The 57,252-nt window shown below is 66.5% G+C and carries 50 protein-coding genes, 2 tRNA genes and 1 other RNA gene; 31 read left to right on the top strand and 22 right to left on the bottom strand.

Translation table 11 applies throughout. The features are described from left to right. Positions 1-94: 94 nt before the first annotated feature. The 6 genes from ABZS43_RS31355 to ABZS43_RS31330 all read right to left on the bottom strand — a co-directional run bounded on the left by ABZS43_RS31355 (position 95) and on the right by ABZS43_RS31330 (position 8,114). Positions 95-1,588 carry a cutinase family protein gene (locus ABZS43_RS31355; protein ID WP_355039599.1) on the bottom strand — a complete coding sequence of 498 codons (1,494 nt, stop codon included), beginning with the start codon at positions 1,586-1,588 and terminating at the stop codon, positions 95-97. Positions 1,589-1,702: 114 nt separating this feature from the next. Then, positions 1,703-2,719, bottom strand: coding sequence for an NlpC/P60 family protein (locus tag ABZS43_RS31350; protein WP_355039598.1), 1,017 nt, complete (start codon positions 2,717-2,719; stop codon positions 1,703-1,705). An 8-nt stretch (positions 2,720-2,727) separates the two neighbouring features. After that, a complete protein-coding gene (locus tag ABZS43_RS31345; protein ID WP_355039597.1) occupies positions 2,728-3,723 on the bottom strand; it encodes a replication-relaxation family protein in 996 nt (331 codons plus the stop codon). Positions 3,724-3,800: 77 nt separating this feature from the next. After that, entirely contained in the window at positions 3,801-6,341 is a 2,541-nt protein-coding gene (locus tag ABZS43_RS31340) for a DUF87 domain-containing protein (protein WP_355039596.1), read from the bottom strand. Continuing rightward, positions 6,338-7,357, bottom strand: coding sequence for a DNA methyltransferase (locus ABZS43_RS31335; RefSeq protein WP_355039595.1), 1,020 nt, complete (start codon positions 7,355-7,357; stop codon positions 6,338-6,340). Before ABZS43_RS31335 ends, ABZS43_RS31340 begins: the two co-directional genes overlap by 4 nt. A gap of 52 nt (positions 7,358-7,409) precedes the next feature. Beyond that, positions 7,410-8,114: a hypothetical protein gene (locus tag ABZS43_RS31330; RefSeq protein WP_355039594.1), complete on the bottom strand. Its 705-nt coding sequence runs from the start codon at positions 8,112-8,114 to the stop codon at positions 7,410-7,412. Between the two features lie 477 nt (positions 8,115-8,591). Between ABZS43_RS31330 and ABZS43_RS31325 the strand changes: the two genes are divergently transcribed. The 6 genes from ABZS43_RS31325 (at position 8,592) to ABZS43_RS31300 (ending at position 16,843) form a co-directional block, all read left to right on the top strand. Further along, entirely contained in the window at positions 8,592-9,581 is a 990-nt protein-coding gene (locus ABZS43_RS31325) for a hypothetical protein (RefSeq protein ID WP_355039593.1), read from the top strand. Beyond that, entirely contained in the window at positions 9,572-9,991 is a 420-nt protein-coding gene (locus ABZS43_RS31320; protein WP_355039592.1) for a pilin, read from the top strand. Before ABZS43_RS31325 ends, ABZS43_RS31320 begins: the two co-directional genes overlap by 10 nt. Next, entirely contained in the window at positions 9,988-11,877 is a 1,890-nt protein-coding gene (locus tag ABZS43_RS31315; protein WP_355039591.1) for a conjugal transfer protein TrbL family protein, read from the top strand. Before ABZS43_RS31320 ends, ABZS43_RS31315 begins: the two co-directional genes overlap by 4 nt. Then, positions 11,874-14,858, top strand: coding sequence for a PrgI family mobile element protein (locus tag ABZS43_RS31310; RefSeq protein ID WP_355039590.1), 2,985 nt, complete (start codon positions 11,874-11,876; stop codon positions 14,856-14,858). The genes ABZS43_RS31315 and ABZS43_RS31310 overlap by 4 nt, the downstream gene beginning before the upstream one ends. A 322-nt stretch (positions 14,859-15,180) precedes the next feature. Further along, positions 15,181-15,507: a helix-turn-helix domain-containing protein gene (locus ABZS43_RS31305; protein ID WP_355039589.1), complete on the top strand. Its 327-nt coding sequence runs from the start codon at positions 15,181-15,183 to the stop codon at positions 15,505-15,507. Positions 15,508-15,535: 28 nt separating this feature from the next. Next, entirely contained in the window at positions 15,536-16,843 is a 1,308-nt protein-coding gene (locus tag ABZS43_RS31300; RefSeq protein ID WP_355039588.1) for a tyrosine-type recombinase/integrase, read from the top strand. Between the two features lie 415 nt (positions 16,844-17,258). Here the strand turns inward: ABZS43_RS31300 and ABZS43_RS31295 are convergent, their stop codons facing one another. From ABZS43_RS31295 to ABZS43_RS31285, 3 genes are all read right to left on the bottom strand, one after another. After that, the gene (locus ABZS43_RS31295; protein ID WP_355039587.1) at positions 17,259-17,609 is read right to left on the bottom strand and encodes a hypothetical protein; all 351 of its coding nucleotides are present in this window, start codon (positions 17,607-17,609) and stop codon (positions 17,259-17,261) included. A gap of 270 nt (positions 17,610-17,879) precedes the next feature. Beyond that, entirely contained in the window at positions 17,880-18,623 is a 744-nt protein-coding gene (locus ABZS43_RS31290; RefSeq protein ID WP_355039586.1) for a maleylpyruvate isomerase family mycothiol-dependent enzyme, read from the bottom strand. A gap of 39 nt (positions 18,624-18,662) precedes the next feature. Next, the gene (locus ABZS43_RS31285; protein WP_355039585.1) at positions 18,663-19,058 is read right to left on the bottom strand and encodes a Rid family hydrolase; all 396 of its coding nucleotides are present in this window, start codon (positions 19,056-19,058) and stop codon (positions 18,663-18,665) included. 80 nt (positions 19,059-19,138) lie between these two features. On the opposite strand from ABZS43_RS31285, the gene ABZS43_RS31280 reads away from it, so the two are divergent. Then, positions 19,139-20,722 (top strand): esterase-like activity of phytase family protein, encoded by a 1,584-nt coding sequence (locus ABZS43_RS31280; protein ID WP_355039584.1) that lies wholly within the window; start codon positions 19,139-19,141, stop codon positions 20,720-20,722. On the opposite strand, the gene ABZS43_RS31275 is transcribed toward ABZS43_RS31280, so the two are convergent. The 3 genes from ABZS43_RS31275 to dcm form a co-directional block, all read right to left on the bottom strand. Beyond that, the gene (locus ABZS43_RS31275) at positions 20,709-21,416 is read right to left on the bottom strand and encodes a DUF998 domain-containing protein (protein WP_355039583.1); all 708 of its coding nucleotides are present in this window, start codon (positions 21,414-21,416) and stop codon (positions 20,709-20,711) included. The two genes, ABZS43_RS31280 and ABZS43_RS31275, sit on opposite strands and share 14 nt — an antisense overlap. A gap of 265 nt (positions 21,417-21,681) precedes the next feature. After that, on the bottom strand, positions 21,682-22,092 hold the full coding sequence (locus ABZS43_RS31270) for a very short patch repair endonuclease (protein ID WP_355039582.1): 411 nt from the start codon (positions 22,090-22,092) through the stop codon (positions 21,682-21,684). Next, on the bottom strand, positions 22,089-23,222 hold the full coding sequence (gene dcm / locus ABZS43_RS31265) for a DNA (cytosine-5-)-methyltransferase (protein ID WP_355039603.1): 1,134 nt from the start codon (positions 23,220-23,222) through the stop codon (positions 22,089-22,091). The genes ABZS43_RS31270 and dcm overlap by 4 nt, the downstream gene beginning before the upstream one ends. A 291-nt stretch (positions 23,223-23,513) precedes the next feature. On the opposite strand from dcm, the gene ABZS43_RS31260 reads away from it, so the two are divergent. From ABZS43_RS31260 to ABZS43_RS31240, 5 genes are all read left to right on the top strand, one after another. After that, positions 23,514-24,764 (top strand): KasA/KasB family beta-ketoacyl-ACP synthase, encoded by a 1,251-nt coding sequence (locus ABZS43_RS31260; protein WP_355039602.1) that lies wholly within the window; start codon positions 23,514-23,516, stop codon positions 24,762-24,764. Positions 24,765-24,889: 125 nt separating this feature from the next. Further along, positions 24,890-26,815: a long-chain-fatty-acid--AMP ligase FadD32 gene (gene fadD32 / locus ABZS43_RS31255; RefSeq protein ID WP_355039601.1), complete on the top strand. Its 1,926-nt coding sequence runs from the start codon at positions 24,890-24,892 to the stop codon at positions 26,813-26,815. Between the two features lie 352 nt (positions 26,816-27,167). Continuing rightward, positions 27,168-29,054, top strand: coding sequence for an ABC transporter ATP-binding protein (locus tag ABZS43_RS31250; RefSeq protein WP_355039581.1), 1,887 nt, complete (start codon positions 27,168-27,170; stop codon positions 29,052-29,054). Beyond that, positions 29,051-30,961, top strand: coding sequence for an ABC transporter ATP-binding protein (locus tag ABZS43_RS31245; protein WP_355039580.1), 1,911 nt, complete (start codon positions 29,051-29,053; stop codon positions 30,959-30,961). The genes ABZS43_RS31250 and ABZS43_RS31245 overlap by 4 nt, the downstream gene beginning before the upstream one ends. A 119-nt stretch (positions 30,962-31,080) precedes the next feature. Then, positions 31,081-31,677, top strand: coding sequence for a putative glycolipid-binding domain-containing protein (locus tag ABZS43_RS31240; protein ID WP_355039579.1), 597 nt, complete (start codon positions 31,081-31,083; stop codon positions 31,675-31,677). 7 nt (positions 31,678-31,684) lie between these two features. On the opposite strand, the gene ABZS43_RS31235 is transcribed toward ABZS43_RS31240, so the two are convergent. Next, positions 31,685-32,635, bottom strand: a complete 951-nt coding sequence (locus ABZS43_RS31235; protein WP_355039578.1) for a prephenate dehydrogenase — start codon at positions 32,633-32,635, stop codon at positions 31,685-31,687. A gap of 58 nt (positions 32,636-32,693) precedes the next feature. On the opposite strand from ABZS43_RS31235, the gene ABZS43_RS31230 reads away from it, so the two are divergent. The 4 genes from ABZS43_RS31230 (at position 32,694) to ABZS43_RS31215 (ending at position 34,131) form a co-directional block, all read left to right on the top strand. After that, entirely contained in the window at positions 32,694-33,233 is a 540-nt protein-coding gene (locus tag ABZS43_RS31230) for a tRNA adenosine deaminase-associated protein (protein WP_355039577.1), read from the top strand. A gap of 40 nt (positions 33,234-33,273) precedes the next feature. Beyond that, on the top strand, positions 33,274-33,708 hold the full coding sequence (locus ABZS43_RS31225) for a nucleoside deaminase (protein WP_355039600.1): 435 nt from the start codon (positions 33,274-33,276) through the stop codon (positions 33,706-33,708). A gap of 55 nt (positions 33,709-33,763) precedes the next feature. After that, a tRNA-Ser gene (locus tag ABZS43_RS31220) sits at positions 33,764-33,854 on the top strand. A 67-nt stretch (positions 33,855-33,921) separates the two neighbouring features. Further along, positions 33,922-34,131 (top strand): hypothetical protein, encoded by a 210-nt coding sequence (locus tag ABZS43_RS31215; RefSeq protein WP_355039576.1) that lies wholly within the window; start codon positions 33,922-33,924, stop codon positions 34,129-34,131. Positions 34,132-34,218: 87 nt separating this feature from the next. Here ABZS43_RS31215 and ABZS43_RS31210 read toward each other — a convergent pair whose 3' ends face one another. Then, on the bottom strand, positions 34,219-34,581 hold the full coding sequence (locus ABZS43_RS31210) for a DUF6191 domain-containing protein (protein WP_355039575.1): 363 nt from the start codon (positions 34,579-34,581) through the stop codon (positions 34,219-34,221). A gap of 128 nt (positions 34,582-34,709) precedes the next feature. Between ABZS43_RS31210 and ABZS43_RS31205 the strand changes: the two genes are divergently transcribed. Together ABZS43_RS31205 and ABZS43_RS31200 are read left to right on the top strand one after the other, a co-directional pair. Beyond that, entirely contained in the window at positions 34,710-34,925 is a 216-nt protein-coding gene (locus tag ABZS43_RS31205) for a hypothetical protein (protein ID WP_355039574.1), read from the top strand. 440 nt (positions 34,926-35,365) lie between these two features. Beyond that, positions 35,366-35,614 (top strand): hypothetical protein, encoded by a 249-nt coding sequence (locus ABZS43_RS31200; RefSeq protein ID WP_355039573.1) that lies wholly within the window; start codon positions 35,366-35,368, stop codon positions 35,612-35,614. 209 nt (positions 35,615-35,823) lie between these two features. On the opposite strand, the gene ABZS43_RS31195 is transcribed toward ABZS43_RS31200, so the two are convergent. Beyond that, complete coding sequence (locus tag ABZS43_RS31195; RefSeq protein WP_355039572.1) at positions 35,824-38,118, bottom strand: MMPL family transporter; 2,295 nt, start codon at positions 38,116-38,118, stop codon at positions 35,824-35,826. Positions 38,119-38,320: 202 nt separating this feature from the next. Between ABZS43_RS31195 and ABZS43_RS31190 the strand changes: the two genes are divergently transcribed. From ABZS43_RS31190 to tgt, 5 genes are all read left to right on the top strand, one after another. Then, positions 38,321-38,950, top strand: a complete 630-nt coding sequence (locus ABZS43_RS31190) for a TetR/AcrR family transcriptional regulator (RefSeq protein WP_355039571.1) — start codon at positions 38,321-38,323, stop codon at positions 38,948-38,950. Positions 38,951-39,013: 63 nt separating this feature from the next. Continuing rightward, complete coding sequence (locus tag ABZS43_RS31185) at positions 39,014-39,481, top strand: Rrf2 family transcriptional regulator (protein ID WP_355039570.1); 468 nt, start codon at positions 39,014-39,016, stop codon at positions 39,479-39,481. A 69-nt stretch (positions 39,482-39,550) separates the two neighbouring features. Then, the gene (locus ABZS43_RS31180; RefSeq protein ID WP_355039569.1) at positions 39,551-41,284 is read left to right on the top strand and encodes an ABC transporter ATP-binding protein; all 1,734 of its coding nucleotides are present in this window, start codon (positions 39,551-39,553) and stop codon (positions 41,282-41,284) included. After that, a complete protein-coding gene (locus tag ABZS43_RS31175) occupies positions 41,281-43,200 on the top strand; it encodes an ABC transporter ATP-binding protein (RefSeq protein WP_355039568.1) in 1,920 nt (639 codons plus the stop codon). Before ABZS43_RS31180 ends, ABZS43_RS31175 begins: the two co-directional genes overlap by 4 nt. Positions 43,201-43,273: 73 nt before the next feature. Continuing rightward, a complete protein-coding gene (tgt, locus tag ABZS43_RS31170) occupies positions 43,274-44,521 on the top strand; it encodes a tRNA guanosine(34) transglycosylase Tgt (protein ID WP_355039567.1) in 1,248 nt (415 codons plus the stop codon). A gap of 28 nt (positions 44,522-44,549) precedes the next feature. Here tgt and ABZS43_RS31165 read toward each other — a convergent pair whose 3' ends face one another. Then, positions 44,550-45,329 carry a queuosine precursor transporter gene (locus ABZS43_RS31165; RefSeq protein ID WP_355039566.1) on the bottom strand — a complete coding sequence of 260 codons (780 nt, stop codon included), beginning with the start codon at positions 45,327-45,329 and terminating at the stop codon, positions 44,550-44,552. 86 nt (positions 45,330-45,415) lie between these two features. On the opposite strand from ABZS43_RS31165, the gene ABZS43_RS31160 reads away from it, so the two are divergent. Continuing rightward, a complete protein-coding gene (locus tag ABZS43_RS31160; RefSeq protein WP_355039565.1) occupies positions 45,416-45,958 on the top strand; it encodes a DUF4190 domain-containing protein in 543 nt (180 codons plus the stop codon). Between the two features lie 71 nt (positions 45,959-46,029). Here ABZS43_RS31160 and ABZS43_RS31155 read toward each other — a convergent pair whose 3' ends face one another. The 3 genes from ABZS43_RS31155 to ABZS43_RS31145 are packed head-to-tail and all read right to left on the bottom strand — an operon-like array spanning position 46,030 to position 48,327. Next, positions 46,030-46,776, bottom strand: a complete 747-nt coding sequence (locus ABZS43_RS31155; protein WP_355039564.1) for an RDD family protein — start codon at positions 46,774-46,776, stop codon at positions 46,030-46,032. A 54-nt stretch (positions 46,777-46,830) separates the two neighbouring features. After that, entirely contained in the window at positions 46,831-47,772 is a 942-nt protein-coding gene (gene gluQRS / locus ABZS43_RS31150; protein WP_355039563.1) for a tRNA glutamyl-Q(34) synthetase GluQRS, read from the bottom strand. Between the two features lie 54 nt (positions 47,773-47,826). Beyond that, positions 47,827-48,327 carry a DUF309 domain-containing protein gene (locus ABZS43_RS31145; RefSeq protein WP_355039562.1) on the bottom strand — a complete coding sequence of 167 codons (501 nt, stop codon included), beginning with the start codon at positions 48,325-48,327 and terminating at the stop codon, positions 47,827-47,829. Between the two features lie 417 nt (positions 48,328-48,744). On the opposite strand from ABZS43_RS31145, the gene ABZS43_RS31140 reads away from it, so the two are divergent. Both ABZS43_RS31140 and ABZS43_RS31135 read left to right on the top strand, forming a co-directional pair. Continuing rightward, entirely contained in the window at positions 48,745-48,954 is a 210-nt protein-coding gene (locus tag ABZS43_RS31140) for a DUF397 domain-containing protein (protein WP_355039561.1), read from the top strand. Between the two features lie 419 nt (positions 48,955-49,373). Next, positions 49,374-50,804: a wax ester/triacylglycerol synthase domain-containing protein gene (locus tag ABZS43_RS31135; RefSeq protein WP_355039560.1), complete on the top strand. Its 1,431-nt coding sequence runs from the start codon at positions 49,374-49,376 to the stop codon at positions 50,802-50,804. Positions 50,805-50,825: 21 nt separating this feature from the next. On the opposite strand, the gene ABZS43_RS31130 is transcribed toward ABZS43_RS31135, so the two are convergent. Next, positions 50,826-51,668: an ADP-ribosylglycohydrolase family protein gene (locus tag ABZS43_RS31130; protein ID WP_355039559.1), complete on the bottom strand. Its 843-nt coding sequence runs from the start codon at positions 51,666-51,668 to the stop codon at positions 50,826-50,828. Positions 51,669-51,920: 252 nt separating this feature from the next. Here ABZS43_RS31130 and ABZS43_RS31125 point away from each other — a divergent pair, with 252 nt between their 5' ends. Further along, positions 51,921-52,247, top strand: coding sequence for a hypothetical protein (locus ABZS43_RS31125; protein ID WP_355039558.1), 327 nt, complete (start codon positions 51,921-51,923; stop codon positions 52,245-52,247). Positions 52,248-52,416: 169 nt separating this feature from the next. After that, on the top strand, positions 52,417-53,199 hold the full coding sequence (locus ABZS43_RS31120) for a metalloregulator ArsR/SmtB family transcription factor (RefSeq protein WP_355039557.1): 783 nt from the start codon (positions 52,417-52,419) through the stop codon (positions 53,197-53,199). 557 nt (positions 53,200-53,756) lie between these two features. Here the strand turns inward: ABZS43_RS31120 and ABZS43_RS31115 are convergent. Together ABZS43_RS31115 and ABZS43_RS31110 are read right to left on the bottom strand one after the other, a co-directional pair. After that, a tRNA-Ser gene (locus ABZS43_RS31115) sits at positions 53,757-53,844 on the bottom strand. 82 nt (positions 53,845-53,926) lie between these two features. Beyond that, positions 53,927-54,886 (bottom strand): hypothetical protein, encoded by a 960-nt coding sequence (locus ABZS43_RS31110; RefSeq protein ID WP_355039556.1) that lies wholly within the window; start codon positions 54,884-54,886, stop codon positions 53,927-53,929. A gap of 179 nt (positions 54,887-55,065) precedes the next feature. Here ABZS43_RS31110 and ABZS43_RS31105 point away from each other — a divergent pair, with 179 nt between their 5' ends. From ABZS43_RS31105 to ABZS43_RS31095, 3 genes are all read left to right on the top strand, one after another. Next, on the top strand, positions 55,066-55,461 hold the full coding sequence (locus ABZS43_RS31105) for a hypothetical protein (protein ID WP_355039555.1): 396 nt from the start codon (positions 55,066-55,068) through the stop codon (positions 55,459-55,461). A gap of 162 nt (positions 55,462-55,623) precedes the next feature. Continuing rightward, positions 55,624-55,718, top strand: an RNA gene (ffs, locus tag ABZS43_RS31100) — signal recognition particle sRNA small type. A gap of 188 nt (positions 55,719-55,906) precedes the next feature. Beyond that, positions 55,907-57,196, top strand: coding sequence for an aminotransferase class I/II-fold pyridoxal phosphate-dependent enzyme (locus tag ABZS43_RS31095; protein WP_355039554.1), 1,290 nt, complete (start codon positions 55,907-55,909; stop codon positions 57,194-57,196). The last annotated feature ends 56 nt before the right edge of the window (positions 57,197-57,252 follow it).

The following is a 57,252-nucleotide window of genomic DNA, read 5'->3' as shown; positions in this document are numbered from 1 at the left end:
AGCGCGCCCGATCGTCGCCCAGGCGAATGTCGACACGCAAGGTCGAGTGGTCCCACCGGCCGTTTCGGTCGTCGGGTGTTCGGTGGCGTGGGGTCTATTTCGTGTGGTCGATGTTGTGTTCGAGCCACTCCAGCAGGGCCGTGGTGGTGGTCGTGTCGTAGCCGGTGGTGTGGACCCCGGCGGTGGCGAAGCGGGCCGCGTCGCTGCCCTGTCGGGCCAGGTCACCCACCGCGACACCGGTGGCAGAGCCGGTGGTGTAGGTCTGGGCCAGTGTCGCGACCCCGGTCCCGGTGAACGCGGACGCGGTCGCGGCGAGGAGGTCGGTGGCGACGGGGGCGAACCCGGTCAGTGCGAGTAGCGCGGCGAGGGGGTCTCCGGTGGTGAGTGCGTGGAGGGCGGTCCAGGCGATCTCCTGGGCTCGCCCGATGTCGGTGGCGATGCGCGTGATGTCCAAGCCTGCTACGAGTCCGACGATCTGGGCCGCGATCGCGACCGTGCCGGAGGTGTCCAGGGGCGCGGCCAGGCTCAGCGCACGCGCCACGAGTCGCAGGTCGATACCGGCGGCCATGCTCACGAGGGGGCGGAATTGGTTGTTGAGGTCCCCGGCGATGCGGTGCAGGCCGGGGATGTCCCCGGTGCCGACGAGTCCGGGTAGTTGGGCGAGGTCGTTGATGATGGCGGGTACGTTCGCGGCGAACCCGGACAGCCCACCGAGCACGGTGATCACCTGGGCGAGGACCTGGGAGGGATCCAGGCCCGCGATCGAGATCCCGGAAGTGGTCGGTGCTGTCCCGGCCATGCCGGTACTGGATGCCGGTGCCGAGCCGGGGGTGGTCGTCGTGCTGGTCGAGGCCCGATTCGGCGCGGGAGTGGCCTGAGCTGGAGTCGGTGTGGAGGTGACGGCGCGGCCTACCGAGGCGAAGGCTGGGGATGTCTCGGGAGTTGTCGAGCAGTAGAGGTCGCCCTCGGCGCACATTGTGCGGACACGGTCGCCGAGGTCGCCGAAGTCCTGGGAGCGCGGTCCGGCGATGCCCTGGCCCGATACCGGATCACCGAGCTGGGTGGTGGCGGGGTCGCGATGCGGGTCGGACAGGAGTCCGACCGCGATCACCCGCGAGGCCGGTATCGGCCCGCGATTGTTGCCGATCGCGGTGGCGAGGTCACCGACGATATCGGCGCCTTGGGAATAGCCGGCGAGGACCACCCGCGTGCTAGAGCACAAGCCCGCCAGAGTCGCGGTGAGTGCCTGCGCGCCTTGGGTTTGCGAGGTGGCGTAAGGGGCGGCGTCGGCGGTGTAGGCGAGAGTGCGTACCTCGATATCGCGGCCGTAGCGAGCGGTCAAGCCCTGCGCGATCGGGGCGAGCATCCCGACCGGCCGGGTCGAGTCGGCGGTCGGTGTCGTCTCCCACGTGCCCGGTACCAGGATCGCGGTCCAGGGCGGGCAGTTGGTAGCGGCGGGGGCCGGTGTCGGGTCTGCGGCGGCGACACCGGCCCCGACGACGGTCGCGACGGCGGTGGCGGCACACAGCAGCGCACGAGCGAAGCGGCGGGCGCGGACGGGGCGAGGGTGGGTGTGTCGGTTGTGCATGGTGAGGGTCTCCAATCGGGGGGCGGGACGGGTGTCTCGGTGTCACCGAGACGTTCTCGGGAGTTCGGGTACGGAGGGAGAGGTTTCGGTTGCCAGGCAGTGGCGGGCCTGCGGTCAGGGTGAGTCGCGCGAATCTGGTTGTGCCGGTGCGGAAATGGCGGAGGGTCGGGTCGTGGCGTAGTAGTCGTCTCCGGGCCACCGATATCCACTGATTTGGACGGGCTGTCCGATATCGGGCGCGTGCACCATCCGCCCATTCCCGAGGAAAAGTCCGACGTGGTGGACGTTGTCGGCGGTTCCGTAGAACATGAGATCACCGGGGGCGAGCTGGTTTTCGGGAACGCGGGGACCGGTGTGGATCTGGTCGTAGGTGACGCGCGGCAGGGTGATCCCGGCGGCGCGGTAGGCGGCTTGGGTGAGCCCGGAGCAGTCCCAGCCGCCGTTGACGTCGGGGCCGTTACCGCCCCACACGTACGGAATACCGAGTTGCGCGCACGCGAAGGAGACCGCCTGCCCAGCAACCGCGCTCGCCGCTTCGATGGTGTGGCAGTCCCCGCCGCCGGAGGGTGTGGTGGTGCGGTAGCGGGCGGCTTGGTCGAGGACCTGGTTCACGTACCAGTCGGCGTGGTTGTATGCCCAGATCGCCGCGTAGAGGTCGGCGGGTGCGCCGGAGTCGCACAGGTAGTGGGCGGCGGCGTGGATGGCGTCGCTCGGGTCGTAGCGCGAGGGTGGACTCGCCCCACCCGGCGGTAAGGAGTGTCGGGCGATGACAGCGTCGAAGGTCGGGGCGAGGAATTGCATGGGTCCGGCGGCCCCGGATGAGTTCTCCCCGGACCGCACACCCGGTAAGGGTGAGCGTCCGTGGTCGGTTTCGATCTTGCCGATCGCGGCGAGCACCGACCAATCCAGACCAGGGCAATCGGAGGCGGCTTGCTGATACAGCACGAGTAACTCTGGTGGGATGTCCTCTCGCGCGGACGGACTCGGGGTACTGCCCGCCCCGGCCGAGGTTCCGGGGCCGGGGGTGGGGAGTGGTTGTTGGTAGACGATGACGGTGGTGACGACGGCGGCGATCACAACAATCAAGAACAGGACCGCCGCGCTGCCCGCACCGAGGGCCTTGACCAGCATCGGCGGGTTCACCTGCCCGAGAGGGTCGGTGGGCGTGGTGGTGGCGGTGCGAGCATGACCTGCCCGCCGAGGGTGAGGGTGCTCTGTTCGATGTCGGGGTCGGGTGGGGTGCGGCGCGGCCACACGGCGGCCAGCTCGTGCAGGTGCAGTCGGCTCGCGCTGTTCGTGTCCAGGGGAAGCCACACCCGGTCGGCGGGACTCGGATCAGGGAAGGGTGCGAGGTGTTGTGCGGCGGCGGTGGCGACGGGCACCGCGTCGGGGTCGGGTAACCGTTCCCAGGTTCGGCGTAGCGCGTCGCGGGTGTTGGTTTCCCGGAGCGCGGTCGGTACCCAGAACAGGATCGGGGTGACCCGTCCGGTGGTGCGGGCGAGTTCGCTGTAGCCGGAGAGTTTGGCGGCTACTCGCGGTAGTGAGGTGGTGGCGAGGTCGTATTCGAGGAAGAAGTCCAGCGTCGAGTCGTGGTCGGGGTGGGTGTAGCGGCCGTAGGCGTCGGGGCGGGCGAGGTCGCCCCAGAGGCGTTGGCAGCGGGTCTGTGACCACCACGCCGCCACTCGGTTGTCTGGCTCGTGGTTGGTGGTGAGGGTGGTGAACCATTCGTTGACGCCGAGTGTGTGGGTCAGGTGCAGGCTGTGGGCCACGGCGAGGGCTTGTTGATGGTTGTAGCCGAGGTCTCGTGGGCCGACTCCGGCTTCCGCGGCGAGCACGGTGGCTCCGGCGGGGGCCAGGACCCAGTGCGAGGGGGTGCTGCCCCGGGTGAGTAGCGGCCGGAACCGGTCCAGGACCCGGTAGTCGTGCAGGATCGCCAAGCGGCGGCGGGCGATCTTGTAGGTGGGGAAGGCGAGTTCGGCGAGTTGGTTGGTGGTCAGGACGCGGTGTTCGTGCACCATCCGCAGGATCCAGCGGTCACGACCGGTCAACGGCGTCACCTTCACCGCTCCCGAAGGCCGGGGTGGGGAGGGGTGCGGCGCGCGCATGTCGGCTTGCCGATCGGGGTGAGAGATCATCAGCGAGAAAACCTTTCGCAGAGACGAAGACACCGGGTACCGGTGTTGCCGGGACGCGCGCCGCCCTCGGCGGTGATCTAGCTCAGCCGGGGATCACCCGTGCTGGCTGCCGGGCCGCTGACGACGACCGGTGCGCTACCGGGCGCGGGATCGGCCAGTGTGGTGGCGAGTCGGGTGCGGGCGGCGGCGGCGATCTCACGGGCACGACCCGGGATCGGGGGATCCAGAGGGCGGGTGGTGAGGGTGAACGGTCGCGCGTTCTGCCCGTCCACGAGCAGGCGTGCGGCGGCGTGGAAGGCATCGAGGTGACTCAGGTCGTGCTCGGACAACCACGGCTCGGTATGCCGCGCGAGATCCCTGGCGTCCTCGGGACTTACGGCGAAGATGATTTTGTTGCGGGCATTCGCCGAGATCCCGTCACGTAACTCGCGGGAGAGTTGGCCGAGGTTCTGGTGGGCGAGCAGTAGGGAGAGTCGGAGTCCGCGGGCTTCGGCGAGCATGTCCTCCACCGGGGTCGACAGGTTGAGAAAGTTCTGTGCCTCATCGAGAACGAGCGCGGCGTCGGGGCGGTCGGCGGCAGGGACACGAGCGCGGGCGGTGACGGCCTGCCAGGTGCGAGCCACGAGTAGCGACCCGACGAGGCGGCTGGTTTCCTCTCCGAGTGAGCCTTTCGGCAACCGGGCGAGGCAGATGCCGCCGTTGTCGAGGATGTCGGCGAATTCGACGGTGGAGGGTCCGCCCGCGATGGCGGCGCGCACGAACGGCCGGAGGAGGAAGGCCCGCAGCTTGTTCAACAGTGGGCCGGTGAGTTGGGCGCGTCCGGTGTCGGTGAGTTGTTCGTAGCTGTCCCAGAACCCGCGCAGGACCGAATCCGGGGTGGTGCGGGTGACGCGTTGCCGGTAGGCGGGTTCGGTGAGCAGGCGCGGCAGATCGGCCAGGGTGGGTGTGCCGGGTTGTGCGCAGAGTGTGAGCAGGCTGGCGCGCATGATGTCGTCGGTGCGTGGTCCCCACCATTGGGCGAAGATGCGGTGGAACACGGTGACGAGGTTGTCGACCGCGAGATCCATTCCGGCTCTCCCGATCCGCCCGATATCGAGAGGATTCACACACGGCGGCGGTGTATTGGCGTCGGCGTCGAACAACACCACCCGCTCCCCGAACCGCGACGGCAACCGCGACAGGATGTCAGTGACCAAATCGCCTTTCGGATCGACCACGATCACACCGCGCCCGGCGTCGGCGTCATCGAGGATCATCCGCGCCAACAGCGTTGATTTACCGACGCCGGTGGGGCCGAGGATGTGCAAATGGTGGCGGGCGTCGGATACTTTGACCGCGACGGGGCGGTGTCCTCCGGTGTCGGAGATGCCGAGGGGTTTGGTGTGCGCTCCGGCGACCGGGATTTGGGGTGCCGGGGACAGGGCGCGGGCTCCGGCGCGTTGCAGGCCGGGGAGTCCGTCCTCGGTCGGGAGGTGCGCGATGGAGGCCAACTCTGCTGCCGAGAGCAGGTTCCCGCGCCCGAGTCGCCGCTCGCCCATCGCTCGCGTCAACCGGAGGCGACGGTGTCGTCGGTAGTAGTTGTGGTCGGTGCAGGCCCCGAACACCGTCGCGAGGGCGTCCGCCCGTCCGCGCGCGACCTTTCGTGCTTGGGAGACGCCAGCGTGGTCGGGCTCGTCGGTGACCGGGATGGAGACCGCGTAGCGCACGAGGGTTTCCCAGTGCGGGCCGCGCGCTTTCACCGCTGCCGCGCGGGCGGCGGCGGTGAACTCCAGCGCGGTCTGCTTGTCAGCGGCTGGCCTACTCGCCGACGCGCTGGTGCGTGCGGGGCGGGAGACAGGTCCCGGGGTGATCAGGTTCAACACCTCGCGCAACAGCGCCAGGACCAACCCGGCCGGTGCCCCCGCCGCCCCGGACATCCCGGCGGTGCGGGTAATGCGAGTCACGCGATGACCGGTGACGGGACGGGCGAGGATCTGTACGCAGGTGGCTTGTCCGGGGGCGAGGTCGTCGGCGGCGGTGATCAGATCCCGCACGAGATCCCCGCTGTAGTCGGTGCGCAGGGGTAGCCCTTCGCGGCGGCCCAGCCGCAACTCACCCCCTGTCACGATCCGCCGCGCGTGCTCGTCGCGGTCCGGTAGTGGTGGTTGGGCGGGGTCGGTGGTCTCGGTGTGCGCGCCCGGCCACGCCGAGGCGACCGCCCGTTCGATCAACCCGGGCGGAACCTTGCCGGGCACCCAGAGCCGGATCGCGGCCCCCTCCTCCGGGGTGACGCTGTACTCGAACCCCAGGTGCGGCTGCCCCAACAGCAGCCGTGCCCAGGCGGGGCGGAGTTGCCCGATCAGGTGGGTCCAGAAGGCGAGTGCGCCTTTCGGATCGACTTCGGGTGGGGTGAGCACGGTGACGTGGCGGGCATCGGCCCGCAGCCGCCCTCGCCGCCACAGCACCACCGCCCTCACCGCGGCAACCAGTCCCGCCGCGGTGAGGGCGACCACAAACGCGGCCGGAGAGAAGAAGCCGTGTCCGATCGTGGCTGCGAGATCACCCAGCGTCGATCCGGGTGAGACCAGGACACGGCTCAGCCATCCCTGCTCGGGACTCGCGACGGCGGTGGTGTTCACGCCGCCACCGACCCGGATCCGGTGCTGGTGCCCCAGAACGGGGCGGCCCCGTACTGGAGTCCGGTGCGAGCCTCGCGTGACTCGGTCGGCGCCGAGGCGGATAGGGGCTTGCGCAGAATCACGACATCCTCGTGCGCGATCAAATGCATCGGTAGTCCGGCCGCGCGTTGTTTGACGATGAAGTCGCGCTGGAAGAAACTGCTGCGCGCCACGAGGTCTCCCTCGGACAGCCGCCCGAGTAACGCGACGCAGCGTTCGACGGGTTCGAGTCCGGCGAGGGTGCCGCAGGTGATCAGATGTGCGGGCAGGTTCACCAGTTCCGCGTGCTGCCGCCACGGCCGCGCGGTGATGACCACGTGCCCGCCGGGGGCGAGGTATTCGGCGGCCCCGGTGAGGATGCGGGTGAACCCGGAGAGCAGTCGGCCGAGTCCGACGTTGGCGAGGTTGCCGCGATCCAGCGCCGCGCCGTAGCGGTGGTTTGACTTACGCACCGGGTCCGCACCATTGGCTCGGACGTGGCCGTGCAGGGAGTCACCGTAGGGCGGGGAGGTGATCACCAGATCCACCCGCCCCCGCAACTCGTCGGGGAGCAGGGTGGGGAGTTTGCGGGCGTCGCCGGTGTACACAGCGGCATCGAGATCGATCCCCGCGTGACGGGCGAGCCCGATATTGGTGCGCGCCAACTCCGCCCACTGGATCTCGTACTCGACGCCGACCGCGCGCCGACCGGAATGCAGTGCTTCGACGAGGGTGGTGCCGATCCCACACATCGGATCCAGCACGAGGTCACCGGGACGGGTATAGGTCGCGACAGCATGTTGCACGATCGCGGGAAACATCTTCGCCGGATGCTTCACGCTGTCGGGGTGATACCGGCCCCGGCGTTGCGTCGCTGGCGCGGATTGCGCGGTGGCCCACACCGACACCGGGGCAGCGGTCGGACCGGTCCCGGTCCCGGTCCCGGTCGCGGAGTCGAGGGTGGTGTCGGGGGACGCGGTGCGGAGGTCGAGAGTCATCGAGATTCCTTCACGAGAGTGATCGGTTCGTGCGGTGTCGGGGAGCACGTAGTCAGTCCTGGGCGGCGGGCAGCAGGAACGCGAACACGTCGACGTGGGCGACGGTGTGCGCGACCGGATACCGGTCGGTGACCGAGGCCGGTGCCTCGGCGAACGGGATATCGGTGATGGTGGTGTCGGTGACGGGCACGGCGATCAGGTGTTGGAGGTAGAGCAGATCGGCGGCCTGGGCGGCGGCCACGACCGCACCGGCCGGATCGACCAACACACCCGAGTCGCTGTGACGGCAGCGCCCGAGCACGACCAACAACCCGCCCGCCGTCAACTGCTGCACCGCGAGCGCGGCGGCCTGTTCGGCGGCGGTGATCGGGTCGAGGTGATCGGCCAGCAAACTCACCAGAACCAGATCCACCGCATCACCGGTGCCAGTTCCGGTGTCGGTGTGGGGTTGGTGGTGGGCGGTGCGGCCCAGCGCCTCGACGTCCGCGCAGGCCGCTACCGTGTCGGCCGCTACCGCGTGCAGGCCGCCACGAGCGGCCGGTGTGGGCCAGCCCAGGAGCAGCACCCGTCCACCGGGTGCGGTGAACTCGTGTACCGCGCGGGCCACGATCGGTGCGGGCCAGCGGTCCTCGGGATCGAGCGGGTCGGTTCCGGCGGTCCACAGGGTCGAGGGGATCACCACCGGGACCGAGGTACGGCCGGTACCGTTGCTGCTGGTGCCGGGGCGGGAGGGACGCTGACGGGATTCCGCAGTCATAAGAGAGTGCTCCTGACGGTCGGAGAAAAATGTCTCTACTAACTAATCCCGCCGAAAACCCCATTTTTGGACACCCCCGACCGATATTTCTTCGGATGAGTTTTTCCGGCCCCGTGCAGAGTTCACGGGGGCCACTACTCCGCAAGCGCGGAGCGCCGCCGTTATCCGGTTGAGAAGAATATTTTTTCGCCGGTATTCGAATAGTTGCTACCGCCGATATCCGGGCACCCCCAAAACACCCCCAAAACACCCCCGCCCATACGCAAAGCCAGGTAGGTGCTGCCACTAGCAAGGGTGTGACCGGCCCGGCGTGGTGATGTGCCGCAGAGTTGCCTATCCAGGTGGGGGTGTCGTCGGGGTGTTTTGGAGGTGTCGTGGGGGTGTTTTGGGTGCATTTCGGGGGTGTTTTGGGGGTGGGTTTCCGGTGTCCTTGTCTCGGCGGAATTTTCCGTCTTTCCATCGAGTGAGGAGTTGATGGTGGCCGAATCGGAGTACGAGGATTATTCGACGCAATTCGAGGTGCCTTCGCCTTTGGTGGTGGCGTCCTCGACATTCGACCGGATCGCCGCGCACGGGTTGCCCACCGCCCCGCGACCGGTACCACAACCGGGCGTGGACGCGCCGGTGGATCGCATCGAGTCGTGGGACGGACTCCGCGCGGTGCTGCGTGATCCAGCGCTACCGATCACGACGGTCGACGCGATCTGGGCGTGGCTGATCGAGCGGTCCCGCGCCCACGGCCACGACGCGACGTTGGTGTGCGTGACCTTGGCGATGCCGATGCTCGCGGGAACAGCCACTCGGTTCGCCGCACCCGCCAGCCCGCACCGCCACGACATCGAGTCCGAGATCCTGACCGGATTCCTCACCCACCTCGACCGTGTCGAACTGGATCGACCGGGCGTGTGGCATCGACTGCGATGGGCCAGCTACCGGGCCGCGATCAGGGCAGTCCGCCACGTGGACGTGACCACGGAGTCGCTCACCGACCACGACGACCTCCACAGCGACCTCGATCCGATCGCGCAGAACGGTCGAGCACTGGTGGCCGAGCCGGGCCATCCCGAGACCGTTCTCGCCCTGGCCGTCGCCGACGGAGTCATCACCGCCGGGGCCGCCGAGTTGATCGTCCTCACACGATGCGAGCACCGCGACCTGAACTCGGTGGCCGCCGAACGCGGCGACTCGCACTGGAAGTCGCGCAAGCAACGCCAACGCGCCGAAGCGCGACTCGTGACCTGGCTGACCGAACGCGCCCGCGACACCGCCGCCAGCACCACCGAAACCCGCGTCCTGAGCACGCTGCCCAGCCACCCCACCGCCACCGCCGACTCGACGCATCGGGATCAGCAGCGCGCCACACACCGTGCGCGAACCCGCGCACCGCGCCGAGCTCTGATCGCCGAGACCTCGCCCACACCGGCCCGCCCCTACGCCGACGATCAGGAGGTGCGCTCATGCGCATGAACCAACGCACCGACACCCGCACCGACGCGACACGCAAGCACCGGACACGCGGGGTCCGCGTTCGGCGGTGGGCGACGCTGCTCGTGACCGCCGCCACCCTCGCGGTGGTCTTGGTGGTGGTCCCCGGTTCGGCGGCAGCCACACCACCGCCGTCACCGGGGTCCGTGCTGGCTATCGCGTCCTCACTGGATCAGGTGCTCGACAACCTGCGTAACTGGTTGATCGGCATCCTCGCGACCTTGGCGACGGTGTGCCTGACCGTCGCCGGTGCCCGCTACCTCATCGGGGCGGGGGACCCGGCCGAGATGGAGAAAGCCAAGACCGCCTTCCGCGCGGCCTGCCTCGGATACGCGCTGGCGATGCTCGCCCCGGTCATCGTCACCGTCCTCAAATCGATCGTCGAGGCATGACAGTGCGCGTCCCGATCACCCGCGCGGTGCGCGGTTTCCGGCGGCGTGCCTCGCGCACAGGGGGCCGTGCGGTCGCGGCCACCGTGGTGGTGCTCGCCGCGGTGACGATCACTCTCACCGCCATCGTGAGCGTCGCCGCGCAACCACCGTCGCCGCCCGCGCCGGTGGCTCCGGTGACGACGACTCCCGCACCACCCACTACCGCGACACCGGCTCCGAGCCCGGGGGTGCCCCCGTCGCGGTGGGTCACACCGCCACCGACCACCACACCGGTCTCGCCGACGCCGGGTGTTCCCGACTCGACCACCCCGACCCCGGGCACCCCGGGGTCGGGGGCTGCCGAGTGCGGGGTGAGCGACATCTCCGGGTGTGTGGCGAAGGCGATCGACGGGTTCTTCCAACGCCTGGTCGACTCCGCACTGAATCCGCTGCTGGATCTGCTCTCGCGCACCCTGCTCACCACCCCCGAACCCGGTGACCTGCCACAGGTCGGTGTGTTGTGGAGCCAGTCGTGGCAGTTGGTGACCGCCCTGTACGTGCTCGTGGTGATGGCCGCCGGGGTGCTGTTGATGGTCCGCGAAACCCTACAAACCCGGTGGTCGATCCACGAGCTGTTACCGCGTTTGGTGGTCGGGTTCATCGCGGGAGCGATGAGCATGGTCATCGCCACGACCGCGATCGGGTTCGCCAACGCCCTCGCCACAGCCCTCGGAGGTGAAGGAGTCGACTCCGGCTCGGCGGCAACGACGTTGAAAGAGTTGACCCGCACCAATAGCAGCGGCGGGGTCTTCGCCCTGTTGTTGATGGTCGCGTTGATGGTGATGCTCGTCGTGCTGCTGGTCGCCTATGTGGTGCGGGTGTCGGTGACGATCATTCTGATCGTCGCCGCCCCACTGTTCTTGATGTGTCATGCATTGCCGGGGTTGGAGGGCGTCGCGCGGTGGTGGTGGCGCTCCTTCGCCGCGTGCTTGGCGATCCAGGTGGTGCAGTCCCTGACGCTGGTGACGATGCTGCGCGTGTTCCTGACCCCGGGAGGGTGGGGGTTCTTCGGCCCGAACGCGAACGGGATCGTCAATCTGATCGTCGCCTTGGCGTTGATGGGGGTGTTGATCAAGACCCCGTTCTGGCTGCTGTCGGTCCTGCGGATCGGGCAAGGCCGCAGTTTCGTCGGGTCGGTCACGCGCAGTTATCTCACCTACAAAACCTTCGGACTTCTCAAAGGCATCGGCAGCACGACCAGCCCTCGCCCACGCACGCCACGCCAAACTCCCGGGCCACCGGACCCGTACGCGCGAGTGCGCGCCACCCGAGACGGGCAACTCATGCTGCCCCTGGAAGGCGTACGCCGAGTCAAGCGGCGACCCCACCCAGCCATTGCCGCACACCCTCCCGCGTCGAAGACCACCACACCGACTCGCCGCCCGCCGCGTGGCAGACAACTCGCCTTCGACTTCACCCCACCCGACCCCTACCGAGGCACCCGTGCGGGACGTGACGGCCAGTACCGGTTGCCGATCCCGGTGAGCAGGGTGAAACCGACTCCACCCGCTCAACCTCCGCGACCACCAGTGCGGCCGACGACTACTCCGCGTGCCCGCCGACCCGAACAACTCGCCTTCGACTTCACACCCCCAACTCCGTCACCGCCACCGCCACCGGCATCGCTGGTCGATCCGTACGAGCGGGTCCGGCCCACGCGCAGCGGTCAGTACCCGCTCCCGTTCCCGGTGACCCGGGTCAAGGCCACACCGCCACCGCGCACCCCACCAACCCTGCCCCCGCCCACACCGCCACGGCCGGTCGGTCGGCAACTGTACCTGCCCATGCCCGACCTACCCGTGCGCCGCCGCGCACCCCGCGCTCCCCGAGGAGGCACCCTCCGATGACCACGACCACGACCGTCCGCATTCCCGCCGATGTCGAACGCAGCGACCGGCTACTCGGCCCGTTCACCGCTCGACAAGTCGCCCTCCTCGCCACCACCGCCCTGTTGTTGTATGCGGCGTGGATCGCGACCCGGGCGGTGGTCGCGCCATTGGTGTTCCTGGCCGTGATCACCCCGATCGCCGCCGTGGTGACCGTGGCGGTCCTGACTCGCCGCGACGGTCTGTCGGCGGAGCTGCTGTTGGTGGCCGCGATCCGACACCGCGCCCGATCACGGCATCTGGTGTCTGGATCCGGGAGCGGTGTGCTCGCGGCGCCGACCTGGATCACCGACCGTGTCACCCGAGGTGGGACTCGCCGACCTGTCCCGACGAGAGTGTCGGGGCGGGAGTTGCGGTTGCCGGAGTCGGTCACCGGCAGTGCCGGTGGTGTCGGGGTGCTCGACCTCGGGGCCGACGGGTTGGCGGTGGTCGCGGTCGCGGGCACCCTCAACCTCGCCCTACGCACCCCGACCGAACAGGACAGCCTCGTCAGCCAACTCGCGGGCTGGCTCCACACGCTGCGTCAACCGGTGCAGATCCTCATCCGCTCGGCACGCCTGGACCTGTCCGACCACATCGCGGGCCTGCGCACCGCCACCGAGACGATGTCGGCGGACCTGGCCGCCGCCGCTCACGACCACGCCGCACATCTGACCGAACTCGCTGCCGGGGAACACCTGACCCGCCGCCAGGTGCTGTTGGTGTGGCGTGAACCTCTCGGTGATCCCGCCGCCGCGACCTCGCCGGGTATCGGGGTGCGCGGGCTGCTCGGTGGTGGTCGTGCTCCCCGCGGTGTGTCTGCCGCCGTGCGTCGGGGAGCGGAGTCGCGGCTGCTGCGTCGCATGAACGAGGCCGCCGAGACTCTCGCCCAACTGGGGATCACGGTCACCGCCCTCGATCACGATCAAGCCACCGCTGTCCTGAACGCTTGCTGCAACCCCGAGGGACTCTCGGCCGCCGCCGACACCGCACCCCGCGACGGCATCGTCACCGCCACCGGATACAGCGACAGCGACAGCGGATTCGTTCCCGCCGACCCTTTCACTCCCGATGCCGGGTTCGGACCGGAGTCGTTGACGATCGGCACCCGCCACCTCGAAATCGGCGGGGATTGGGCAGCCACACTCGCGGTCACCGGATACCCCCGCGAAGTCACCCCCGGATGGCTCGCACCCCTGCTGACCCACCCCGGCCGCGTCGAAGTCGCCGTCCACATCGACCCCATCGACCCCGTCACCGCCGCCACCCGCCTCCGAAACCAACTCGCCAGGTTGGAATCCTCACGGATGCACGACGCGAACCGAGGCCGCCTGACCGACCCGCAGATCGACGTCGCGGTCGAAGACGCCGCCGAACTCTCCGCCCGCGTCGCCCGTGCCGAGGCACGCCTGTTCCGGGTCGGGGTGTACCTCACTGTGCACGCCGACACCGAATCCGAACTCGGCGACGAGGTCGCCGCCGTGCGAGCCCTGGCCGCGAGCCTGCTCGTGGACACCTGCACCCTCAGTTTCCGTGCCGCCCAAGCCTGGGCCACCACCCTGCCCCTAGGACTTGACTTGATCCGGGTGCGACGCACCTTCGACACCGCCGCACTCGCCGCCGCGTTCCCCTTCGACTCCCCACAACTACCCGCCGACGACCCCGTGCAGGCGACTCGTCCCGAAGGGGTCCTCTACGGTCGCGACGCCGCCTCGGGCCTGTTGTTCGTGGACCGGTTCGCGCCCGAGGCCCACAACCACAACATGGTGGTCCTCGGCCGTAGCGGTGCGGGGAAGTCGTATCTGGTCAAGACCGAGATCCTGCGTTCGCTCTATCGCGGTATCGAGCAGGTGGTCATCGACCCGGAGGCCGAATACCGGCGTCTCGCCGTCGCGGTCGGCGGTGTCCACATCCAACTCGGGGCACCCGGGCAGCGACTCAACCCGTTCGACCTGGAAATCCACACCCGCCCCGATGATGGCCGCCGCAGCGCCCCCGCCGACGCCCTGACACGCCGGAAACTGTTCCTGCACACCCTCGTCGCGGTCCTGCTCGGCGACCAGAACGCCACGCAACGCGCCGCGCTGGACACCGCGCTGACCGCTACCTACGCCGCTGTCGGGATCACCGAGGACCCCGCCACCTGGACACAGGCCGCCCCCACCTTGACCGGTTTACGCGATGAATTGGCCCGCCTCGGTTCTCCCACCGCGACCGAGTTGTCCGCCGCCCTGCATCCGTTCGTCGGCAGTGGAGCCTATGCGGGGTTGTTGGACGGGGAGACGACCGCCGATCCCAAGGGCGGGCTGATCGTGTTTTCGCTGCGTGAGTTACCCGAGGAGTTGAAGACGATCGGGACCCTGTTGGTGTTGGACGCGACGTGGCGTCGGGTATCGAGCCCGGCTGATCGACGGCCCCGGATGATCACCGTGGACGAGGCGTGGCTGCTCATGCGCCAACCCGCCGGGGCACAGTTCCTGTTCCGGGCCGCGAAGAGCTTCCGTAAATACTGGGCCGGGCTCACCGTCGCCACCCAGGACAGCGCCGACGTCCTGTCCACCGAACTCGGCCGGGCGATCGTGTCCAACGCCGCCACCCAGATCCTGCTGCGCCAAGCCCCGCAAGCCATCGACGAGGTCGCCACCGCGTTCCGGCTCTCCCAGGGCGAGCAACAATTCCTGCTCTCCGCGCCGCGCGGCAGCGGCCTACTCACGGTCGGTGCCGAACGTGCGGTCTTCGGGTCACTGGCCTCACCCGCCGAGAACGATCTGATCACCACTTCTCCGGAGTTCCTCGCCACCACCGGCGACACCGGTGACACCGATATCGATCTCGACGCTGCGGCACCGCTGACCCCACTCACCGACCCCGGCAACACCAACGATCCGGTAACTGTCCACCCTGGCCACAGCGAGAGCGACAGCGAGAAAGACGAGATGCTGCCCGACCACCACGCAGCATGAGACCGGCATTCATCACGTGCGCGCTATCGAAACGCCGGTGCCCCCGTGAACCGGAACCATCGACGGCCACCAGATACGGCCAGTCGGGACACCCATGGCGCAAATCGCCCCTGAACGGTCACTGGGCGCGATAGCGGACAGGGTCCGCCCCCGGGGTCCCGCGTCGACCGCCATGGCGGCAGAAACGTTGCACGAGAAGGTAGTTGACGACTCGGCGGCCACGGAGCGTTCATGGACCCGTTGTCGCGTAATACGGCCGCCGTCTTCCGGCGCGTTCATAACGCAGGCATCGCCGATCCCACCGCAAATACGTTGCCGCAGAGTGTATTTCAAGGAAAGAAGAGAGATCAGCATGGACGAGAAATTCTCAGACAGTGCGGAAGTGACGTCGTTGCACCAGCCCGGTCGCTCGCACCGGCCACCCGACGCCGCAGCACCGGACACCGGAGCCAAGCGCTGGCTTACCCGCAAAGAAGCTGCCGACTACCTGGACATCAACCCTCGAACACTGGCGAACTGGGCCGCTCTCGGGCACGGCCCGCGCTACTCGAAGCCGTCGGGCCGCTCGTGCATGTACCGACTCGGCGACCTGAATGCCTACCTCGAGGCACACATGGTGCACACCGCCGAGCAGCCCGAAGTCGCATAGGCAACCACCGACCGACTGGAGAATACTGATGCCACGACCACCCACCGAACTCGGAAGCTATGGCGAAATCGGCACCAAGGAGAAGGACGACGGGACGTGGCGGGCATGGGCCACATTCCGTGGATACGACGGCAAAGGAAGGCTCGTCGATGCCCAAGGCGCGACGGAGAACAAGGCCAAATCCGAGCTACGGAAGAAACTGGCTGCTCGTCAGAAGCAATACAAAGGCCGTGCGCGCGGCAAGGTTACCCGCGATACTCGCCTCTCGATCCTGATGGACATGTGGCTGGCCGAGGTTCGGCGGGATGACGGTGTGGATCGGCAATCCTATGACCTGTATCAGAGCGAAATCGACCCCAGCACGGATAAACGCGCAAAGCGGGATACGGTCAAGCTGCGATCGTCCCTGGGCAATCTCCGTGTCTGGGAGGCAGACACAGGCCGACTCGATGAACATATTCAGGCCATAGTCGAGGCCGGTTTGAAGTCGAAAGCCCGCCTGCACAAGGTGATTCTCACTGGGGTCATGGGTCTGGCTGTCCGATACGGCGCGGTGCCCGAGAATCCTGTGCGCGACACCTCCCGCCTGCGTAGACGTAAGACCAAGCCGCAGATTATCGACCGCGAACGCCTGGCCGGTCTGCGTGAACAACTCCGTGAATGGTCGGCAGGCAATAAAATTCCAGGAACACCGGCATACACCCACGGCCCGAAGCGTGATCAGCTCATCATGGATGTAGCCGATCTGATCCTCGGCTCAGGTGTGCGCCCCGGAGAGGCATTGGCCGCATCCTGGGACCAGTTCGATCTCAAGTCCGAACCCGCAACGTTCACTGTCACCGCGACGGTGGTCAGGCTGAAAGGTAAGGGGCTGTTCCGGCAGGAATGGACGAAAACCGATGCGGGGCATCGAACGGTCGCCCTGCCCGGGTTCGCCGTCGACATGTTGAAGCGGATGCAAGACGACCCGACGCATGGGCAGATGTGTGAGGTGAAGTCGCTACGTGAGGTGAGCGGCAACGTGGTGGAGGTGGATGCCAAGACGCCTCTCGTGTTCCCCGGACGCGGTGGAGTACTACGCGATCCACACAACTTCAACCGCACATGGCGTGACGCGCGCGGCACCGTGTACCAGGATGTCACTCAGTACACATTCCGCAGGACGGTCGCCACACTGATCGCCGAGGGGGCGGATGCGAAGACTGCGGCCAAGCAACTGGGGCAGTCCCGGGAGGCGATCACCGAGCGGCACTACATCGCGTCGGCGGAACGGGCACCCGACTCGTCGGCTGTTCTGGAGAAGGGGCTGGGCAGGGACAACCGACATGCATCCTGATCCGCTGACGGCAGATTCGACCCCCACCAAAATTACACCAAAGATTCACGGAGTTTGCCCATGGTCGATCGTGAACGCACGTGCATCATGGAATCGGCATCACCGCAGGTAGATCGTTGATCGTGGCCCGCCGTGGTCGGACGTGAAACGCCGAGATACTTCAAACCGCTAACAAGAGGTTAGGGGTTCGAATCCCTTCGGGCGCACATAGGGGCGGCGGAAGCGCTGCGAGCACAAACCGCGAACAGAACTTGTTCGCGGTTTGTCGGCATTAGGGCTCGATCGAGTGTGGGCCCACCCGGTAGGTATCGGCAGGTAGTTGGAGAAGCGCCGGAATCGGGATCGTTGCTCGGGAGCGATGTCTCGGGTGAGCCCACGTCGCGCGCTGATCTTTAGCCGACAACTCCCCGGCGGGTCAGAACCGTTTCGGCTGCCCCCACCGATTACTCGGACGATCCGGCATCGTATCGCTCTCCTCTCGAAGTGCGACCGCCTCGGCCGACGCGATGAAGTCCAAGAACATCCATTGCCCATCGGTCTCGACGGGCACCTCGACGCTGGCGATCCAACGTCCGTCCGTGAGCCGATGCCACGCCCGTTGTCTGGCGGGCATGCGCCCGGACAGGTCGAGACCGTACTTCGCGACCCTCGCCGAAACCTCGCGTTGTGGTGGTTCGTCCGTGGGCAGTACTCGGTCGATGTCGACATAGATCGGAATCGGCGGCGAGTACGGCCGCCAGACGTCCCAGTGCCGATTATCGAACATACATTCGAGTATGACATCGATGATGCGTCATGCGAATCGTCGGGTCGTTGTGTGTCGAGAGATTCTGTCAGCCACACCCGGGCTGCATCTGTCACCGGACGCGCGGTGGGCAGGCTCCCCTAGCTGCCACCAAGGCCGTTGCGGCGGTTTCGATATCCGGTACGGCGGTCGCGGATGCCGACACCGTGATCGAGGTGCCACAACGTGCGGGCAGTCAGCGGACACGCCCACTTCGGGCGGGACGGACTGATCGTCGATCCCGGTCGAGGATCAGCGCCAGGCGGGCAGTTCGGGCAGGGAAGCCGGCAGGGCATCGCCGGTCGAGCGGCCGATGAGCCAGGCGACCAGTGCGTGGCCGGGACCGGCGATGGTTCGAGTGGGTACGCCTGTGCCGATGGTCGCCGCGAAGCGGGTGTCGGTGGCCTCGACGGCGAATGCCGGGGTCAGGGGCGGGACATGTGCGGCCGCGGCGGCCGACAGGTCCGCGGTGACGGCGGGCAGGAGCCGGGTGAGGAATTCCTCGGGCCAATCGGCGGGGCCGTAGCCGGCGGCCAGGTCGGCGTGGTGAATCTCCACCTCTTGCAGACGCATCCACGGGATCTCGGTGGCGCGGATTTCACGTCCGCCGCGGGTGCGCACGGTGGCTGCCCACGCGGTGTCCGGGGCGGTGCTCGCCAGGGCCGCGAAGCGGGCGGCGGAGGCCTCGAGATCGATGAGCTGTTCGGCGAGCGGACGGGATGAACCCGCCTCGATGTCGTAGTCGCGGATGAATGGGCTGGCGTATTGCGGGGTTTCGATCCCGGTGCGGGCCCACAGCAGCAGGTTGACCAGGCTGTCGGCATTGCGGGAGATATGGGCCAGCACATGGCCTCGGGTCCATCCGGGCAGCAGCGAGGGTTCGCGCACGTCGTCGTCGCCCATGCCCTCGACAGTTCGGACCAAGCGTGCGCTCGCCTCGGCGACCTGATCGAGTAGTGCTAGAGGAGCGGGGGGTTCGGGCGCGCTGCTGGTCACCCCCGCGAGCCTAGCCGGAGGAATATCGTTCGAGCGCTTTCAGTGTCCGCCGATGATCGCGTCCGCTTCGATCTCGACCAGCAGCGCGGGCGTGATGAGCGCGCTGACTTGATACATCGACGCGGCGGGCCGGATGGCGCCGAAGATTTCGCGATGCGCCCGCGCGACCTCGGGCCAGCGGGTGATGTCGGTGACGAAGACGCGGGTCCGGACGACGTCTTCCAGACTCGCCCCGGCTTCGGCCAGGGCGGCGGCGATGCGACGCAACGCCTCACGGGTCTGCTCGGCGATATCGTTCCCGCCGACGGCGGTCGCCCCCGGTGCCGCCGCGGTGGTTCCGCTCACCGCGACGAAATCGCCGACGCGCACGGCCCGCGAGTAGCCGACGATATCCTCGAATTCGGATTCTGACGAGACTGTGCGACGTTCACCCATGGTGTGAGAATGACACGCTCGATCGCCACCGTTCATTTGGTTTTCGACTCACCGTCGGATATACGCGATAGGCATTGCTGGTGACAGCTCGCATCGTCCTCACCGCCGCCCTGCTGTGTTCGGGCGTGCTCGCGACCGCCTGCGGTCCCACGGACCCGGATTTCCGGACGGCGCGGGATCAACCGCTGGTGTTCACGCTGGAGGAGTTGACGGCCGCGTCCGGTGCGGACGCGGTTCTCGACATCACACTGCAACCCGAGCACGGCGATCTGACCAGGCAGTCCGATGGGACCTTCCGGTACACGCCGATCGAAGGCTTCAAGGGCAGCGACCAGTTCACGGTCACGACCACCGACGCGGTTCGCCTGTACACCACCGATATCCCGGTACTCGGCGAATACGGCGGTATCCCCGTGCAGGGCAGTGGTTTCGGTTCGGCGTGGACGTCCGTACCGGGTAGCGCGAACGAATTCTACGGGATCACCGACCGCGGCCCGAATGTGGACGGTCCCGGCAAGAACGAAAAGCTCTCGCCGGTACCGGATTTCGTGCCCAAGATCGGACGGTTCACGTTGGCGGGCACGCGTGCGGTGCTGGTGTCCACCCTCGAGCTGCGGACCGCGAGCGGCGTCCCGTTCAACGGGCAGGTCGATACCGCCGCGAGCACCGGCGAGACCTTCCGCGATCTCGCGGGGAATGTGCTCGCGCCCACCGATCACGGCATCGATCCCGAGGGACTCGTCGCGCTGGCGGACGGCACTTTCTGGGTGTCGGACGAGTACGGCCCGTTCCTGGTGCATTTCGACGCGAATGGCACCGAGATCGAGCGGTTGGCCCCCGGTAACGGTTTGCCCGCCGAGTTCTCGCTGCGCACCCCGAATCAGGGCATGGAGGGGCTGACCATCACCCCCGACGGCGCCACCTTGGTCGGCGTCGTCCAGAGCGGTCTCAACACTCCGGGGCTGAGCGGTTCCGCCAAAGAGGTCCCGATGACGCGCATCGTCACCGTCGACCTGAAAACCAAGGCGCTGTCGGAATTCGTCTACCCGCTGGAGAATCCCGCGCAGACCAAGGTGGCGGTATCGGAGATCACCGCGTTGAGCCCGACTACTTTCCTGGTCGACGAACGCGACGGAAATCTGGCTCCGGATTCGAACAAGAAGATCTGGACCATCGACATCTCCGGCGCCACCGATATCGGTCCGCGATCGACGGTGCCGGGCGCGCAATACGATCCGGCCCGAGGCGGTCTGCTCGTCGCGGGCAAGCCGCTGGAAACGCTGGTCGGCGGTGTGTCCACCGTGGACGGCGTTGCGGCGTTGCGGCGCGCGGGTATCACCCCTGTCGTCAAATCCGGTGCGCTGGATCTGACCGCTCTGGTGAACGACCTCAACGCCGACGGCGAAACCGTCAACGCGAACGGGAAGTTCTTCGGCCACGACAAGATCGAGGGCATCGCGACGTTGGACGGCGGTAAGACCCTCTATATCGCCAATGACAGCGATTTCGGCCTCGCGGGTAGTACGGGTGCGCAGCCGCCGTTCGGGCTGAAGCCGAAGACGCTGCCGAACGGTCGGCAGGACACCGGGGAGATCCTCGTCGTCGACACCGCGAGACTACCCGCGGCGCTGGACGGCTATACCGTCCGGATCAGCGTCGGCTGACGGGTTCGATCCACTCCCGCGCTTCCAGCACGACCGCCGCCGCCAGCGTGATCAACCACAGCGACATGGATCCGACCTGGATTCGCTGCGCGATACCGAGCGCGTAATTCCCGGTGAGGTTGTCGGCGACCAACATCCACACGGTCGCCGACGCACCGAGCACGAGGATCACCACGCCTGCCTCGCGCAGGATCCGCCAGCGGTGATAGCGGTACGCGGCCAGGCTGAACGCGAAAACCGCCACCGCGATCGAGGTGACCGCGAGGGTGCTGGTCAGCGCGTGCGGCTGATGCAATTGGGGGAAAAGTCCGCCCGCTCCGCAGTCGCTGCCGTCGCCGGGGGTGCAGTCGTGCAATGGCATCAGCACATCGGCGATGGTCGACGTGCCGAAGCACAGCAGGGCGATCCAGCCGACGGTGGTCAGCGCCCGCCTCGGGAACAGCAGCAATCCGCCGATCGACGCGGGGATCATCAGCGTTGCGGCGATTTTGTCGCCGGTCGAGAAGACCTCGCGGTACGGCTTGCCTTCGGCGTCGAGCTCGCTGAGGAAGGAGTTGACGTAGTCCACGTGAATGGGCAAGGCGAATTCGAGCACCCAGGACGAATAGCAGAGGCCGGCGACCGCGATCGCCACGGCGATCAGCCACGACCCCACGCGTGCTCGTCGTTCGGTGATCCTCGGGCTATCGGTCACTCGTCCATTGTCCTCGGCGGCGCAGACCCGATGACCGACGATGCGCGATTCCTCCCGCGGTCTCGGTTCGTACGGCATTACCATCGGATCCACAGCGTCCTATCAGGTTGGCCACCGAGGGTGGAGAGTACGCAACCGAGGAGGTCTCATGATCGGATTCGCGACGGCCGTGACCGGCTTCGCCGTCATGGCGGCTATCGCAGCATCTGGCTACCTGGCGGCAAACGCGCCACGCCATCTGGTCCGGGTGCGCCACCGCTAGGGTTCAGCCCTCCAGCGCGGCCTGCACCCGGTCCGCGGCCGCTACGGCGTCCTCGTGTTCCCAGATTCGCACGACCTGCCAGCCCGCCGCCATCAGCTGTGCGTCGGTGGCACGATCGCGAGTGACATTCCCGGCCAATTTCGCCGCCCACCATTCGGCGTTGTTCTTGGGATCGGTGGCGTGTTCGGGGCAGCGATGCCAGAAACATCCGTCCACGTAGACCGCGACCCGCAACCGGGGGAAGACCACGTCGGCCCGGCGGCGCTGACCGGCCAGCGGCGCCCTGTCCACGAAGTAGCGCAGGCCGCGCCGGTGCAGTTCGCGACGTAATGCCAGCTCGGGCTTGGTTCCGGCACGACGTTGCCGCGCCATTCGCGCGCTGGTCGCGGCATCGGTGAGCGGACGCGCGGTCATGCCGCCCAGCCGCCCATGCGGTCGAGATGACTTTCCACGTCATCGAGGAATCCGGGCGGGAACCGTAGCCTGCCCATTCCGGTGCGGCGCAGGAAGCCCGCGGTCGCCCGCGCCGAGAGCAGCCGGGAATCGGTGAGGTAATTCTTCAGATCCTCGTACGGTTCGTGCACCGGCCAGGTCGAGACCGGCGCCCGCTGAGTGACCCCGCGATGCCCCCACGCCGCCACCGGCCACGGTTGCCCGGCCGACAACGGCAGGTACTCCGGCGGCGACCCGTCCGGCGCGGCCAAGCGCGCACCGACCCAGTCCGCCATCCGCACACTCACCGCGTTACCGACCAGCTTCCAGCGGTGCCCCTGCCGCACGCCCGGCGCGTTCACCGCGGGCGCGGTCCAATCCGCGTCGAACCCTTGGAGCCGTTCGGCGTCGGCTATGCCCGGGGTGACGATCTCGCCCGAAGGCAGTCGCACCGCGGGCGGACTCGCGATGCCGAGCGCGGAACCGCCCTTGAGCGTTGGCACCGCGTTGACCGCCCAGCCGAGTCCGCGTACACCCTCGGTCCAGTAGAACCCGCACGGATCCTGTTCCTGGTCACCGATTTCCAGTGCCCCGGCGTCCTCGCCGAAGAGCACCGGCCGTGGATCCTCTGTGCGCGAGGCCAGCATCAGCACCCGCTGCCTGCGTTGCGGCAGACCGAACGCCCTCGCGTCGACCACCCGGTACGCCCAGGTGTAGCCGAGTTCCTCCAGCGCGCCGGTGATGTGCCGCATCGCCGCGCCACGGCCCAATTGCAGCATGAACGGGACGTTCTCGATCAACAGCCAGCGCGGACCTCGTTTGCGGCGTACCAGGCGGAACACTTCGTCGACCAATCCGGAACGCGATCCGGTGATGCCAGCGGTGCGTCCGGCCTGCGAGAGATCCTGGCACGGGAAACCCGCCGCGACCAGTTCCGTGCGCGCCGGAATCGCCCGCAGCCGAGTGACATCGGTATGCAGGTCGACGTCGGGAAAGTGGGTGCTGAGCACCGCGCGGGCGCCCGGGTCGATTTCACAGAGCAGTTCCGAGGACCAGCCATGTCCGGCGAGGCCGAGTTCCAGTCCGCCGATCCCGGCGAACAACCCGACCATCCGCCCCGTCACCGTCAACCCCTTCTGCGTCTCGCGAACCCACGATGCGTGCCGAGACTACTCGAGTCGTCGCGGTCCCGAGTACCGCACGGGTAGCGCGAACCGAGTTCGCGTGTCATGCTGCGCATCAGCTCTGCCTCCCCGATAATGCCAATCGGCCGCGTCTCGTCCACGGCTTCTCGATGGTAGGGGCGGTTTCTCTCGCGTTGCTCTGTGGTTATCTCCCGGCGCTTCCGCGCCGGTGCGCAATTCCCGGATCCACCCATGCGAAGCCAGGAAGCGAGCCGAAGTATGCAGATACCGTCCACCTCCCGCGGGGATTACCCGAGTGTGGTCGTCACCAGCCTCGCGGCGACGACGTCCATCGCGGGCGATGTCGATTCGACCTGGAAGGGACTGCTCAACGGCGAAAGCGGTATCGACATCCTGGAGGATTCCTTCATCGACCAGTTCGAGCTGCCGGTGCGCATCGGCGGGCATCTGAAGGTGCCGCCTGCCACGAGCCTCACCCAGGGGGAAACCCGCAAGCTGGCCTATGTGGAACAGATGGCGACGGTCCTCGGTCGTGAGGTGTGGCGCAACGCGGGCAGCCCCGAGGTGGATACCGAACGGCTCGGTGTCTCGATCGGTACCGGCCTCGGTGGCGCCGAGGCCATCATCGCTGCCAGGGACAAACTGTTCAACGGCGGCTACCGCAAGGTGTCGCCGGTGACCGTGCAGGCGATCATGCCGAACGGAGCCGCCGCGTGTGTGGCCGTCGAACTCGGGGCGAAGGCCGGGGCGGCCACACCGGTGTCGGCCTGTTCCTCGGGCTCGGAGGCGATCGCCAATGCCTGGAAGATGATCGTGATGGGCGATGCCGACATGGTGGTCACCGGCGGGGTCGAGGGGTCGATCCAGGCGGTCGCCATCGCGGCGTTCACCATGATGCGGGCGATGAGCATGCGCAACGACGACCCGAAATGCGCATCGCGCCCGTTCGACGCCGACCGCGACGGCTTCGTCTTCGGCGAGGCGGGCGCGATGATGGTGATCGAGACCGAGGAGCACGCCAAGGCGCGCGGCGCGACCATTCACGCGCGGCTGATGGGCGCTGGCGTCACCTCCGACGGTTTCCACCTGGTCGCCCCCGATCCCGAGGGGACCGGGGCGGCGCGCGCCATGACCAGGGCCATCGAAACCGCGGGGCTGACCCGGCACGATATCGGCCACATCAACGCCCACGCCACCGCCACCCCGATCGGGGATACCGCCGAGGCGCGGGCGATCGCGAAGGCCGTCGGCACCCACGCCTCGGTGTACGCCCCCAAATCGGCGCTCGGCCATTCGATCGGCGCGGTCGGCGCGCTGGAATCGGTGCTGACCGTGTTGAGCATCCGCGACCGCGTCGTCCCGCCCACACTGAATCTGGAGAACCAGGATCCCGAGGTCGACCTCGATATCGTGCGTGGGCAGTCGCGGCAGGCACGGATCGACTACGCCGTGAACAACTCCTTCGGCTTCGGCGGTCACAATGTCGCGCTGGCCTTCGGCAGATACTGAATGATGCTGGGAGGGTATGACGTCTGCGCGCAGACCTGCTAATCTTCCCGGCGCTCCAGTGTCGTTCTGTGTTCGGTGTCACTGCACGCGGCAACGTGTGCGTTGGATAAAGGATATGGCGAATGATCGGCGTGACCTTTGACGATTACGTGGACGAAAAAGGCAATATCAAGATCCCTGGCGACCAGACCCTGATCGACTTCGTGGACAATCACAGCGCGGAGAACGGGGAAGGACTCGCGTACCGCTACATCGATTACTCCCGGGAACGCGACGGTGAATACCAAGACCTGACCTGGCGCGAATTCGGTATCCGACTGCGGGCGGTGGCGGCTCGGCTACAGCAGGTGTCGAAACCGGGGGACAGGGTGGCGATCCTTGCCCCGCAGGGCTTGGACTACGTCATCTCGATCTTCGCCGCGGTCTACGCGGGCAATATCGCGGTTCCGCTCTTCGATCCGGAGGAACAGGGACATACCGACCGGCTGCGCACGGTTCTGGACGACTGCACGCCCGCGGCGATTCTGACGGTTTCCACCGCGGCGGCGGGAGTGCGCGATTTCTTCCGGCATCTGCCCGCTGCGCGGCGCCCGCGCATCATCGCCGTCGACGCGATTCCCGACAGCGTCGGCGCGCAGTGGGTCCGTCCGGATATCAAGATCGATGACGTGGCCTACCTGCAGTACACCTCGGGTTCGACCCGCGCCCCGGCCGGTGTCGAGATCACCCACCGGGCGGTCGGCACCAACCTGCTCCAGATGATCGACGCCATCGGCGTCACCGCGAATTCGCGCGGCGTCACCTGGCTGCCGCTGTTTCACGACATGGGTCTGCTGTGCGTGATCCTGCCGACCATCGGCGGCGGCTTCATCACGATCATGTCGCCGAGCGCCTTCGTGCGGCGTCCCTATCGGTGGATCAAGGAATTGGCAGCGGTGTCGGACGGGGCCGGAACCTATGCCGCCGCACCCAATTTCGCCTTCGAACACGCCGCGGCGCGTGGACTGCCGAAGAAGGGCGAGGAACTCGATCTGTCGAATGTGATCGGCTTGATCAATGGCAGCGAGCCGGTGTCGGTGTCATCGATGAAGAAATTCAACGACGCCTTCGCCCCCTACGGGCTGCCCAAGACCGCGATCAAACCGTGCTACGGCATGGCGGAGGCGACGCTGTTCGTCTCCGCGACGAGGAGTTCCGACGAGGCGAAGGTCGTCTACGTGGACCGCGGCGCGTTGAACGAGGGCCGCATGCTCGAGGTGGATCAGGACGCGGAGAACGCGATCGCCCAGGTTTCCTGCGGATATGTCGCATTCTCCCAATGGGCGGTGATCGTCGACACCGAGAGCGGCGCCGAACAGCCCGACGGCGCGGTAGGCGAGATCTGGCTGCACGGCGACAATATGGGCATCGGTTACTGGGGCCGTCCGGAGGAGAGCGCGGAAACCTTCCGCAACAGGCTGACCCGCAGGCTGCCAGAAGGCAGTCACGCGCAGGGCACCGAACCCGACGCGCACTGGATGCGCACCGGCGATTTCGGCGCCTACCTCGACGGCGAGCTCTACATCACCGGCCGGGTGAAGGATCTGGTGATCGTCGACGGTCGCAACCACTACCCACTGGATCTGGAATACACCGCACAGGAAGCCAGTTCGGCGCTTCGCCCCGGTTTTATCGCGGCCTTCTCGGTGCCTGCCAACCAGTTGCCCGCCGAGGTCTTCGCGCAGGGCTCACATTCGGGTCTGCGTTTCGACGCCGACGACACGTCCGAACAGTTGGTCGTGGTCGCCGAACGCGGCACCGGGGCGGGCAAGGTCGATCCCGAGCCGGTCGCGGATATCGTGCGCGCCGCGATAGCCCAGCGCCACGGCGTCACCGTGCGCGATCTGTTGCTGGTGCCCGCCGGGTCGATTCCACGTACATCCAGCGGCAAGATCGCGCGTCGCGCCTGCCGGACCGCCTATCTCGAAGGCACCCTGCGCGGCGGCTACCAGCAGCAGGCCTTTCCCGATGCGGGGAGTGAGTCCGAGGCCGAGCGCGCTGCCGCCCGGTGAGGTATCCGGTCTGAGCGGACATTCTGCGGGCCGAAGGCGAGATTTCCGCTCATTCGGGGTAAGGGTGTCTGCTCAGGCCGGGTGCCGGGAGCGACCCGCACTGGCGTAGAAGAACTCCCGCCACCATTCGACCACTTCGGTCATCGAGCGAGATATCGATCACGATCGGTGACCGTCAGACGTCCGGCGGCGATGGGCATGTCGGCAGTGTATTGCCTGTTCGTCGGGGTGCCGCTGGAGCGAAAACCGGTTGGTCGGTGTGGCCACGGCTGCCATCCTGGAATGTCGGGCCCGGTGCGAATCTCACCGGGCTTCGCCGGCATGACGAACCAGGAATCAGCAGGGGGATCCTTTGTCAGTCGCAACGCAGTTGCCGTCCGCCGAGCCGGATATCGATTTACCCGAGCGGCCCGCTGTTCCCGCGCCGGGCCGCCTGCACTCACTACGCCGTTTCTGGCCGTATCTGCGCCCGTACCGGGTGGCACTGATAGGGGCGACCGTACTCTCGGTGCTGTCGACGCTGACCGCGATCGTGATTCCGCTGATGATCGCCAGGATCATCGACGGGCCGATCGCGCATCGCGATCTTCCCGCGGTCGTCGGCCCGGTCGCACTGGTGCTGGCGCTGGGTCTGCTGGAAGCGGTGGGTATCTGGGGTCGGCGGTGGTTGATCTCCAAACCCGCCACCGCCTTCGAGATCACCATGCGCGCCAAGATCTACCGCAAGTTGCAGTCGCTGGCGATCGGCAGGCACGATTCGTGGGAATCCGGCCAGTTGCTCTCGCGCGCGGTCGATGATCTGGCCACGATGCGCCGATTCGTCGCCTTCGCCGCGCCGTACATGTGTATCCATATCGTCGTGATCCCGGTGGGTCTGCTGACGCTGTTCGCGTTGAGTTGGCAGGTCGGGTTGATCTTCGCGCTGATCTCGATTCCGCTGAGCGCCTTATGTTTCCGGTTCGTTCGTCGCTACGAGGTAGCCTCGCGCCGCTCGCAGGACCAGTCGGGCGATCTGGCGACCACGGCGGAGGAATCGGCGCAGGGTGTGCGAGTGCTCAAGGCATTCGGGCGCGGCGCGTTCTTCGGAGCCCGATTCACCGCCCAGTCGCGGGAATTGCAGCGGACCGAACTAGTGAAGGTCCGGCTGGACGCGACGCTGTGGTCGGCGATGCGAAGCCTGCCGCAGCTGGCCATCGCCTTCGCGCTCGGTTACGGCGGGTACGCGGTGGTGCACGGCGCGATGACCCTCGGCACCCTGGTCGCGGGTATCACGCTCGCGACCTTCCTGCAGTGGCCGTTCATTTGGATGGGTTTCCTGCTCGCCGAAATGAACGACGCGCGCACCGCGGCGGACCGGTACTGGGAGATCATCGATACGCCGGTCGATATCGCCGATCCGGCCGAACCGATACCGCTGCCCGCGCGGATAAGCGGTGAATTGCGTATGGAAAAGGTGCGTTTCGCGTTTCCGCGCAGCGGCGAGTTCGAGCACGAGGTGCTGCGGGATGTTTCGCTGCGGGTCCGCCCCGGCGAGACGGTGGCGTTGGTCGGCGCGACAGGCAGCGGGAAAACCGCTCTGCTCAACCTGATTCCGCGGCTGTACGACGTCTCGAGCGGCGCGATCACCGTCGACGGCATCGATATCGCCTCGATGCGATTGTCGGATCTGCGTTCGCTGGTGACCGTCGCCTTCGAGGAGCCGGTGCTGTTCTCGGCCAGTGTGCGCGAGAACGTCGCCCTTGGCGATGCCGAGGCCACCGACGCCGATGTGCGTCGCGCGCTCGATGTCGCCCAGGCCACCGAATTCGTGAACGAGCTGCCGTGGGGCCTCGACACCAGAATCGGCGAACAGGGCCTCAGTCTTTCCGGAGGACAGCGCCAGCGCCTCGCCTTGGCCCGCGCGGTGCTGACCAGGGAGGGCTCCGGCGAGCGGACCAGAATCATGGTGCTGGACGACCCGCTGTCGGCCCTCGATGTGGAAACCGAGGAGCGGGTGCAGGAACGACTGCGCACGGTACTCGCCGGGGCGACAACGCTGTTGGTCGCACACCGCCCATCCACCGCATCCCTGGCGGATCGGGTGGCGCTGCTGGCCGACGGCCGGATCGCGGCCGAGGGCACCCACGAACAGTTGCTGCGTACCAGTGCCCACTATCGGGAATTGATGGGCGGCGCGCCCGTGCCGGATACCGGGAACGCACAGGCTATTTCGCCATCGCGATCGGAGGGCGGAGCGTGAGCACGACCGATACCGCGAAACAGGACCCGACAGCGCGACAGGACGCGACCCGGGCCGACGAATCCGCCGACTGGCGTGGGATCGCGGGCGAGGACCGTGAGATCACCGAAGCCGGAAATCTGGTGCTGGCCGGGCGGTCCCGGCGGCTGCTGATGAGTCTGGCGCGGCCCTATCGCCGTCTGGCTGTCCTGGCCCTGGTGCTGATCGTCGTCGACAATGCCGCGATGGTTTCGGCGCCGCTGTTCATCGCGCACGGCCTCGATACCGGAATCGCGCAGGGAGCCAGGGGTAATTGGGCCCCGATGACCTGGACGGTGATCGGTTATCTCGCCGCGGTCGCGCTCGGTGTGGTCACCACGTATTGCTTTCTCCGCGTTTCGGGGAAATTGAGCCAGAGCGTGTTGTTCGATCTGCGGGTGCGCCTGTTCACGCACACCCAGCGGTTGAGCGTGTCATTTCACGAGAAGTACACCTCGGGCAAGGTCGTCACGCGGCTGACCGGTGATATCGAAACTCTGCAGGAATTGCTGAAAGGCGCTCTCGACCAGGCGCTGAGCGCGATTCTGTCGGTAGTCACCATCGCGGCCATTCTGGTCTACCTCGACCAGTTGCTCGCGGCGATCGTGCTGGCGGGATTCGTGCCGCTCGCACTGGTCACCCGCTGGGCGCAACGCAGGCAGCGGGCCGGATACCGGCGCACGCGCGCGGCCATCGCGAGAGTCGTCGTGCAGTTCGTGGAATCGATGGGCGGGATGCGTGCCGTGCAGGCGTTCCGGCGCGAGCAGCGCAACGAATCCGTCCTCGCCGCCGAGGACGCGGAGTTCGCGTCGGCGACGACCGTGGCCATGCGCGGGATGGGGGATTACGCCGGGCTCACCCGGCTGCTCGGCAATCTGACGACAGTGATCGTCATCGTGGTCGGCGCGTGGCAGGTGATCGAAGGCAATCTCGCGGTCGGGGTGCTCGCGGCATATCTGCTGTATCTCAACGAGTTCTACGGTCCGCTGGACGAGCTGGCGCAGGTTTTCAACTCCTACCAATCCGCCGCCGCCGCGCTGGAGAAGATCTCCGGCGTTCTCGAGGAGCGCCCGGCGGTCCCCGAACCCACCGATCCCACCCCCTTGGCGCGGGCCGCGGGCGCGGTGCGGATGGACCGCGTCTGGTTCGGTTACGGGGCGCGTCCCGGCGCGGAACCGGATCCGGCGGGCGGCGCGCGGACGCGGGCGGTGCTGCCGGAATTCTCGCTGGATATTCCGGCCGGTCAGGTGATCGCGCTGGTCGGCGCCACCGGTGCGGGGAAATCGACGCTGGCCAAACTGCTGACGCGGTTCTACGACCCGTCCGGCGGCACGGTCACCCTGGACGGTGTCGACCTGCGTGAACTCACCGATGCCGATCTGCGACGGCATGTGGTCATGGTGACCCAGGAGTCGTACCTGTTCTCCGGGTCGGTCGCCGACAATATCCGTCTGGGCAGGCCGGAAGCCACCGACGAGCAGGTGCGCGCGGCGGCTCGCGCGGTCGGCCTCCACGATTTCGTCGCGGCGCTACCGGAAGGTTTCGACACCGATGTGCGCAAGCGCGGCGGCAGGCTCTCCGCTGGCCAGCGGCAACTCGTCGCGTTCGCCAGGGTGTTCCTGGCTGACCCGGCGGTGATCGTGCTCGACGAGGCCACCTCCAGTCTCGATATCCCGGGTGAGCGGCAGGTGCAGCAGGCGCTGGAGACGGTGTTGCGCGAACGTACCGCGGTCATCATCGCCCACCGTCTGTCCACGGTCGCCATCGCCGATCGGGTACTCGTGCTCGAACAGGGCCGGATCGTCGAGGACGGCGCACCGGAGCGGTTGATCGCCGGGAGCGGCCGGTTCGCGGGTCTGCACGCCGCCTGGCGGGAATCCTTGGTGTAAGGCGAGAAGGGTGTCGGCGTGTGATCCAGGCGGCACAATGCCCGGCGCGATTCGCGGTGTGACGAGGGCAGACGCCGGTGCGATGCGGTCGCGGCGGCTTTGTCGCTTACGGTAGATAGGTGACCAATCCAGCCCCTGGCTCCGAGAGCGCATCCCGGTGGCCGGCGATTCTCACGTGGCGGTCCCATAACGCCACGCGGATGGAGTCGGTGCGCGTGACCATGAACGGCAACCGCATCCGCGCCGCCGGTCGCATGATCGGTGGCGCGTGCGCGGAGCATCCCGCGTTCAGCGCGTCCTACGACCTGGTCACCGACGAGAACGGCGCCACCAAACGACTGTCTCTGCGCGCCACCACCGCGGCGGGGGAACGCCACGCCTCGATCGCCCGCGACGAGGAGAACTACTGGCTCGTCGACGCGGGTGGCGGCCATGTGCGCTCGACTTTCGCGGGCGCTCTCGACGTCGACGTGGTGCTGAGTCCGTTCTTCAACACCCTGCCGATTCGCCGGTTCGGCCTTCAGCACGCGGTGGACGACGTCCAGGTTCCCGTCGTCTATGTGCGCCTGCCCGACCTGCTCGTGCAGGAAGCGAGTCTCACCTACAGCAGCGGAACCGACGGCATCAGCGTGTTGTCGCCGGTGTCGAGCGCGACGGTCACCGTCGACGCCGACGGATTCCTGCTCGACTATCCCGGTCTCGCCGAACGCATCTGATCGCCGCTCAGGCCAGCGCGGTGCACACCCCGCCGCGCCTGCCCGCGTCCCGCATCCGTTCCAGCCATTCGTGATCGCCGGGCCGGATATCGGTGATCTCCCAGCGCTCGGCGGTTTCGTAGGCCATGCGGCCGTCGTGCCCCGCCGCGATCAGATCGACCAGCGAACCCTGCTCGCGCAGGTTGTCGCGGGCCGCGCCGAGCACCGTGAGCATGTCGTCGAGGACCGTGAGAAGGGCGTCGCGATTCGGCTCGCAGATCGCCCGCACCAGATCGGGTGCGGTGGCCGCGACCCGCGTGCCGTCACGGAACGAACCCGCCGCCAGACCGAGGGCGAGTGGTCCGCCGCCCGCCCCGGCGATCGCCAGCGCCTCGGCCAGCACGTGCGGCAGGTGGGAGATCCGCGCGACGGCGTGATCGTGGTCCTCGGCCGTCACCGGCACCACCACCGCCCCGCAGTCCAGTGCCAGCCGCGCCACCCGCGTCCACGTCCGCGCGTGGGTGCCGGGATCGACCCCGACCGCCCACACGGCGTCGCGGAACAGACCGGAATCCGTGGCGGACCAGCCGGATTCGGAAGTGCCCGCCATGGGGTGCCCGCCCACGTAACGACGCGAAAGCCCGTGCGCGTGCGCCGCGGCGAGTACCGGGCCCTTCACGCTGACGACATCGGTGAGCGCGCACTCCGCGGCGAACGTGGCGATCGCGCCGAGCAGGTGATCCACCGCGGGCATCGGCACCGCGATCACGATCAGCGCGTCCGCCTCGGCCGCGCGGGTCAGCGCGGTCTGGAGGTCGTCGGTGACGTCGAAACCGTCGGCCATCGCGGCCAGGACCCCCGATTCGGACCGGTTGTATCCCCAGACCCGATACCCGGCGTCGGCGGCGGCTCGCAGCAGGGAACCGCCGATCAAACCGGCCCCGAGGACGCATACCGGTGCTTTCTGGTCCGAAGTCACCGGAACAGATTGGCATACGACTTCAACATTTCGGGTGAAGCCGACTACCGTTGCGGCCATGGCAGCACAGCGCTCGGGCACGAACAGGGCGACGTCGGACGATTACGACGACGTAGAAGGGTTCGCAGTGGCGGTTGTCCGCGAAGACGGCAAATGGCGGTGTAGTCCGTTGAGCTCCGAGGCGCTCACCAATTTGTCCGCGGCGGAGGACGAACTGAAGGCATTGCGCAGCTCGGGCGCGGTGTTCGGATTGCTGGATATCGACGATGAATTCTTCGTCGTATTGCGGCCGGCGCCGAGTGGAACCAGGCTGCTGGTCTCGGATGCCACCGCCGCGATCGACTACGACATCGCCGCCGACGTACTCGAAGCGCTGAATGTCGAGATTCCCGATATCGATCCGGACGAACTGGACGACATCGAGCCGTGGGAAGAAGGCGATCTCGGAGTGCTCGCCGATCTCGGCCTCCCCGAGCCCGTGCTGAGCGTCATACTCGCCGAGACCGACCTGTACCCGGACGAGCAACTCGGCATGATCGCCCAGCGACTCGGTTTCGCCAACGAGCTGTCAGCGGTGCTGGACAAACTGCCGCGGTAACGTGAATCTGCCGCAGAATCCGATTATCTCGGATACCGCGATGGTGCGCGCCGCCATCGCGGCCGCCGCGGCGGCCGACCCGCGCGACATCCCGGTCGGCGCCGTTGTCTTCGACGCGCAGGGCCGGGAACTCGCTCGCGCGGCGAACGCGCGCGAGGCGCTCGGCGATCCCACCGCCCACGCCGAAGTGCTGGCACTACGCCGCGCGGCGGTGGTCAACGGCGACGGCTGGCGGCTGGAAGGCACGACCCTCGCCGTCACCCTTGAACCGTGCACGATGTGCGCGGGGGCCCTCGTTCTCGCCCGCGTCGGCCGGGTCGTCTTCGGCGCATGGGAACCGAAAACCGGTGCCGTCGGGTCCCTGTGGGATGTCGTGCGTGACCGTCGTCTCAACCACCGCCCCGATGTCCGCGGCGGAATACTCGAACCCGAATGCGCCGCCCTCCTCGACGAATTCTTCCGAAAGCGACGCTGACCACCTCATTCCAGGCGATTTAGCGATCCAGCACCCTTCCGGTATGGTTGTCGGCGGTGGCGTGTCCGAGCGGCCTAAGGAGCACGCCTCGAAAGCGTGTGAGGGGTAACCCCCCTCCGAGGGTTCAAATCCCTCCGCCACCGCCAAAGCCCTTCACCTGTTTATGCAGGTGGAGGGCTTTTTCTATGCTATCGCCCGAGCAATGCGGTCGCTGTGGGCCCATTGCGGGCACACTCGCCCGGGCAGTACGCGGCGCGGATCGCCACCGACGAACCGATCGACGAAGGTAGCGCGGTGACTACGGCCGGTGACCGGATTGTCAGCCTGCGCAAGCTCGCCGGGCCGAAACGGATTCAGCTCGCTCAGCGGGCGACACACACCCTGTCGATGGTGCGGCGTCGTCGAATCGCCCTCGCTCGCTGAGTTGACCGATGAGATGGCGGCAATCGACCTCGCGTACCGCAACGACAAGGGGCGGTCCTATGCGAGATGGCCGGTGCCGATCCCGGGTTAGTCGGCGGCGGGTCTCGGTCGAATGCGTTGCGGAACAGAGCCGTTCGAGACCGATGGCCTCGCCGCGCCGGGTAGGTCCGGCGTCGACGTCGGCTTCAGGATGGCGGCGCGGCGGGTGAGGTCGACGGTGACCGGCGGTGGGGCGGCCTGGGTGAGGTCGTCGCGGAGCATCGAGATGGAGTCGCGGTGGTCCAGTTCCATGCGTTTGGTGGGGTAGAACATGGCGGTGAGTTCGTCGGTGAAGGCCCCGGAAACGGGGGTGCGGCGTCGGCGGCGCTTGCGAGTGAGGACTTCGACAACGGCCACCGCCACGAGCAGCAGCACCCAGCCGGGGATCATCCACGCCAGCAGTCCGGTCACCACCGGGGAACGAACGGATCGGATGAGATGTTCCTGAGGATGATTTGTCCGGAATTGGGTATGCGCGAAGTAAGGAGCGCGGACAGGCGTGACGTTCGAGGCGTCACCAACGGAGCCGCGTTGGAACAATGCGTGACAGTTATTCGAGAATCGGTGGACTGATTGTCCTTGTCTGGCTGATCATCGGTGTCGTCGCCGCGGCACAGCGTGACTACTTCGACAGTGGGCCCGTGAACTGCGCGGGGTTCGGCACCATTGTGGTGACCACTATCGCGGGGCCCCTGAACTATATGGGGGTGAACCCGAAGATCGATGATTGCAACGTGCCGCAGCCGAGTCCGTAGTGGGTTCGGAAACGGGCCGGGTGCGCGAGCGCCCGGCCCGTTCGCATGTCTGGGCTCCTGGCGTCGTCCGGCGCCCGAACTCACCGGGCGACAGCCTGACTCGCCGGATACACATTCTGTCGCCGCCGGTGGCGAAACGGGTTGCGGGAAGATCGCGAATAGTTTGCGAACTGGCCGACCTTGTATACCGATCGCATTCGAGGCCTGCCGGAAAGGCGAAGGGGAATGGAGAATCGTGAGTCACTGCGCAGCGTAAGGCAGTGTTTCACAAGAAACAATGAAATTGTCCCTGGGCAAGAAAAAGATGCCATCGAATTGCCATCACTCGGTAAAAATGTTGCTGTAGGGGCGAGGAATGCATCGCGGGGCATGAATAGCAGGTAGCGGAGGGTTCATATGGGTACTCGGCCCTTACGCGAGTGCGGAAGGATGCGATGACTATGCGCGAGCGTGTGACCCATCGGCGGCCGTCCCACGAGGCCGGAATGCGAGTCGGGAGCCTGCTGCTTCTGATCTGGTTGGCCATCGGCATGATCGCCGCAGGCCAGCGTCACTACTTCCTCAGCGGCCCGATCAACTGCGCGGGGTTCGGCACCATCGCGCTCACGGCTGTTGCCGGTCCACTCAACTACGTGGGACTGAATCCGAAGATCTCCGAATGCGGCGATCTTCCGCAACCGAGTGAATAAGGGGGTACGCGGGGTTCGTCTCTCGGAGAGGGAGTTTCGCCCCGGAGCCTATGCGCCGACGGCCGTTTCGCGCCGCGACGATCGCGTGAACCCGAGCTGACGAGTCGAACTACGTGCGAACCGCTGTGCGACGAGCGCAAGCTCGAGAGACGACTGCGGCCCCGCACCTGGGAACAGGTGCGGGGCCGCAGTCGTTCAGGAACGAGTGATCAGCTCACGCGCACCGGTTCCTTGGTGATATCCACCGCCTTGTTCTGCAATTCGACCAGTTTCGCGCCTTCGACATCGATTTCGGGCACGATCCGGTCCAGCCACTTCGGGATCCACCACGACCACTTGCCCATCAGGGCCAGCAGCGCCGGGATCAGCACCATCCGGACCAGGAAGGCGTCCAGCAGCACGCCGACCGCGAGGGCGAAGCCCATCTGCTTGGCGATCGCGTCGGATTCCAGCAGGAAGGAGGCGAAGACCGAGATCATGATGATCGCGGCAGAGGTGACGACGCGTGCTCCGTGGTGGTAGCCGGAGATCATCGCTTCCTTCGGCGATTTGCCGTGCACGTATTCCTCGCGCATACGGGTCACCAGGAAGACCTGGTAGTCCATCGCCAGACCGAAGACCAAGCCGATCAACATGATCGGCAGGAAGCTGACCAGCGGACGTGGATCATCGATCAGCCCGAGCGCGCCTTCCTGGAAGATCAGCACGGTCGCGCCGAAGGTGGCCGCCATGGAGAGCAGGAAGCCGAGCGCGGCGGTCAGCGGCACCAGAATCGAGCGGAATACCAGGATCAGCAGGACGAATGCCGCACCGGCGACGATCGCCAGGTAGGGCGCGATCTTGCTGAGCAGCACGTGGTCGATATCGGCGTAGATGGCGGTGCTGCCGGTGACGCCGTATTCCATGCCGTAGGTGGCCGCGAACTCGGATTCGGCATCCCTGGCGTCGGCCACCAGATCCTTGGTGTCCTGGTTGTTCGGCCCGGATTTGGGCACGCCGTCGAGCAGTGCGCCCTGTTTGTCCTCGCTCCACTGCGGCGCGGTCACGTAATCCATATCCGGATACGAGGCGAGTCTGGCCCGCAGCGCTTCGACCGCTTCTTCGCGTTTGTCCGAGGCGACACCGCTCAGATCGACCGCGACGTTGAGCACGCCGTTGCTGCCTTCGCCGAAACCTTCGGTGCGAAGTTCGTACGCCTTCCGAATGGTCGACGTCTTCGGCTGGCTGTCCTCGCCGGGCAGGCCGAGGTTCAGACCGGCCGCGGGAGCGGCCAGCGCACCGAGCACGGCGACGCTGAGAATCAGCGCGGCCCACGGAGCCCTGCCGATCACTCGGCCGATGCGCGTACCGTTGGTGACCTGGCTGTCGTCCTCGGGGTCGTGCTGGGCGACGAACGGCAGCTTCGGCTTGAACAGGAACCGGCCGAACGCGCCGAGCAGCGCTGGCATCAGGGTGATGGCGGTGAGCACCGCGAACGCGGCGGCGATGGCGCCACCGAGCCCCATGAAGGTCATGAACCGCACGCCGATGATGCTGAGTCCGCCGAGGGCGATGATCACGGTCAGGCCCGCGAACACCACCGCGGAGCCCGCGGTGCCGAGTGCGATACCGGCCGCTTCCTCCGGCGAATCCTGGACGGACAGTTCGTGTTTGTACCGCGAGACGATGAACAGCGCGTAGTCGATGGACAATGCGATGCCGACCATCGAGGCCAGGAAGGTGGTGAAGCTGGGCACTTCGATGACCGAGGTGCCGAGCATGATCAGCGACATGGCCGCGCCGAGGCCGACGATCGCGGTGACGATCGGGATGAACGCGGCCACGATCGCGCCGAACGCGATGATCATGACGATCAGCGCGACGCCCATGCCGATCATCTCGGATTTACCGCTCGGCCCCTCGTTCTTCTGGGCGATCGAGCCGCTCATCTCGACGGTGAGGCCCGCGTTGCGCGCGTCGGCGGCGACGTCGTAGGCGGCCTCGCGCTGCTTGTCGGTGATATCGGTGAAGCTCGGGATGGTGAACGGCACGCTCATGAATGCGACGGATGCCGGTTCGGTCTTGTTGAGCACGTTCAGCGGTGCGCCACTGCACTGCGACGGATCGGGGTTGGTCAGGCAGCCCATCTTCTCGGCGGTCGCGACCGGGTTCGGCACCGGCTTGGCGTGATCGACGATGTCGAGCTGGCCGAGTCTGGCGATGAACGCCTCGAGCGCCGCACGGTTCGCCGGGTCGGTCAGCTTCTGCCCCTCGGGCGCGCCGATCACATAGGTGCCGGTGACGGCGTCGAATTTGAAGGCGTCGGAGGCGCCGGGGAAATGCTTCTCGAGAATCTCGTTGGCACGTTCCGACGGGAGCGCGGGCATACTGAAGTCGTTCGTCATCGGCTTGCTGAGCTGGGAGCCGAGGCCGCCTAGTAGAACGAACAGGATCAGCCAGACCGGTAGCACTATCCATTTCCGGCGGAAAGCGAGCTTTCCCCATCTATAGAGATATACGGACACGAGTAACTCCTAGCGGTGACTGGGACGTGCTGGATCGTGGCGCGTAGACAGCACTCGCGGGACGCCCTGGTGTGCCCCGCCTCCAATGTGACGCTTTCTGCCTACCGTGCGGTAGGTAGACTACCTAGGGCCTAAGCGGAGATACAACCTCGGTTTCGGCGGTGCCGTTGGCTACACGCAGTACTGGTGAGAGGAGCGTCGGATGGTCGTCCGTGCAGTATCGGAAAGCGTCGTCGCAGGTAGCGGGACGAAAGTGGCGATCCGCGACGCCGCCGTGAAACTTTTCGGGAGCAAAGGTTTCGAGCAGACCAGCCTTCGAGAGGTCGCAGATGCGGTAGGAATCACAAAGGCTTCGCTGTATTACCACTACCCCTCGAAACTTGATCTACTTCTCTCCATCATCGATCCGATCACCGATCATCTGCGGTCGGTGGTCGAGGACATCGATGCTGTTCCCCACGATGCCGAAGGCATTCGCGCCGTTCTTCGCACCTATCTGCGCGGGATGATCCGCAATCGCGACGCCGGGGCGCTGTGCATTCGCGACACCGTGGCGATCCTCAACGCGATGGCCGACCGATACCCGGATCTGATGAATTCGAACAGGGTGCTGCGCGTCTGGCTCGCGGGCCCGGACGCCACTCCCGAAATGGAATTGCGGGCCTGCGCCGCGTTGGAGGTGCTCGGGGTGGCGCTGACATCCATGGAATTCGTTCCCGCCGCCGACGACGTCACCGTCGAGACGACCCTGCTCGACGCCGCCACCTCCGTGCTCACCGGCTGCGGATCCGGTCGGCCTCCGCATGCGGGCCGCCGGGACGTTTCGGCGTAGATTCGAGCAGATCCGTTCGGCCCCGCGCGTCTTCGATGACCGCTCAGCGTCCAGGAGTACTACGTGCATATCACCGCGAAGATCGACTACGCGGTGCGAACCCTGCTCGAAATCGCCCACTCGGCACAGCACGGCGGTAACGCGGCACTGAAGGCCGATGCCATCGCGTCGGCGCAGCAGATCCCGCCGAAAATCCTCGAGACCATCCTCGGTGAACTGCGCCGCGCCGACCTGGTGGTCAGCAGGCGGGGCCCGGACGGCGGCTACTGGCTGGCGCGACCGGCCGCGCAGATCTCGGTGGCCGATGTCATCAGGGCGATCGAGGGTCCGCTGGCCTCGGTGCGCGGACAGCGACCGGAGGACGTCGAATACACGGGAGCGGCCCGATCGCTGCAACACGTGTGGATCGCGCTGCGGGTCAATATTCGCTCGGTACTCGAGAACGTGTCGATCGCGGAGATCGCCCTGGACCAGTTGCCCGCCTTCGTCGGCGCGCTCACCGCGGATTCGGGTGCGTGGGCACGCAGATAATCCGGCATCGATGCTGGTCAGGAAAGTTCAAGACGTTCTTTACCCATTGCCGGTAGCCTGCCTTTCATCATGTTGATCAGTCTGCTTCGTACATATCTGAACCCGTACCGCTCCCAGCTGGCCGGGGTTGTTGTGCTTCAGCTGATTTCGGTTATCGCGATGCTGTACCTGCCGAGCCTGAACGCCGATCTCATCGACGGCGGCGTCACCAAGGGCGATATCGGCTACATCTGGAATACCGGCCTGTGGATGCTCGCGGTCAGCGCGGTGCAGATCGTGGCGTCGGCGTTCTCGGTGTACCTGGGTGCGCAGGCCGCGATGGGCGCTGGTCGCGACCTGCGCGGCGCGCTGCTGCACCGAGTCGGCACTTTCTCCGCCCGCGAGGTCGGGATGTTCGGCGCCCCGTCGCTGATCACCCGCAATACCAACGATATTCAGCAGGTTCAGCTGCTGATCGTCATGTCGGCGACGATTCTGGTGATGGCGCCCATCATGTGCGTCGGCGGCATCTTCATGTCACTGCGCCAGGATCTCGGTCTGTCCTGGCTGCTGCTGATCGCCGTCCCCGCGCTCGGGCTTTCGATGGGTTTCATCGTGGCCAGGATGGTGCCAGGATTCCGGGAGATGCAGTACCGCATCGACGAGGTGAATCGGGTGCTGCGCGAGCAGATCACCGGCATCAGGGTCGTCCGCGCCTTCGTCAGAGAGCGGCAGGAGACCTGGCGTTTCGGCGTCGCCAACAACGACCTCACCGAGACCTCGCTGCGCGTTGGCAGGTTGATGGCGCTGATGTTCCCCACGGTCATGCTGATCAGCAATGTGACGGCGGTCGGGGTGATCTGGTTCGGCGGCCATCTCATCGACGAGGGCAGTATGCAGATCGGCTCGCTGACCGCGATGCTCTCCTACATCATGCAGATCCTGATGGCCGTGATGATGGCCTCGTTCCTGGCGATGATGGCCCCGCGCGCGGCGGTCTCGGCGGACCGGCTCGGGGAGGTGCTCGAGACCGAGACATCGGTGGTGCCGCCGCAGCAGCCGCAACCGTTCGCGAGCGATCCCGGATCGATCGAGATGGCCTTCGCCGCATTCAGCTTCCCCGGCGCGGAGAAGCCGGTGCTGAAGGGCATCCGGTTCCGGACGGAACCGGGCAAGACCACGGCCATCGTCGGATCGACCGGTGCGGGCAAGACCACGCTGCTCAACCTGATTCCGCGACTCATCGACGTCACCGACGGCGCTGTCCTCATCGGCGGAACCGATGTACGTCAGGTCGATCTCGAACTGCTGCGCAACCAGATCGGCCTCGTACCGCAGAAGGCCTACCTGTTCTCCGGGACGGTGGCGACCAATCTGCGCTACGGCAAACCGGACGCCACCGACGAGGAGTTGTGGCACGCGCTCGACGTCGCGCAGGCCGCCGATTTCGTCCGCGATATGCCGGAGGGCCTCGATACGCCGGTGGCCCAGGGCGGCACCACCGTCTCGGGTGGTCAGCGCCAGCGCTTGGCCATCGCGCGAGCGCTGGTGCGTAAGCCGCGGATCTACCTGTTCGACGATTCGTTCTCCGCGCTCGACGTGGCGACCGATGCCAGGCTGCGCGAAGCGCTGCGGCCGGAAACCAAGGACGCCTCGGTGATCATTGTGGCGCAACGAATTTCGACCATCCGCGATGCCGATCAGATCGTGGTTCTCGAGGACGGTGAGATGGCGGGCATCGGGACGCACGACCAGTTGATGCGCGAATGCGCCGAATACCGGGAGATCGTCGAATCCCAGCTGAGCGCGGAGGAAGTTCGATGAGGCCGGGAGCCCCCGGGATCGGCGCGCCGGAAGCCAAGCCGAAATCCTTCGGTCCCTCGCTGAAGCGACTGCTGCGCAGGCTCGCGCCCGAGAAACTCTACGTCGGGATCATCGTCGCGCTGGTGATCACCTCGGTGGTGCTGAATACGCTCGGCCCCTACATCCTCGGCAAGGCGACCAATATCGTCTTCGACGGCTTGGTCGGCAAACAGCTCTCCGCCTACTCCGGGATGAGCAAGGACGAAGTCGTCCAGGCGCTGCGCGCGCGAGGCGACGGCACGGTGGCCGACATGCTCGGCGCCATGGACGTCGTTCCCGGCGTCGGCGTGGATTTCTCCGCGGTCGGCCGGGTGCTGATGCTGGTGTTGGCGCTCTACCTCGGCGCGGCTGTCTTCAGCTGGTTGCAGGGCTATCTGCTCAATATCGTCATCAACACGACGGTGAAGCGGCTGCGCGGTGAGGTCGAGGACAAGATCCATCGACTTCCGTTGCGCTACTTCGATTCCGCGCCGCGCGGTGATGTGCTGAGCCGGGTCACCAATGACGTCGACAATGTCTCGCAGACATTGCAGCAGACCATGAGCCAGCTGCTCACCTCCGTCTTCTCGGTGATCGGCATCCTGATCATGATGTTCTGGATCTCGCCGTTGCTCGCCGTGATCGCCTTGCTCACGGTGCCGGCCGCGGTGGTGGTCACCGCGCAGATCGCCAAACGCTCCAAACCCCATTTCGTGAACCAGTGGAAGTACACCGGTGCGGTGAACGCCCAGGTCGAGGAGGCCTATACCGGGCACGAGGTGGTCACCGCGTTCGGTCGCAGCCGCGAGGTCGGCGAGGAGTTCGACAAGCGCAATCAGGATCTCTACGACGCCAGCTTCAAGGCGCAGTTCATCTCCGGGCTGATCATGCCCGCCATCATGTTCCTCGGGAATGTGAATTTCGTACTCGTCGCGCTGGTCGGCGGGCTGCGGGTGGCGACGGGACATATATCCCTCGGCGAGGTGCAGGCGTTCATCCAGTACTCCCGGCAGTTCAGCCAGCCGTTGACGCAGATCGGCGCGATGGCCAATCTGCTGCAATCCGGTGTCGCCTCGGCCGAGCGGATCTTCGAAATCCTCGACGCGCAGGAGCAGTCACCCGATCCGGTGGTGGAGAACGCCCGCCCGGTGGATCGAGGCCGGGTCGAATTCGAGGCGGTGTCGTTCCGATACGACCCGGACACACCGGTGATCGAGCGGTTGTCGCTGGTGGCCGAACCCGGTCACGTGGTGGCCATCGTCGGCCCGACCGGCGCGGGGAAGACCACGCTGGTCAATCTGCTGATGCGGTTCTACGAACTCGACGCGGGCACGATCACCATCGATGACGTCGATATCACCGACATCACCCGTGACCACCTGCGCTCCCGGATCGGCATGGTGTTGCAGGACACCTGGCTGTTCAAGGGCACCATCAGGGAGAACATCGCCTACGGCAATCCGGAGGCGAGCGAGGCGGATATCCTCGACGCCGCCCGCGCCGCCTATGTCGATCGGTTCGTCCACGCGCTGCCCGACGGCTACGACACCGTGATCGACGAGGAGGGCTCCGGCGTCAGCGCCGGTGAGAAGCAGTTGATCACGATCGCCCGCGCGTTCCTGGCCAAACCGTCCATCCTGATCCTCGACGAGGCGACGAGTTCGGTCGACACCCGCACCGAACTGCTGGTGCAGCACGCGACCGCGGCACTGCGCCGCGACCGCACCAGTTTCGTCATCGCGCACCGGCTCTCGACCATCCGCGACGCCGATCTGATCGTCGTCATGGAGTCGGGGCGCATCGTCGAACACGGCAACCACGAGCGCCTGCTCGCCGAACGCGGCGCGTACTACCGCCTCTACAACGCGCAGTTCGCGGCGGCGGCGTCCGAGGTCTGAGCGCCGAAGCCGGCCGATCGCCGCAGGTGCCCCCGACCACCTGCGGCGCGGGGCGCCGGAGTGCGCTGCGAGGATGGACGACGTGTCTGCACCCGAATCCTTCTCATTCACCGTCGGTACCCGGCTCGACGGGCGGCACGGGCGATCCGGCGTGATCGGCACGCCGCACGGGCCGATCGCGACGCCCGCGTTCGTCCCCGTCGGCACCAAGGCGACGGTGAAGTCCGTGCTGCCGGAGACCATGAAGGAAATCGGCGCTCAGGCACTGCTGGCGAACGCGTACCACCTGTATCTGCAACCCGGGTCCGACATCGTGGACGAAGCGGGCGGGCTCGGGAAATTCATGAACTGGCCGGGCCCGACGTTCACCGACAGCGGCGGCTTCCAGGTGATGTCGCTCGGCGTCGGATTCAAGAAGGTACTCGCCATGGAGGCCGTCGACGTCCGCAGCGACGATGTGATCGCCAAGGGCAAGGAACGACTGGCGACGGTGGACGACGACGGCGTCACCTTCCGCTCACACCTGGACGGATCGCAACACCGCTTCACCCCTGAGGTTTCGATGGGTATCCAGCATCAACTGGGCGCCGACATCATGTTCGCCTTCGATGAGCTCACCACATTGCTCAATACCCGCGGATACCAGGAGAAATCACTGCAACGCACCCACGAATGGGCGCAGCGGTGCATCGATGAACACGAACGGCTGACCGCCGCCCGCCCCCATCGCCCGTATCAGGCGTTGTTCGCGGTGATCCAGGGCGCGCAGTACGAGGATCTACGCCGCAAGGCATGCCGGGAACTGGACGCGATCCGCGGCCGGGCCGGAACGACCTTCGACGGCTTCGGCATCGGCGGCGCACTGGAGAAACACAACCTCGGCGCGATCGTCGGCTGGTGCTGCGATGAACTACCGGAGGAGAAGCCGAGACATATGCTCGGCATCAGCGAACCCGAGGACGTGTTCGTCGCGGTGGAGAACGGCGCGGACACCTTCGACTGCGTGAACCCTTCCCGGGTGGCGCGCAATGCCGCGATCTACGTGGCACGCGGCCGATTCAATATCAACACCAGTCGCTTCCGGCGCGATTTCACGCCCATCGACGACACCTGCGATTGCTACACCTGCGCCAACTACACCCGCGCCTACCTGCACCACCTGTTCAAGGCCAAGGAGATCCTGGCCGCGACTCTGTGCACGATCCACAACGAGCGCTTCACGATTCGGCTGGTCGACCGGATTCGCGAGAGTATCGACGGCGGCTACTTCGACGAGTTCAAAGCCGAGACTCTCGGTATCTGGAAGAGCGGGGCACCGTAATTCGGCGGCCCGGGGGCCGCCGAATCGCTCAGGTCTGCAGGGGGGCGGATTGTCTCGGGGCATAGCTGGGTTCGTGCTTCTTCAGCAGGGCGATGACGCGGTAGGTGATCGGCATGACGACGACCTCGCACAGCGTCTTCCACAGGAAGCCGATGACCACGTAGTTCACGAACTGCTGCCAGGTGTCGATGCCGATGGCGGCGGCCGCGATGGAGCAGAAGATGAGGGTGTCGGCGAATTCGCCGACGATGGTGGAGCCGATCAGCCTGGCCCACAGATATTTTTCCTTGGTCCGTTCCTTGATGAGCACCAGTGTTACGGAATTGAGCAGCTGACCGACGAAATATCCGGCGAGACCGGCGATCACGAGTCGCGGGGTGGTGCCGATGACGGTGCGGAACGCGTCCTGGTTGTCGTAGAAACTTGCCGCGGGCAAGCGGATGGCGATGGCGAAGCAGACCACGGTCAGTAACAGGCTCGCGAACCCGTAGTAGACGGCGCGGCGGGTGGCGCGGAAGCCGTAGACCTCGCTGAGTACGTCGCCGAGGATGTAGGCCAAGGGGAAAAGGAAGAACGCGCCGTCGGTCGCGATCGGCAGAATCTGCAGCGGCCCGAGCGACACCGACTTGTCGCCCAGGAATTCCACGCCCTTGGTGGCGCAGATATTGGAGATGATGAGGGTAGCGGTGAACAGTGCGACGATGGGTGGGTAGTAACCCCGCGCGACCTGGGCGAATGCCGCGTGGTCGGCGGGGTGTCCAGACCCTTCGTGTTCTTCGGTCTTGATCGAATCACTCACGGGTTTCATCAAACCAGGTTCTACGGCGACCGTGTCCGGTCCAGGGGTCGGCTTCGACTGTGCTACGCGAGGTCGTCGACCATTAGTCTGTAGCCATGACGAATCCCGGCGATTCCGACGAGTGGTGGAAGCAGTACGGCGGCGAAGGCGTGTCGCCGGAGTCCGGCGCCCAGAGTTCGGTCCCGCAGTACCCGACCTCCGAACCGTCCGGGTACCCCTCGGCTCCGCAGTATCCGCAGCAGCCACCGTCGCAGCCGTATCAGCAACCTCAATATCCGCAGCAGCCGCCGTCGCAGCCGCAGTATCCGCAGCAGCCCTACCAGCAGTCGCCCGCGCAGCCGTATCCGCAGCAGCCGAATTACAGCTATCCGCCCGGATACCAGCCCTACGGCGGACCGGTCGCCGCGGGCACCAACGGTTTGGCGATCGGCGCGCTCGTCGCCTCGCTGGTCGGGCTGTGCACCTGCAGTATCGGATCGATCGTCGGCATCATCCTCGGCGTCATCGCGCTCAATCAGCTGAAGGAACGTCCCCAGGACGGTCGCGGTTTGGCGCTGTCCGGTATCTGGGTCGGCGTCGGCGGCATCGTCGTGTGGTCCATCTACTTCGTGCTCATGCTGATCGGCAATTCCGTCTAACGCTCCGGCGGACATAGAAAAGGGGCGTCCCTGGGGGCGCCCCTTTTTCGTTGTCGTTCGCGGGTGCGGTACTAGACCTTGACGACCTGGGTGCCGCCGGCGAACTTGTCGTGCCAGCCCTGCTTGTTCGGGTCCTGGGAGATGGTGATGATGATGTAGATCGCCAGGCCCAGGCTGACCAGCCAGCCCACGCACGGGATGAGGTTGGCCGCGAGGAAGAGGTTGCGCTTGAGCGATACCTCGGGGGAGATCTTCTCCGCACCGCCCGGCGCCACCACCTTGAGGCCGAGGATCTTCTTGCCGAGCGACGCGTTCTGGCTGGTTTCCAAGGCCACGAAGTAGCCGACCACCACGATGGTCCAGACCAGGCCGAGCACGGCGCTCAGCGCGAACGAGTCGCTGAAGATGAAGTACAGGACCATGTACGGGATGTACAGGATCAGACCGTCGATAACGCGCGCGCCGATACGGACGCCGAGGTCGGCCGGGACGCCGTAGCCGCCGCCCGGTGCGCCGTAGCCCTGCTGGCCGTAGCCCTGCTGCTGGTACGGGTCCTGCCCGTACTGCTGCTGCGGCTGGCCGTACTGCGGCTGCCCGTACTGGTCTTTGCCCAGGTTGGGCTGCTGCTGACCGTACGGATCCTGGCCGTACTGCGGGGGCTGCTGGCCGTATTGCGGAGGCTGCTGCCCATACTGCGGGGGCTGCTGGCCGTACTGCGGTTGGCCCTGCGGATACTGCTGCCCGCCTTGCGGGTACGGCTCGCCATACGGCTGCCCGCCCTGCGGATTCTGGTTGGGGTCGTAGCCACCGCTCGTCATAGTGTTTAGTCCTCGTTGTGATCAGTAGATCAGTAGATCGGTCGACTGCGTACGTTACGGACATCCGTCGGGTTGCAACAACCCATTCTCATCGAAGGTCCATGGCTTCCGTGGTAGGTCGGCGGGATCGAATTGTTCCAATAGCCGTGCCGGTGTGCGAGCGCTATAGCCGAGTGAGCACGCCAGCGCGCTGACCACGTCTTCGGTGCTCTCACCCAGGGCGATCCGGTCCGCGAGCGTGACCGAACCGTCCCTTTTGGCCAATCTCTGCCCGGCCCGGTTGAGTACCAGCGGAACATGGGCGTAGCGCGGCGCGGGCAGCCCGAGCAGGGCGGCCAGGTATGCCTGGCGCGGTGTCGACGGCAACAGATCGTCTCCGCGTACCACCTGGTCGATGTGCTGGTCGGCGTCGTCGACGACCACCGCCAGGTTGTAGGCGGGCATACCGTCGCCGCGACGGAGCACCACATCGTCGACCAGGCCCCGATAGCGTCCGTGTAATTCGTCGACGATCTCGTAATCGGCGATATCCGCGCGAAGTCGCAACGCGGCGGGCCTGCCTTCGGCGCGCAGCCGGGCCCGATCGGCCGCTGTCAGCACGCGACAGGTTCCCGGGTACGCGCCCATCGGTCCGTGCGGCGCGGACGCGGCCTGCTGTATTTCCCTACGGGTGCAGAAACATTCGTAGGTGCGGCCCTCGGCGGTGAGCCGCTCGATCGCGGACGCGTACAACTCGAGGCGTTCGCTCTGCCGCACCACCGGTCCGTCCCATTCCACTCCGATCGCGGCGAGATCGGCGAGCTGGCGCTGTTCGGCGCCGGGACGAACCCGATCGAGATCATCCACCCGCATCAGGAAACGCCGACCGGTGGATCGGGCGAACAGCCAGGCCAGCAAGGCGGTACGGAGATTGCCCAGATGCAGATCACCGGAGGGGCTCGGGGCGTATCGGCCCGCGCCGACGGCGTGCGTATCTACCGCGCGAGTGTCAGCCATGGGCCGCGTCGGTATCGTAACGGGCGGGCACCGTTGCCATGGTAGTGGGAATTCTCAGGTGCACAGGCGAGGCTTCAACTCCTCGGGCGCGATCGGGGTTCCCGCGTCCAATGCGGCCAGCAGCGTGTTCGCGTGGGCGATCAGTCCGCTTCGGTCGACTCCATACATGCCTTCGGCATTCGAATCCTCTCCGCTATCACCTGGCTCGTAGCCGCCGAGGCGGGCCACCGCCCGGGCGAGAAGGGTCTGCGCACCCTTCTGGTTGCCCCTTTGGATGTGCGTCAGACCAACCGCGTATTGCGCCAAACCCTGCCACAGCATCCTTTCGGCGAACGGTCTGTTCTTCCAGGCGGCCTCTAATACCTCGTGTGCGTTGAATGCCAAACCGTCGTCCAGCAGTTGCTGGGCGAAAGTAAGGGTTTGCTGGGGCGGCAGATTCAGGTCGTCCGGAATTCGGGGAATGCCGACACTACCGGGTGGTAGCGGACGCCCGAATCGATCGCGAGGACGGGGGTTACGGGCGCGACCTGCCTCGTCGCGGGGACGTTCCACCATGTCTCCATGATCCACGCTTCGCGGCGGTCGTGTCGCGGAGGCGGCGCTTCGATGGATCGATCGACGGATCACGGACCAATTACGCTGGTACAAAACTTAGTCATACGAGATCGCCCGGATTGAATGACAGTGCCTGGCAATGTTTCCGCAACCTCGCGCCTTCGCAACATTGGCAAAAATGGCGGTCGAATAAGCAGGAGATCGGCAAACTATGAGCGGAGCTGCTAGTGTTTACCGCGCGGGGACAGCCCCGGGGGTGTATTCACCTCGAACTACAGTGCGATACGACGCACCGTGAAAGTAGCGCGCTATCACTAGGCGCACCACGGGGATTCGGCGCTCCTCGCTGGATTCCGGTGCTAGTTAGAACGATGTCCAAAGAATTCTCGTTCTCGACGCAGCAAAGGAGCTAGTGCCGTGGAGGTTGATTTGACGGGTGCTGTGTGGCGCAAGAGCACACACAGTGGCCCCGATGGGAACTGTGTGGAAGTGGCGGTTCTCGGCAACGGCAATGTAGCGGTCCGTGACACCAAAGATAATGGAAGTGGCCCGGTGTTGGCGTTCACTCCGGGCGAATGGGACGCATTCCTAACGGGGGTCTCGGTCGGGGAGTTCGGGAATTCCTGAGTCCCCGGCCGCCGGAACGGTAAGCATGGGCCCCGGGTCGGCACAGGCTCGGGGTCTTCGCGTGCGCGAATACGCTGCGCCGCACCTTCATTCAATCGCGAGTGGCTACTGTCGGCCGACGTCGTCGTCCGCCGCCCGCTCCTGACGCCCGCGCATCGGCGCGCGTTTTCGCTCTTTCGTGAGACAACTCTCGGACTCCTCGTCCGGATTCGGGCCGGGAAACCGGCGGCACTTCGCGTGCGCGGACTCTCCTGGGTCCCCGCCGTGCCGGTACTCGATGCAGTAGCTCCGGGCGCCGCTGATACGCCGAGCCGCCGCCGAGGTCGATATGGTCGGACGGTGAGCGTGCGAATATCGATAGCGGGTGTCGCGGCGGTGAAGAACGGCATCGCGCGGTCCGGCATCGGCGCGGTGTCCAGGTGAGCAGGGTCGCCGCACAGGACGCGACGATGTTCTGGCTGTCGCGGCGCACCCGCAACGACCTGTTCCTGCTCTACAGTTTCGCCGATCACGGCACGCCGACTACGGCGTTGCGCGCGCTCGTCGAGGCCCGCAGCGCCCGGACAGCCGATCTGCGGGTGCGGTTGCGCGAGGTCCCAGGCGATCTCGACTATCCCTCCTGGGTACCGTGCGATTTCCGCGACGACCAGTTCGTCGAACACCGATTGCCGCGGCCGGATTGGCCGCATCTGCTCGACGCGGTGGGCGCGTTACTCGACACCGGGGTGCGGGCGGCGGAACGACCGTGGCGGGTGCACGTATACCGCGGAGTGGAAGGCGCACCCTTGCGGTCGGCCGAATCCGAACTCGCGACGGTGGTACTGCTGCAGATGTCACACGCGCTCGCGGACGGGCGGCGAGCATCGGCGCTCGCGCGTGCGCTGTTCGCGCAGGACGTAGACACCGAACTCGCTGCCACGGACTCGGCCGCCGTGCCGGACGTGCGGCAAGCTTCTGCGGTTGCGCTCGCTCCAGCCGCGCGCGTGGCCGGGCTGCTGCGAGGGATTTCCGAGAGCGCGCCCGCGGACGCGCTATTCGGACTGATTCGGATACCGGTGCGCATGGCGCAGACGGTGACGCGTGGTGTGCGCGCCTTTCGGGCCCAGCGTGAGCTGGCCGAGCTCACCGCCACCGGTCTGGTACCCGCACCACCACCCGGGTTCGCGCCGAGCCTGCTGAACAGATCAGCCGCCGAGGGTATTTCGAATCACGCGGTTCGGTTGATCGTGACCGAGGGGAGCGATCTGCGCGTCCGCGGCCGGACCATCACCGTGCTTGCCTTGACCGCGATATCGGTCGCGCTGGCCGAATATCTCACCGCCCGAGGCGAATCGGTGGATCGGCTCGGCGCGCAGGTTCCGATGGCCGTACCCGCGGGCGATCACGTACGCAACAACTACCGCGGTCTAGGCGTCGATCTGCATGTGGAAGAACCGGACCTGTCGCTGCGCGCCGACCACATTGCCGAAGACCTGGCCGAACGCCGTATTCGCGCGGGCCATCCGCTACTCGGGGCGCAGGAGCGCGTGACGGCGATAACCCCGGCGATGCTGCTGCGGCGCGATATCGATGGCTATCCGCTCGACACCCCCGAATCCATCGCGGGCCACACCGTCGTCTCGAGCGTGCACCGTGGCCCGGCCGACCTGTCCTTCGGCGGCGCCGTGCGGTTCAGCGGCGGATTTCCCGCGATCGGCTCGGTGATGCACCTGACCCACGGAATACACGGACTCGGCGACACGGTGACGATCTCGGTACACGCCGACCGCGCGGTTGTTCCCGATATCGATACCTACACCGATCTGCTGCGTCGCGCGCTGAACCGGGTTTCGCGGATCGAACCGCGTTGACCCGCGATCTCGGCGACGGATTCAGGAGAATGCGGCGAGAAGGCGAGAGTCCAAGTCGCGCAGGTACTCTCGCCCGAACGGGCCGTTCTCCAGCTCGTCGGTGAGGATCGCGGGGAGATCCTGCTCGATTTCGGTGGTGCGTGACCCGGCGGCCAGCGCGATGGTGGCGACGGTATCCACATCGCCGGTCCAGGCCACGGCGGAATGCAATGCCTGGCTGAGACTGGTACTGGTCGAAAGCGTGGTGAGCGCGGCGCGCACGCTCATCCAGCCCTTCGAGCCCACCTTCCCGTGCCACGGTCGCGCCCATGCCGCCCCGAGTCGCCCGCCGACCCATCCGGGCAATTCCGCGATAGGGCCGAGTTCGTGGTGGCAATAGTGCACCGCGAGAGCCGCGGCTCGAGCGGCGGCGATCCCGTCCGGGGTGTCGTGGGTGATCCGCGCCTGTTCGCGCGCGTGGTGCAGGACGTCGTCGACGGTCGGCAACAGTCCGATCGGCCCCGCCCGCATCGCCGCGCCGCTCTTGTCGCTGGCCGGTTCGATGCGGGCAAGGAAATCCTCGCCGGTGTGCACCGTGTCGAGGAATTGCTGGAAGCGCTGAGCGTATCCGTCGCGTGGATCCCGGCGGTAGGCCCGAACGAAATATTCGGCCAGCTGCTCCCGGCTCCATGATTCCCCCGAGACGAGCAGTTCCGCGATGGCCAGTGTCATCTGGGTGTCGTCGGTGTAGGCGCCGGGCCGGATCCCGAGATGCGTCGGGTGCTGGACATATCCCGCCAGGGTGTTGCGCTCGGCGATGAAAGCCGGGTCCGCGTATTCGAATCCGGCCCCGTACGCATCGCCGATCGCCAACTCGACCAGCATGTCGCCCCCCGTTCTCCCTCGGGAGCCGACGCCCCGACCCCCGCCAGCATGCCATTCGCGTGGCCGCCGCGGCGAGGGGATTTCGCGCCGGAACTGCCATCGCGTACCGGTTTTTCGCCTGTGACCTGCGCGCGAACCTCGCGGCCCGGCCGTGCCGGATCAACGACAAGCTCCCGTACTTGGCTTATGGCAACCGAGCCCTCTACTGTGATTTTCATTCACAACGGCGTTGGACAACAAGGAGTTTCCGGTATGGGTGTTCGGGTTATGGCCGCTGGTTTCGCAGCGTTGGCCGCTACTGCGATGACGGTGCTCGCGGGGGGTGTAGCCGTCGCTCAGCAGGATGAGGCGCAGTTGCGCGCGCAGGTGGAAGCAGCCTGCGCGGCCATCGGCGGCACCTACCCGCAGAACTACTTCCAGGTGCCCGGCCAGTTCGCGGGCAAGGCAGGCTGCCTGATGCCCGATGGCCGCTACGTCCAGGTCGACCTCCCCGACGGCACCGAATGCACCAAGGACGCTGGCTTCGGTCTGTGGGTGCGCGGCGTCGTGGCCAATGGAGAGTGCGTGGACCCGGCCTGATATTCGGCCGTAGGCGAAGGGCCCCGATCAGTTCACGCTGATCGGGGCCCTTTTCGTGGGCTGACGACTCTCAGGTGTCGTGTGGGCACGCACGGCCGGAGGCGACGCGCTATTGCATTAGGCAGGTAAATGCCTGCATAATTGTCGGGTGAGTGGCGAGGCGACAGAGATGGACTCGGTTTTCAAGGCGCTGGCCGATCCGACTCGGCGGCTGCTGCTCGACCGGCTGCGCGAGCACAACGGGCAGACCCTGCGTGAGTTGTGCGCGAGCGTGGATATGGCGCGGCAATCGGTGACGCAACATCTCGACATCCTCGTGCGGGCCGATCTCGTCACTGTCGTGCGACGCGGGCGGGAACGGCTGCACTACCTCAATCCGGTCCCGATCCACGACATCGAACAACGTTGGATCGCGGTTTTCGACAGGCCCCGCCTGCGAATGATCAGCGCCATCAAGAATCATGCAGAGGAGTACGCCATGACCGGCACATCCGTCCCGACCTACATCTACGTCACCTACATCCAGGCGAGTGCGGAACAGGTGTGGCGAGCCCTGACCGACGCCGACCTCACGGCGCAGTACTGGGGGCACGCCAACGTGTCGGACTGGCAGCCGGGTTCGGACTGGGAGCACCGGCGCGTCGACGGGTCGGGCGAGATCGATGTCTTCGGCAGGGTGCTCGAGGCCGAGGCTCCGACGCGTTTGGTCATCACCTTCGACGATGTCCCCGACGCCGAATCGTCACGAGAGCCTTCGGTGGTCACCTTTCTCATCGAACCGCACCAAGATATCGTCCGGCTCACCGTCACTCACGAGAAACTTCCCAATCCTGAAATGCTCGAGGGGATTTCGCAGGGCTGGCCCGCGGTGCTGGCCAACCTCAAGTCGCTGCTCGAGACCGGGCGGGTTCTCCCGCAGGCGCCGTGGGAGATGACAGGTTCGCACACCTGACACCACCGCCGCCTGCCGACCACGGAGAAACGGACATGCTGAACATCACCGCGCTGCGCGACGCCCATCGCGCGTTACTCGACGCCGCCGCCACGGTGGCGGACTCCGGCGACGCCCCGCCGCCCGGGGAATGGAACGCCGATCAGATCCTGGCCGCCGCCATGGTCGCCGCGGGATACCGAACCCGACACCCTGGTCCCGAGTCGACTGCTGTCCGGGAGCTCGCTCCTGCTCGACCAGCCCATTTCGCTGCGGGACATCATCACCGGCCTGACCGAAGTGGAACTGCCTGGTCATACGAAACAACTGTTGGCGCTGCGGCCGGAAGGCTAGCGACTGGATGATCACGGGCCTATCCAGTTGAATGAGATCCCTCGGCGCGCTGTCGACGACAATCAGCCGGACAGGCGCTGCGGCTGGCGACCGCCTCCGATGACCTACCAGCGGCGGTGGGCGATCGCGAGCGATGTGCTGGGAAGCTCGAGATGCCAGGCGGCGCAACCGATACGAAAGAAGGCCAGGTCAGAGATGTGACATCTCTGACCTGGCCTTCTTCATGGCGGAGGATAGGGGATTTGAACCCCTGAGGGCGTTAACCCAACCCGCGTTCCAGGCGAGCGCCATAGGCCACTAGGCGAATCCTCCGTGGAGCAGCATAGCGGCTACACCCCTCGACATGCCAAACCGGGGTTGGTCGCCGCCGTCGCCGCAGGTGGCCCGCATGCCGTCATTTGCGGAGTCGGTCGAGGACTCGTCTGGCTTGCGCTTCGCAGGCGGCGGCGACGCCGGACCGGTTGATGCTGGTTTTGGCGTAGACCGTGATCTCGATCTGGACGGAGACGTTGCTGTCCTTCACGCCGACGGTGTACTCGAGTTTGTTGAAGCTGGTGGAGTCGCTCTCGCGGGCGGCGTAGTAGGCCTGCTCGCCGAGGCCGGGGATCGCGCCGGAGCTACGGCCGGTGCCGGAGGTGCCGGTGTCGCTGTTCTTCCAGGTGTCGTATGAGGTGTTGCCGCTGTATTTGTAGGCGAAGTCGGCGTCCATGGTGAGGGTGGCCTCGATGATGCCGGTGCCGTCGTTCTTGGCGCGACAGTTGAGCGATCCGCCGCCGATTCCCTCGCTGGGTTTGCGCTCGGTGTGTGTACTCGGCTGCGCGGTGGGAGCCCAGTTGTCCAGGATGGTGGTGTCGACCAAGTCGCACGAATTGGTCACGTTGTCCATGGCGTAGTCGCCCTGGGATTTGTCATCGCCGACGTCGGCGACGTCTTCGACGGTCGCGGCGATCGCGAAGAGGCCGACGGTGACGGCCACGATCAGGACCAGGACGACCGCACCCGCGATGATCCACGGCGTCTTGCTTCGGGTGGGCGGCCGGTTCGGGAACCGTCCGTAGGGTCCGGCAGAGTGCCCCGGCGGCGACCCGTACGCGGGCGGCTGCGGTGCGGCATACGGCGGCGTCGGAGGCTGTGGCGCGGCGAAGGGCTGCGACGCGGCGAAGGGCTGCGGCGGTGGCGTATGCGCGCCGGGGAAGCCGCCGAACTGCGCGGGCGACCCGATCATCGTCGGGTCGGTACGGGATCGATCGTGGCCCGTGCTCGGCTGTTCCCACCAGCGCGCGGCCGGATCGGCTTGCGGGACGCCGTGGTCCGGTAGTTCCTGTCCATCGACCGGTCGTTTGTTGTCGGTCATCAGGAATCGGCCTTGGATACCCCGTCGTGCACGGCGGGAAGGAAAAGGTGTGCGTGTCGTTTGTGTTGCACGGCATTATCTTTCGTTAGGATCGAACGTATGGGCGAAGTGGTGCGCTACACCTACAGGTTGCGGCCTGGACGCATCGCTGAAGCTGCTTTGCTGGCCGAGTGGGGCCGGTGTCGATGGCTGTGGAACGAAGCCGTCCACCAGCAGAGGTCCGGCCGGAAACCGACGTTGGCGAAGCTCGGGAACTGTTGACCGAAGCGCGGTCGCGGATGCCGTGGCTGGCTGAGGGTTCCCAGGTTGCCCAGCAGCAGATGTTGCGGGAGTACTCCCGATCGCTGGAGCACTCGTTCACGGTGAAGGGGCGCGGTCGTCCGGTTTTCGCGAGAGCCAAGCGACTCGAACTGCACGAACGTGGTTTCGCGTGTTCTTTCTGTGGTTTCACCGATTCGAGGGACCGCAACGCCGCCAAGACGATCTTGGTTGTGGCAGAACGGGGCCACACCAGTGTTGATGACATGAGACAAGCAGGTCACCTCCTCCGGGTGGATGGTCAGGTTGCTGTCTGAGCTGGAAATCCCCCTGCCTTCGGCAGGGGGGAACCGTTAAGCCACGATTCCCCTCGTTCGATCGGGACTGCCCCACCGATTCCGGGACTGATCGTAGCCAGCGCGGACACGATGGGCACGCCCCCGATCCACGCGGGTGATCGATGACCCGCTACACTTGCCGACGGATCCCGCGCGGCGCGCATCCTGTGAACTCCCCCAGGGCCGGAAGGCAGCAAGGGTCAACGGGCTCTGCCGGGTGCGCGGGGTCCCCTTATCAAGAGGCGCTCGGCCGATTCCGTCCCCGTGAAGTCAGGTCCGGGCGGATCGGATCGCGGGTCCGCCATAATGCCCCCCACTTCGGAGCAACAGCCGGGTAACGTGAACAGCGGTCCGCCGACGGTCGTCTCCGGCCACGGCCAGGACGTCGATACACCCCCTTCGCTGCTTCGAAAGGCCTTTCAGGATGCCCCGGCAAACGCAAATCGGTTTGATGAGCCACGAGGAGCTCGTGTCCGAACACGAGATCCAGACCGCGAATTACGCGACGCTCAAGACCGAGAAGCTCACGCTGGACCTGACGAGGGGAAAACCCTCGCCCGAGCAACTCGACCTATCCGCGGAGTTGTTATCGCTGCCCGGCGCGGGCGATTATCGCGACGGCTCCGGCGTCGACTGCCGCAACTACGGTGGGCAGCACGGTCTCCCGGAGTTGCGCGCGATCTTCGGTGAGCTGCTCGGCATTCCGGTGGAGAATCTGATCGCCGGCAACAATGCCAGCCTTCAGTTGATGCACGACGTCATCACCTACGCGATGCTGTACGGCACCAACGATTCCGAGCGACGCTGGGTTGCCGAGCCCACGATCAAATGGCTGTGCCCGAGCCCGGGTTACGACCGGCATTTCGCCATCACCGAGGCGCTCGGTTTCGAGATGATTCCGATCCCGCTGCGCAACGACGGACCCGATACCCACGCCATCGCCGAGTTGGTGGCCGCGGACCCACAGATCAAGGGTCTGTGGGCGGTGCCGAACTATTCCAACCCGACCGGCACCGTCTACACCGAAGGCGTTGTCCGTGAACTGGTTTCGATGCCGACCGCGGCGCCGGACTTCCGGTTGTTCTGGGACAACGCCTACGCGGTGCATCCGCTGACCGATACCGCCGCGCCGGTCATCGACGTTCTCGGGCTGGCCGCCGCGGCCGGAAATCCGAACCGCCCCATCGTTTTCGCGTCCACCTCGAAAATCACCTTCGCCGGTTCCGGCGTCAGCTTCCTCGGCGCTTCGAGCGCCGATCTGGACTGGTACCTGGGGCACGCGGCCAAGAGCAGTATCGGCCCGGACAAGATCAATCAGCTGCGGCACCTGCGTTTCTTCGGTGACGCCGAAGGCGTGCGGTCGCATATGCAGAAGCATCGCGCGATTCTGGAACCCAAATTCGCGCTGGTACTGAAGATTCTGGAGGATCGACTCGGCGCGTCGAAGGTGGCGTCCTGGACCGAGCCCAAGGGCGGCTATTTCATCAGCCTCGATGTGCTGGAGGGCACCGCGGCCAGGGTGATCGCCTTGGCCAAGGATGCCGGTATCGCGCTCACCGCGGCCGGTTCGGCCTTCCCCTACCGGAATGACCCGGACGACAAGAATATTCGCATCGCGCCGAGCTTCCCGAAGCTCCCGGAGCTGGAGAAGGCGATGGACGGTCTCGCCACCTGCGTGCTGCTCGCCGCGACCGAGAAAGCACTGGCCGAATAGACGAGAAAGCGGCGGGGGCCCGGGGCGGAGGTGGGGGGCGGGTGGGTGGGGCCCCC

Origin of the sequence: Nocardia sp. NPDC005366 (assembly GCF_040606855.1) — a bacterium.
GTDB lineage: Bacteria > Actinomycetota > Actinomycetes > Mycobacteriales > Mycobacteriaceae > Nocardia.
The sequence above is the reverse complement of the archived record's forward strand: the minus strand, read 5'-3'. Positions and strand labels throughout refer to the sequence as shown.

What these genes read in the sequence shown, in the direction of transcription:
- ABZS43_RS31225 (WP_355039600.1), top strand. Translation starts at nt 33,274, where the DNA reads ATGGTGCGCGCCGCCATCGCGGCCGCCGCGGCGGCCGACCCGCGCGAC.
- ABZS43_RS31200 (WP_355039573.1), top strand. Translation starts at nt 35,366, where the DNA reads ATGCGCGAGCGTGTGACCCATCGGCGGCCGTCCCACGAGGCCGGAATG.
- ABZS43_RS31230 (WP_355039577.1), top strand. Translation starts at nt 32,694, where the DNA reads ATGGCAGCACAGCGCTCGGGCACGAACAGGGCGACGTCGGACGATTAC.
- ABZS43_RS31260 (WP_355039602.1), top strand. Translation starts at nt 23,514, where the DNA reads ATGCAGATACCGTCCACCTCCCGCGGGGATTACCCGAGTGTGGTCGTC.
- ABZS43_RS31110 (WP_355039556.1), bottom strand. Translation starts at nt 54,886, where the DNA reads ATGACCGACAACAAACGACCGGTCGATGGACAGGAACTACCGGACCAC.
- ABZS43_RS31310 (WP_355039590.1), top strand. Translation starts at nt 11,874, where the DNA reads ATGACCACGACCACGACCGTCCGCATTCCCGCCGATGTCGAACGCAGC.
- ABZS43_RS31330 (WP_355039594.1), bottom strand. Translation starts at nt 8,114, where the DNA reads ATGACTGCGGAATCCCGTCAGCGTCCCTCCCGCCCCGGCACCAGCAGC.
- ABZS43_RS31160 (WP_355039565.1), top strand. Translation starts at nt 45,416, where the DNA reads ATGACGAATCCCGGCGATTCCGACGAGTGGTGGAAGCAGTACGGCGGC.
- ABZS43_RS31345 (WP_355039597.1), bottom strand. Translation starts at nt 3,723, where the DNA reads ATGATCTCTCACCCCGATCGGCAAGCCGACATGCGCGCGCCGCACCCC.
- ABZS43_RS31320 (WP_355039592.1), top strand. Translation starts at nt 9,572, where the DNA reads ATGCGCATGAACCAACGCACCGACACCCGCACCGACGCGACACGCAAG.
- dcm (WP_355039603.1), bottom strand. Translation starts at nt 23,222, where the DNA reads ATGGTCGGGTTGTTCGCCGGGATCGGCGGACTGGAACTCGGCCTCGCC.
- ABZS43_RS31180 (WP_355039569.1), top strand. Translation starts at nt 39,551, where the DNA reads ATGTTGATCAGTCTGCTTCGTACATATCTGAACCCGTACCGCTCCCAG.
- ABZS43_RS31130 (WP_355039559.1), bottom strand. Translation starts at nt 51,668, where the DNA reads ATGCTGGTCGAGTTGGCGATCGGCGATGCGTACGGGGCCGGATTCGAA.
- ABZS43_RS31145 (WP_355039562.1), bottom strand. Translation starts at nt 48,327, where the DNA reads ATGGTGGAACGTCCCCGCGACGAGGCAGGTCGCGCCCGTAACCCCCGT.
- ABZS43_RS31270 (WP_355039582.1), bottom strand. Translation starts at nt 22,092, where the DNA reads ATGACCGCGCGTCCGCTCACCGATGCCGCGACCAGCGCGCGAATGGCG.
- ABZS43_RS31335 (WP_355039595.1), bottom strand. Translation starts at nt 7,357, where the DNA reads ATGACTCTCGACCTCCGCACCGCGTCCCCCGACACCACCCTCGACTCC.
- ABZS43_RS31295 (WP_355039587.1), bottom strand. Translation starts at nt 17,609, where the DNA reads ATGTTCGATAATCGGCACTGGGACGTCTGGCGGCCGTACTCGCCGCCG.
- ABZS43_RS31355 (WP_355039599.1), bottom strand. Translation starts at nt 1,588, where the DNA reads ATGCACAACCGACACACCCACCCTCGCCCCGTCCGCGCCCGCCGCTTC.
- ABZS43_RS31205 (WP_355039574.1), top strand. Translation starts at nt 34,710, where the DNA reads ATGCGTGACAGTTATTCGAGAATCGGTGGACTGATTGTCCTTGTCTGG.
- ABZS43_RS31165 (WP_355039566.1), bottom strand. Translation starts at nt 45,329, where the DNA reads ATGAAACCCGTGAGTGATTCGATCAAGACCGAAGAACACGAAGGGTCT.
- ABZS43_RS31285 (WP_355039585.1), bottom strand. Translation starts at nt 19,058, where the DNA reads ATGGGTGAACGTCGCACAGTCTCGTCAGAATCCGAATTCGAGGATATC.
- ABZS43_RS31095 (WP_355039554.1), top strand. Translation starts at nt 55,907, where the DNA reads ATGCCCCGGCAAACGCAAATCGGTTTGATGAGCCACGAGGAGCTCGTG.
- ABZS43_RS31190 (WP_355039571.1), top strand. Translation starts at nt 38,321, where the DNA reads ATGGTCGTCCGTGCAGTATCGGAAAGCGTCGTCGCAGGTAGCGGGACG.
- ABZS43_RS31350 (WP_355039598.1), bottom strand. Translation starts at nt 2,719, where the DNA reads ATGCTGGTCAAGGCCCTCGGTGCGGGCAGCGCGGCGGTCCTGTTCTTG.
- ABZS43_RS31300 (WP_355039588.1), top strand. Translation starts at nt 15,536, where the DNA reads ATGCCACGACCACCCACCGAACTCGGAAGCTATGGCGAAATCGGCACC.
- tgt (WP_355039567.1), top strand. Translation starts at nt 43,274, where the DNA reads ATGGACGACGTGTCTGCACCCGAATCCTTCTCATTCACCGTCGGTACC.
- ABZS43_RS31315 (WP_355039591.1), top strand. Translation starts at nt 9,988, where the DNA reads ATGACAGTGCGCGTCCCGATCACCCGCGCGGTGCGCGGTTTCCGGCGG.
- ABZS43_RS31125 (WP_355039558.1), top strand. Translation starts at nt 51,921, where the DNA reads ATGGGTGTTCGGGTTATGGCCGCTGGTTTCGCAGCGTTGGCCGCTACT.
- gluQRS (WP_355039563.1), bottom strand. Translation starts at nt 47,772, where the DNA reads ATGGCTGACACTCGCGCGGTAGATACGCACGCCGTCGGCGCGGGCCGA.
- ABZS43_RS31120 (WP_355039557.1), top strand. Translation starts at nt 52,417, where the DNA reads ATGGACTCGGTTTTCAAGGCGCTGGCCGATCCGACTCGGCGGCTGCTG.
- ABZS43_RS31175 (WP_355039568.1), top strand. Translation starts at nt 41,281, where the DNA reads ATGAGGCCGGGAGCCCCCGGGATCGGCGCGCCGGAAGCCAAGCCGAAA.
- ABZS43_RS31155 (WP_355039564.1), bottom strand. Translation starts at nt 46,776, where the DNA reads ATGACGAGCGGTGGCTACGACCCCAACCAGAATCCGCAGGGCGGGCAG.